Raw genomic sequence first — 57,671 nt, 5'->3', positions numbered from 1 at the left:
TTCTTGCTCTTTTTGAGTAAGCACTACCAATTGTTCATTTACCAGCGTTTCAAACTTGTCAGTATTTACCCTGATCTCTTGAAATATCACTTCATGGTTACCTTCAAAGTTTCTACGGCGTAATATAGATTTGATACGGGCGTTGAGTTCAGCCAGATGAAAAGGTTTGGTAATGTAATCGTCTGCCCCCAAATCTAATCCAGCCAACTTATCATCCAACGAATTCTTAGCAGAAATAATGAGCACTCCTGCCTGAGAACGTAACTTTTTCAAGAGTTTAAGCAGGTCCAAACCGTTGCCGTCGGGCAAGCCAATGTCCAGAATCACGATGTCATAATCATACAGGTGAACCTTCTCAGTTGCTTGCTCAAAGTTCAATACACTCTCACATACATATCCTTCATTTTTGAGGTAACTCACCAAAGCTGCAGTAAGTTGTTGCTCATCTTCCACTATTAAAATTTTCATTTTTTCACGTCAGAAGTTAGAGAATAAATTTATAGGACAATTCTGAATAAAATCTGTAGTAGTATGTAATTTTTTGCTTCAAAATATAAATTTAACATAAAAAAAGTACAATAATATATATAAAGCACAAGTGTTATTCCCTGAATAAAAATGAAGTAATGTGTTGCACTTTTGGGAGAGGTGAAAATGCTCGTTCAGCCGTGCTTAACGAATAATAAAGGGAGGTAAAAAGATGTAAGTTTTTATGAAAGAAAAGCATTAATAAGGTTTAAATAATATTCTCTAAAATGTGAATTTAGAATAATAATTGTTTATTATTGACAAAATAAGACTAGATATTGCGATTAAATACTCTAAGATATGCGAAAAGCGCATATTTAACGAGTGATCCTTCATAAATGTTTCATCTTTTTGAAAAAACAGCTTACCAGTACTATGCCTGTGCCGAATTAAGGTTATTGAGACAAGGTCAGACTAGCAGTGTGAACAATCCGGCAACTTATACCTCTTTGCAAATTATCTCGAATACTAGATGTAATTAAAAATGGTTTTTTATTATATACTTGTTAAACTCAATATTTTATGAAGCACATATTCAATAAAATTACAGGTGTGCTATTTTTATCTTTCACACTTGTAAGTTTTACCAGTTTTGCCCAAACCACTGTATCAGGTACAGTCAAAGATGCAAACGGTGAAGGACTCGTTGGTATCAATGTAATTGTAAAAGGTACTGTAACGGGTGCTGCTACCGACTTAGACGGAAAGTTTACCTTTACTACCAATACTGCTCCACCGTTCAAGGTTCAAGTTTCTGGTGTAGGCTACGAAACTCAAATAATAGATGTCTCTAACAGTAGTCAAAACCTGAATATTACCCTTAAAGAAGAAATATCTGTTACTATGCAGGTAGTAGTGACAGCCTCAAGGGTAGAAGAAAGCATTTTGCAATCGCCAGTATCTATTGAAAAAATGGATATCCTGGATATAAAAAATACTCCCGCTGACAATTTCTATGATGGATTGGCCAATATGAAAGGGGTAGATTTGGTGCCTAGTGGAATGTTGATCAAAATGGTCAACGCCCGTGGTTTTGGTGGTCCTTACCAAACCCGTTTCGTACAACGTTTCGATGGGATGGATATGCAAACCCCTTCTTTGAGTATTCCTTTTGGAAACATCGCAGGCATTCACGATATAGACGTAGAAAGTGTTGAGATTCAGCCTGGAGCGGCGTCTGCTCTGTATGGACCCAATGCTTTTAATGGAGTAATGAACATGACCAGTAAAAACCCTTTCTTTTACGAAGGACTTACGGTGCAGATGAAGCAAGGCTTTAATAATGTAAATACGACCACAGTAGACGAAGAAGCTACTCCTTACTCTGAAATTGCGTTGCGTTATGGTAAAAAATTATCCAATAAATTCGCCGTCAAGGTAAACTTTTCTTACCTAAAAGCCAGAGACTGGGCAGCCAATGACCAACGTTTGCTTGCATTGAACAATGACAGATTATTTGCAGTAAGCAGCAGCAACGAAACACCCATCAATGGGAATGCAATCAACACCTACGGCGATGAAGCAGCCATTGGACAAGTAGGTGGTGTAAATATTCACCGTACTGGTTATAAAGAGTCTGAACTTACCGATTATGCCATACAGAACATCAGAGCTGACGCTACGCTTTACTACCGCATTACCGATAAGATTGAAGCATCTTATATGGTGAAGTATGCCGATGGTAATGGGGTATTGAGTGGAGGTAACCGTTACAGTTACCGTCCTCAGTTTGTAATTAATAAGCTGGAGTTAAAAGGAAGTAATTTTTTCTTACGAGCTTACAACATGGATCAACGAATGGGAAGAGGCTCTTATGACTTAAGTACAGCTGCTACCTTATTGCAAAACCAAAGTAAAGACAATACTACCTGGCTTACCGATTACACTACGGCTTATAACAGCAATGGTGGAAACCACGCATTGGCGCGTGCCGCCGCTGATAAAGGGCGGCTGACAATGAGCTCACCTGAGTTTGAAACCATCAAAAATAAAATACCTGCTGAAGGTGGAGGAGCTTTTATAGAAGAAGGACGTATTAGTCATGTAGAAGGACAATATGATTTCACCTCATTATTTAACGATGTGGTAGGGGTAACCGTAGGCGCCAGTTACCGTCGTTTTCAGGTAGAATCTAATGGAACCATCTTTGACGATGCTCCGGGCAAAGGACCAGTAAGTTATTATGACATAGGTGGGTATATTCAAGTAACCAAGTCGTTTCTTGACAATAAGTTAAAGGTAATGGCTTCTGGACGTTACGACAAGAGTGAATTCTTTGATGGGCTGGTAACTCCCAGAGCCTCTTTGGTGTTTAGCCCTACCAAACAGCATAACTTCCGCGCCTCTTACCAAACAGGTTTTAAAAACCCTATTTTTCAGGAACAATCCATCTTTTTCCCTGTAGTACCTGGAGTATTGGTACTTGCCGGGGGTAGACAAGGTTTTCAAGATGCTGCCCATACCGGAACCAGGTTTGATGTGAACACATTTAGTGCCACGGGTGAGCCTATTACTGTTCCTTTTGTAAATCCAGAAGAAGTCACCTCTATTGAGTTTGGCTATAAGGGGATGCTCACCCCTGCCTTGTTTGTAGATGCAAGTTATAACCGAAATACTTATACCAACTTTATTGGCTTAGACTTATCCAGAGGAGTGTTGGCGTCTGATGGAGTAATTTATGTTTTTTATGAAAACCTACCAAGAACATTTAGTACTCAGGGAGCTACTTTCGGTACAAACTATACCTTTGGCAAAGGTTTTACCGCTAGTGCTAATTATACCTGGACTACATTGGTTGATGAGTTACCGGTGGGCTTTGCTCCCAGTTTTAACACCCCAGAGCATAAAGTGAATGTTTCGTTTGGTAACCGTAAACTGACGGATAAGTTAGGGTTTAACCTAGCCTGGAGATGGCAAAGTGAATTTGACTACTTATTTAACCTAAGTGGGCAAACAATCACAGGTAAAATAGGCACATTCAACACGTTTGATGCCCAATTGACTTATAAGGTGCGCCAAGGGTTTACGGCTAAAATTGGTGGTTCTAATATTTTCAACCAATACTATACCCAGGCATTGGGTGCCGCAGCTATTGGAGGAATGTATTACATTACTTTTACGTTTGACCAGTTTGGGCGATAGGTATATTTAATACTACAAGAGTTTCCCCACCAACAAGGGTTCTAATTTCTACCAAGGTTTTTGAACCCTTGTTTTTTTAGTTTTTAAATAAGCTTACCCCTACTTGTTTTGCTCACCAATATTAATGCCCCATAAAACCTTTCCTTTTTTTAACTCTCATTTGAAAGTTTGTTTTATAAACCATTCAGTTTGCCTTTTTAACGCCAACAGTGACAGCAATAACATTTGGCATTTTACCTGGGTGTTCTACGCTTACCCCTCAGAGTGTATATTGACTGAATGACTATTGGTAAAGTAAACTTTATGTTTTCACTATCAAAAACAATATTTTTATAGATAAATAAAATTCTCTAAAATGTGAATTTAGAACAATATTTGTTTATTATTGACACCAGGAGACCAGATATTGCGATTATACACTCTAAAATATGCGAAAAAGGCATGTTTAACGAGTGATTCCCCACAAGTGTTTCATATTTTTGAAAAAACAATTTGCCAGCACTATGCATGTGCCAAATTAGGGTTATTGAGACAAGGTTAGACTAGCAGTGTGAACAATCCGGCAAATTATACCTCTTTGCAAATTATCTCGAACAATTGATGTAACTAAAAATGGTTTATTATTATATACTTGTTAAATTCAATATTTTATGAAGCGCATATTCAATAAAACTACAGCTGTACTACTTCTATTTTTTACACTTGTAAGTTTTGCCAGTTTTGCCCAAACTACTGTATCAGGTACAGTCAAAGATGCAAAAGGCGAAGGTCTTGTTGGTATCAATGTCATTGTAAAAGGTACTGTAACGGGTGCTGCTACCGACTTAGACGGAAAGTTTACCTTTACTACCAATGCTGCTCCACCATTCAAGGTTCAAGTTTCTGGTGTAGGCTACGAGACCAAGGTAATTGACGTCTCCAGCAGTAGTCAAAACCTGGACATTACCCTTAAGGATCAAATATCTGTTACTATGCAGGTAGTAGTAACTGCCTCGAGGGTAGAAGAAAGCATTTTGCAATCGCCAGTATCTATTGAAAAAATGGATATTCTGGATATACAAAACACTCCCGCTGACAATTTCTATGATGGACTGGCCAATATGAAAGGGGTAGACTTGGTGCCTAGTGGAATGTTGATCAAAATGGTTAACGCCCGTGGTTTTGGGGGTCCTTACCAAACTCGTTTTGTGCAACGTTTCGATGGGATGGACATGCAAAGCCCTGCTTTGAGTATTCCTTTTGGAAACATCGCGGGTATCCACGACATAGACGTAGAGAGTGTTGAGATTCAGCCTGGGGCTGCATCTGCTCTGTATGGGCCCAATGCTTTTAATGGAGTAATGAACATGACCAGTAAAAACCCTTTCTTTTACGAAGGACTTACGGTGCAGATGAAGCAAGGCTTCAATAATGTAAATACGACCACAGTAGACGAAGAAGCCTCGCCTTATTCTGAAATTGCGTTGCGTTATGGCAAAAAATTATCCAATAAATTCGCCGTCAAGGTAAACTTTTCTTACCTAAAAGCCAGAGACTGGGCAGCTGACGACCAACGTTTGCTTGCATTGAACAATGACAGATTGTTTGCAGTAAGCAGCAGCAACGAAACCTCCATCAATGGGAATGCAATCAATACCTACGGTGATGAGGCGGCTATTGGGCAAGTAGGGGGACTGAATATTCACCGTACTGGTTACAAAGAATCAGAGCTTACCAACTATGACGTGCAAAACCTCAGGGCGGATGCCACGCTTTACTACCGTATTACAGATAAGATTGAAGCGTCTTATATGGTGAAGTATGCTGAGGGGAACGGAATATTGAGCGGGGGGAACCGCTATAGTTACCGTCCTCAGTTTGTGATCAACAAGCTGGAATTAAAGGGGAGTAATTTTTTCTTACGGGCTTATAATATGGACCAAAGAGCGGGTAATGGCTCTTATGATTTAAATACAGCTGCTACCTTATTGCAAAACCAAAGTAAAGATAATACGACCTGGCTGACCGACTACACTACGGCTTACAACAGCAACGGTGGAAACCACGCATTGGCGCGTGCCGCCGCTGATAAAGGACGGCTGACAATGAACTCGCCTGAATTTGAAACCATCAAAAATAAAATACCCGCCGAAGGTGGAGGAGCTTTTATAGAAGAAGGACGCATTAGTCATGTAGAAGGGCAGTATGACTTTACGTCATTGTTTAATGATGTGGTAGGGGTAACCGTAGGCGCTAGTTATCGTCGTTTTCAAGTAGAATCTAACGGAACCATCTTTGACGATGCTCCAGGCAAAGGGCCAGTAAGTTATTATGACATAGGTGGTTATATTCAAATTACTAAATCATTTCTTGATGAAAAACTGAAAGTAGTAGCTTCTGGACGTTATGACAAGAGTGAATTCTTTGATGGGCTGGTAACTCCCAGGGCCTCTTTGGTGTTTAGCCCTACCAAACAGCATAACTTCCGTGCCTCTTACCAAACAGGTTTTAAGAACCCAGTTTTTCAGGAGCAATCTATATTTTTTCCTATAGTACCCGGAGTATTAGTGCTTGCTGGGGGTAGAGAAGGTTTCTTGGATGCTGCTCATACCGGAACCAGGTTTGATGTGAACACCTTTAGTGCCACAGGCGAGCCTATTACTATACCTTTTGTAAAACCAGAACAAGTTACTTCTATGGAGTTTGGTTATAAAGGTATGCTCACCCCTGCATTGTTTGTAGATGCAAGCTACAACCGAAATACTTATACCAACTTTATTGGGTTAGATTTGTCCAGAGGGGTGTTGGCTTCTGATGGGGTGATTTATGCTTTTTACGAAAACTTACCAGGAACATTTAGTACTCAGGGAGCTACTTTCGGTACAAACTATACCTTTGGCAAAGGTTTTACCGCAAGCGCCAATTATACCTGGACTACGTTGATTGATGAATTGCCCGTGGGTTTTGTGCCAAATTTTAACACCCCAGAGCATAAAGTGAACATTTCGTTTGGTAATCGTAAGTTAACCAAGAAGTTAGGGTTTAACCTGGCCTGGAGATGGCAAAGCGAATTTAACTATTTGTTTGCTCTAAGCGGGCAAAATATTACAGGTACAATAGGCACATTCAATACGTTTGATGCTCAATTGACTTATAAGGTGCGCCAAGGGTTTACGGCCAAAATTGGTGGTTCTAATATTTTCAACCAATACTATACTCAGGCGTTGGGTGCCGCAGCTATTGGAGGAATGTATTACATTACTTTTACATTTGATCAGTTTGGGCGATAAGCATATATAAATCAAACTGCGGACAGATTTTGATATTTAGATAAAGGTTGGGGTTTCATAAGAGGCTCCAATCTTTTTTTATTCTTCCTGTAACATGATTCCCGAAACAAACCTACCCGTTTTACCCTGATCTCGACGGTAAGAAAAAAACAATGCTGGATGGCGGTAAGTGCAAAGCTGGTCACATTCTATATTATCAGCAGGTACTCCAGCCTCAGTTAAGGTACGCTTTATCGCTGCCCAAAGGTCAAAATGTGCTTTTCCTGTCATAGCATGATGGCTGATCATTCCATCTGTAGTACCAAAAGCTGCTTGTACTGCTTCTACTACTACTTCGCCTACCTCATATACTTCAGGGCTGATGCCTGCACCCAAACCCACCAGTATGTCTTTAGGCTCAGAGCCAAATTGTTCATGCATACACTGAATAGTTTGGGCAGCAATCTTTTTTACTGTTCCTTTCCACCCAGAGTGTGCAGCACCTATAGCTTTTTTTACGGGATCATAAAACAATATCCCCACACAATCAGCACTCAATACATTGAGACATATACCCGGTATGTTCGTCACTAACGCATCTGTATCAGCTATACTATCCTCATAGGTGGTAGTGCCTCGCCCTCGGTCTTTTGTGCTTACTACTGCCGCTTTATTACTATGTACTTGGTGAAGAAAACAGAAAGACTGTGGAGATATGTTCAGGGCTGTAGCAAGAATTTCACGATTTTTAATTACATTTTCTGGTGCATCATGTATATGAAAACCCACATTCAAACCTTTGCCAGGATCATTACTTACCCCTCCTTTGCGAGTAGATACAAATTGGATGAGGCGCTTGTATTGAGATAGGTTAGTGTATTTAAAATACAATGTACTGTTTACTTTTACTTCAATCATGTGATGATAACTTACTTTTATCCTTAAAGGTTATCCTTTATTTTTATATCGTTTATGTTGACATACCTGTCCCATAATTTGTTTTACCTAATAAAATCCAGCTTTTTTTATATTTCACAAAATAAAGTGTATCTTACTAAGACAACACTAGTTACCCATTTCAACAATATAACAACTAAATTTGACGAAAGCATGACAATGGCTGATACTTTAACCTCATCTAACCAAGAAAACTTTGATTTTTTTAATCATTACAGCCTTTTAAGTAAAGAAAGGGTTATTTTATCTTACAAAGGCCCTATTACCAATGTCTTGTTGTCTGAGTTTGGAAAAGATGTAAGGCAAAAACTGCAGGATAACAAGAAAGTGAGTAAAAAAGTATTTAGTATTTTTATGGAAGTGACTCAAAATATCCTTTTTTACTCTAAAGAAGTCAATCACTTTGGCAACAAAGATAAGGTGGGTACAATCGTAGTAGTAGAACTAAAAGACCACATCAAAATATTGTCTGGTAACCTGATTATACGAAAATCAATCAACTCTTTGCTGAAAAAATTTGATGCTATTCAATCATTAGACCGGGAAGCATTGCGCGCATACAAACGTGAGTTACGCGATGCTCCTTCAGAGGAAGAAAGCCGGGGGGCAGGCATTGGTTTGGTACAAATAGCGTTGGTATCGGATGAAATAGAAGCAAGTATCAAAAACATGGGAGATGAATTTGCCTTTTTTGCCCTCTCTATCAAAGTAAAGTCATAACCAAAAGTATTCTATACAAAAAAAGCCGGAATTGAGTTAATCAATTCCGGCTTCTTATTTGGCAGTTATAGATTAGTGCTGCACTATTATTTTTTTAGCTTCTCTTACTTCTCCCATGACCACTTGTACTATGTATACCCCTGCTTTTAAACCAGTGGTATCCAGTGTAAGTACATTTTTTGCTGCCCTGGTTTGTATACTTTGTGTGGTCAGCCTTACTCCCATCATATTGCTTATATTCAAGGTAGCAGTACCAGCCTTTGGCGCATTAAACGTGAGTTGTATGTCTTTGCCTGCCACAGTTGGGTTAGGCGATAACTTCAGGTTCAATTTGTTAATAGTGTTGATGTTAATTTCCACCATTGGGCTATATCCATGGGTACCATCTTGATTAATGGCGTTTAAACGATAATAGACAAACTCTTCGCCCACTGGTAAGTCGTTATCTATAAAATCATACAAAGCAGGCGTATCAGGGTTTCCTTTAGCTGTTACTGTAGCTATTGTTCTAAACTTACCACCTGATACCGCTCTTTGAACTTCATACTCTCTCAGGTTGGTTTCGCTACTGGTGAGCCAGTTCAAAAACACTTTATTTTTTCTCAGTTTACCATCAAAATGCAGCATTTGTACAGTCAATGGAATCCCCAAGACTGTAGGATCGTTGCCTAGTTCACAACTAATACGATTCAGTGTATTGGCTATAGCAGCACCATTGAGGCATTGACGAAATGATAGCAAATCAATGCCAAAATCGTTACCGTTTTGTGTAGAAGAAATGTTTTCCAGACATAAATTGACATGAGTAACATCATCGGGTACTTGGTAAATACATTGCATGGCTACCCAGTTGTCAGGAGATTCAGGTAAAAACACATCTGAGTTAATTACTTTCAAATTACCTGGGTTACAAGCTCTGGCAGCTCCATAAGCTGAAATAGGATTACCTTTATCCCAAGTAACCCCAGGATGAACAGGGCGGTGCATTACATCAGCGGTAGACTCAGTACCCGATAATGTATACATGCCAGCACTAGTAGCTTGTGCACTGGTAAGCGTTACCCCAGATAAGTTTCCGGCAGCTTCGTTGGCAGTAGCCGTAAGCGCTGGATTATACAACCCTTTACCTTCACATACTGTAATGCGTATTTGAGGGTCATCCAGGTTACTACGGTTACTTGGAATCAAACTATTGAACCAACCCGAAAATACATAATAGCGATTGGTTCCTGCAGCCATGGGTATGGTTTGACACCATATTTTTGCCCGATCGCTTAACCCGTCTGTGACAAAAAAGTTGGCGTCGTTGTTACTTTCTGGCGGCGCAGTAGTTTTTGGGCAAGCATCAGTACCATGTCCAGGGCTTCCATTGTTACAATATGCATCATAAGCTGCCCCCCACCCATTGTAACGGTAGCCATAAGAGAAGAATGGCTCAAATAAACGTCGAGCACTACTTGCTACACCATAATGCGAGGGACCGCCCATTTCGCCGCTATGACCTGTATGTTGGCGATAACCGTATTGGGTAGCAAATACATGCTTTTCCTGAACAGCCTTTAGGTTGGCAGCAGTGTAAGTAAAGGTGGTTCCTAAATCGATAGAGTTTTTAGGGAAATTAGTGAAATCTCCATCTCTGACTTGCTCATCTCCCAGGTTACAACTACTATATACAAATATGCTCAGTTTGCCCTGCATAGTACTTGTAAAACGTGTGCTAATGACCCGGACAAAGTATCGGTGATTAGGTTTGGCTATAAAAGTAAGGGTTTCGCTTCCCTCGCCTACTACGTTGGCACACCCCACCCTTACCATATTGGTACAAGGTGCCGGGTCGGTTTGAGGCACTTCATATACTACCAAAGCAGCATTGTTTACGTCAGGATCAAGCTCTATTACCGAGTCGCCATCGTCGTTGTTGTATACCACACTGATGGTATCAGCTGTAGCCCCAGAGTCGAACGATGCCCAACCATCTTTACGGGCGCGGTTGTTACCACTGGTAAACACACAGTTTGCTACCCCAGCCGAAGGAGTAGTTTGTAGGGTAAAATCATCTGAGATATTAAATGGAATGTCTACTTCGCCTAATGTAAATGTAGGAGTTGTAGCGAGGTTGCACGCATCTACTGCTCTACTGTCACCACTAAATAAACACAGTTTACCATAGGTAGTGGTATTATTCCCTGATACATTCATTACCCTTATGTATACATCTCCAGTAGATGGTGCAGTAAACTTTAACTGCTCTAAGCCCACCCCATTGACATCGTTGACACAAGCTATGAATTGGGTAGCCGTAAAACTGCCACAGGCTACACCACTACCATCGTATACAGCCAATGCTATATCATTAGAAGGGGTCAGTAATTGATTGTTATTATCATAAGTTACAGTGTAGTCTTGCCCGGCAGTAGCCGTAAATTTAACCCAACCATCGGCAGTAGGTGTGCCTATCGGGTGGGCAGGAGCACAAGTTCCAAGCGATGTACCTGAATTATCGAAGTGTGACACTGAAGGTGTTGCACAAATGCCAGTACTTACAGGAATATTAAAACGCATCCCACAATCGCCCACTTGAATAGTGTTGGCAGCTGTACAAGCATTGGAAGGGCTCCTGTCTACTGGGGTGCCAGTTTGAGGTACATCACTGCTGTTGAATATGCAAACCAAGCCAGTCATAGCGGTTTCATCCAAGTTTACAATACGCGCAAAATAAGTACGTCCGTTTACGGTAGTGGGTATCGTTACAGTTTCGGTTTGTATAGCACTGGTATTACAATCATTGGCACAGAATGGGGTAAAAGCACCAATATTAGATGGTACTGGACAATTAACCGAAGATACATTATAGTATACCTCAATCAGGGGGTTACTGGTATTTTCCTGGTTTTCATACTGAATAGTAATATCCCCTCCGTTTCCAGTAAATTTAAACCATACATCTTTGGCAGGTGTAGGACTTCCACAACCTTGTACGCCCATGCCAGACGCATCTCCTGCGCCTGCATCTGTTGTAGCAGCAATACTTACTTTTTGGTTACAAGACCCCACCAATATTTCCCTAATAGAAGAACCACTACAAGCATCATCTACCAATACATTGGTAATACAAAGATCTCCGTTCATGTTACCACTGTTGGTAATGTTAATTACCCGAATAAAATATACCTGATTAGGATTAGTATTAATTTCAATGGCTTCTATGCCATCAGTTACCGCGTTTACACAACTCACCAACGATAATGCGTTACAGTCGCCAGTATAAATAGCCAATACTGCGTCTTGGCTACCAGTCTCGTTGTACTCTATCCGAGTACGGTCGGTCAAAGCTACAAAATTCATCCAGCCATCGCGGTAGCTTGAAGTAGATGCACTTACGGTGGTACCACTACAGGCACTGGGGGCATTACGTCCTTCATTGTTGATGTATTTGTCAGTAATATTGAAAGCAAGCCCACAAGTACCTACACCTACTGCAGATGACGAAGTACACAGATCGTCACGCACTGTGGTGCCTTCATAAAAACATAAACTACCAAAAACAGTATTACTGGTGGTGGGGTCGCTCACATTGACTACTCGAATATAGTAAGTATCAGTATTGGGAGCGTTAAACTCTATTACTTCGGTACCTTCGTTGATTTTGTTACGGCAAACTACTTCGGTGAGCGACGCAGGGGCTCCACAAGCTGTGCCATTGGCTCTATAAACCACCAATGCTACATCAATGGCTTCGCTCGCATCGTTATTATCATTGTCATACAAAATAGTATAAGTATTGCCTGCAGTACCATCAAATGACGCCCAAGCCTCTGATGGTATACCCGGCGGAGCTGCACAGCTTACAGTAGGCGCTCCCAGGTTATTATTAAAAGCTCCACCATATACATTAAATTGCACATTACAATCACCATTTACCAACTTGGTGGCTTCGGCACTACAAGCAGTCGCATGGGCTTTTACCGTGTTTTCGTATACACACAATGAACCTTCCATGATATTGGCATTTGCCATATTGAGTATGCGTATGTAGTAAGTACCTGTTTGGGCTGCAGTAAAGTCTACCTTGGCAAACGAAGAGGTAGGAGGTAAACCATCATAACAAGCGGTTTGGTCACCAGCTGTCACACCATCTATATCTAGTTGTAGTCCGCTATTGTCATAATATATCACAATTCCTGGATAATTAGACCCATTGTCGCTTTGGTACTCTACTGCAATATTTTGTCCTACTGTAGCATCAATTTTTACCCAACCATCACGGTTATTGGTAACTGAGGGTTGAATACTTGTACAACCTATGCCTACATCACCAAAACCACTGTTATTACCATCAATATCAAATTGTACATTGCAAGAGCCTATAGGCAAAGAAGGGGCGGTAGATGCAGCAGCCTGGGTGTCGTTGCGGTGTTGGCGAAACAAGCATAATTTCCCATTCATTCCTTCATTGGCACCTATATTTAGTATTCGAACCCAATAGACAGTATTGGCGGTAAGGTTAAGCTCCAACGACTCGGTTCCAGTACCAGGAATGTTGTTTTGGCATCCCATAAGTGTGTTGGGCGTTCCGGCATTATCATCATACACCAATACTACAGCATCTTCAGTAGTATTGGTATATCTTATTACAAAGTTACCGCCAGTAGTAGGAGTGGTAAACTTAGCCCAGGCATCTTCTTGGATGGTTCCTAGAGCAAAGCCCGCACAAGGAGCCGTGGTGCCAACGGCTGAGTTGCTAAAATCAGAGCTAACAGCAAAGTTGATGTCACATGATCCTATAGCAAACTCTTGAGCATCAGCAGGGATGTCTTTTGCAAGTTGTGGAGCAGGGATGAGTTGGGCTTGGGCTAAACTCATGGCGCATACCAGTACTATACTGATATACAGTAGGCGTTGGAAATAGTGCATATAGCAGACGTTTTACCAGGTGATATTTAATAAGAACAAATTGTTGAACGTAAATATAAAGAACCTTTAAAAGGTAAATGGCTTGAGGTAATAAATCTTGGTATTTTTTACTTTTTTCATAAAAATTAACCGAAAAATACTACTTAAGAAGGACATTTAGCTAAATAAAATGGTATGCAAAGGATAAACACGAACAACCTTTTCAAGAGGCTTGAGGTGTGGTTAATATTTCCAAAAAAATAAACAGAAAGTATCAATCTTTGTCAGGCGATTGACGGTAGGCTTGGTATTTTTTAATAAAGTCATTGACCATTGTTTCCATTAACTGCAAAGGTATTTGTCCTTTGCTTAACACCAATGAATGAAACTTCTTAATGTCAAAACTGGCTCCTAATGCTTTTTCACACTTCCGTTTCAATTCCAAAAGCTTGGCTTCTCCTAGTTTATAGCTTAATACCTGAGCTGGCCAACGCATCACTCGATCTACTTCACGTTGGGCTATGTCCATTCTAAATGGCAAGTGCTTTTGCCAATACGTCAGTGCTTGCTGCTTGCTCCATCCCTTGGCATGAATGCCTGCATCCAGTACCACTCTAACCGAACGAACAAGGTCCCAAGACCATTTACCAAACTCAGTGTAAATGTTTTGGTACAAGCCTAGCTCTTTGCCAAAGTTTTCGCAATAGGCTGCCCAGCCTTCAAAATAGCCAGGGTATGAAATAAGGCTATGAAAAGCAGGGCGATTTTTAAGATGAAGATTTTCCCAGTCGAAATGATAACTATGCCCTGGCAAAGCTTCATGAATATACAAAAAATCCATTCCCCGCCAATTGTGTTTATTTTGGTAAAACTTGAAAAAAAAGGTATTGCCGCTTACTTGGTTAGGTTGCAAATACCCTGGAGGTGTATCATAGTTTGCGTTGGGTATAGGGCTTATTTTTACCTTGGGTGGGGCAGTAAAGGCAAAAACCTTATGGAGGTGTTGTCGCACAGTACGATCAATGCGGGCATACCTTGCCAAAATGGTATCTAAGTTGGTTAGCTGAAACTGTGGGCTTTGCAAGTATTGATAAAAAGCTTGATCCCTTCCCTCATACCCTGCTTTTGCCTGTATTCTTCTGATATTACTTTTTACTCTTGCTACTTCTTTTTTGCCAAACTCCATGATTGCCTCAGGGCTTATTTCGGCGGTTGTCATACGTTTTACATATAACGAATACCAAGTTTTGGGTAAAAAACTTAATCCTTGATCAGGGATTGGTTGATTTTTATATTGTCTGATAAAGGCCAGTTGAAGATCGAGTTCTTCACGATTTTTTTTAAGCTCGTAGGCAAAATGGTCATAGTCATATTGTTCATTTTGAGCCAGTTTTGCCCGTTGAACCTGGGCAATTTTTGCTGCATATAGCTCAAAAAAGGCTTGTCGTTTCTTGAGCTGTATCATTGTAGGTATATTACGTAAATCTGCCTGATAACTAAAATTAAAGCCTCGCCTAATGCCCAGTTTTGAACATTGATCAGTATAGGTTTGAAAGATTTTTTTGAGGGTAATGGTCATGTTTTGCTTTTGGGAAAGCGTTTGGCAACTGACCGAAAACCAAGTGCAGCAAAAGCTCAAAATTAATACAGGTAAAGGGTGTTTCATGACATTGTTTTTTTAACCTAACAGTGAACAAATTACCTTTGCTCAACCACCAGAAGAGACTGAATAATCAATATCTATTTTTTATCATCAACAACATTGTCAAAACCTGCTATTTGCAGCTGAGGGCTGGTGTACGACCTTTGGTTTGCACCTGCTCGCCATTTACTCCACTTTGAGAAATAAGGTGCCTGCTATTTTTATTTAACTACAGTTTAACAAAAGGCGTGGAAGGAATGTCGGCTGGCTGACAAAAAACAGTAATTCAGAAAATTACATTTGCAAATAACAAGTATACATAAAAACATCAAGGAGAAATTGTACCATTTATTCACATGCTTGATAAAGCATCGAAACAGTTTTTTCTAAACTTATTATTGTACACCTTGTAGCCAATAGTTTGAATTTGCTACACTCTAACACTGATTAGATATGACTACAAAATTGACCAAAACACTTTTTGCTTTGACAATCATAGCCTTGTTAAGTACTGCTTTTCGTGCGGGCGATCCTTTGCCCGAAAAAGCCGAAGATGTTAGCCCTTTACTGGTAGGCGAAAAAATACCCGAAGTAACGCTTAACAACACCAAAGGGGAAGCAGTGAACCTAAAAAAAATGGTGTCTAATAAACCGACAGTACTCATTTTTTATAGAGGAGGGTGGTGTCCTTATTGCAATCGCCAACTTGCGGGGTTACAAAAAATAGAAAAACAAGTGTTGGCCTTGGGATATCAGATTGTAGCAATAAGCCCCGACAGCCCTCAAAACTTAAAAAAGACGATGAACAAAAACGACTTGTCTTATACTTTAGTATCTGATGCCAGCGCCAATGCAGCCAAAGCTTTTGGGATTGCATTTAGAGCTCCTAAAAAATATGGACGTTGGTTGAGTAAAAGCTCTGGCGGGAAAAACACCGAAAACATCCTGCCTGTGCCTTCGGTATTTGTGCTAAACAAAAAAGGAACAATCAAATTTGAATATATCAACCCTAATTATAAAGAACGTTTGAGCCCTGAATTACTCTTGGCTGCCGCCAAATTGAGTAAATAAAGACATTAAAAAAGCTCCTAAATACATATTTAGGAGCTATTGCCTCAAAACCCAATGGGGTTGCGTGGCGGAGGTTTGGTGTTATCGTCTAACACTTGAGCCAATTCCTGCAGCATGTTTACTACTATATCGAACTGGCGGCTTTGACTGCTAATATTTCCTTGATTTCCCTCAATCCGTTTTTCTATCTCATCCAAACGGCTCTCAAGTTGAGGAGGCAACGCCAACAAAAACTGTCGGTTTACCTTTTGTTCTTCCAGTTCTTTCATCATTGCCACAAAAGTACGGGCAACAACAATACTCATTCTTACTGCCACACTCGACTTCAGAATACCAGCCGCTTGTATTACTCCCAGCTCAGTAAAAGCAGTAGGTACACTGCTCGAATGTTTGAGATTAGCCAACCGGTCACAATTTGTGACCAGTTTGTTTTTTTCTTCTTGAGTAAGCTTAAACATAAAATCATGAGGAAATTTTTCGATGTTTCTTTTTACTGCCTGATTAAAGTGTTTGGTTTCTACATCATATAATTTGGCAAGGTCAACATCTAAAATCACGTGTTGATTTCTTAATAAAACAATGGCATCTCTTACTGGGTTGATTCTTTCGAGCATTAGGCCTCTCCGTTTTCTTGTGCTTTCTCTTTTTTGATGGCTTCCAACCCCTTTTTTATCAACTCGGCAGCTACTTTGGCTTTGTTAAGCTTTACATCTTCATTCATTCTTTTTTCGTGTTGATACTGCAATATTTCTTTGTCAGTATCGTCATCTACTTCAATATTCATGCGTGGCATAATACGATCTCTTTTAGTGAAAAAATATAACCATCAAATAGGGTTTGACAGCTAATTAAGTTGCAAGTATTTTTAATAACAACTTATTATAAGTAATACAAAGTTACACAAAAAGTGTAAATTATTTGAATCATAACAATCAGTTCATTATGTTTGTAACAAGTTGTAACAAAAAACACTAAAAACACTATTTAAATAACAAATAATAAACCACACTTCATGCCGCAGCATTTTTGCTAAAAATTCATTGTCAAAACTTGATTTTGCTAAAAATATTAGCCAGATTTACAGTATAATGTTCATAAAATTAGCAAATGCTCAATAAAAACTTGAAAGAGAATTAATTATAAAATTCAGATGGGTCATGAAAAATCTTGCTCAAAAACTTAAAAAAATCAAAAAACCTTCTGAAGTACATCAAAATGATGTGTATTCGGAGACGCATCGTTTGTCGAAAATGAGGGCAAATTATGAAAAGGCACGCGAGGAACTGACCGTTCAACCTTATTCTCAGCGCATGAAACCACTAGATAACTTTTTGTATGGGTTTCGATCAGTGTATCATTTTATATCTGTTATTCTGGGGTTGGCAACCTGTGCATTGGTGAGTTTGGTATTTGTAGGAATAGACACCCAAGGCAACGAACAATTTCCTCCCTGGCTGCTCATTCTCATGGCACTATTGATTGGTGGTTTGTTGGTGGGCGTATTGGTGGCAGTAGAAATGGCTAAAGTTACTTTTGCCAAAAACATTTTTAAGGCTAAAGCCAAACGAGCCAACATTAATACATTCTCTATAGTAGCACTGGCTTTTTTGGTATTTGTGTCTATAGCTTTAAGTGGCGTGGGTGGTGCTTTACTTTCTTATAAAATGGGCGACAAAACCCAACAGTTGGGTCAAACACTCAAAACCGGGGAAAATAAAGTAGCCAAACAATACGATCAGCGCCTGGTCCAATTGAACGAAGTCATCGCGGCACTGGAAAAGCTCTCAGTAGATAAAAAAGCCCGCAAATGGGGGCTCACCAAAGAGGAACAAACCAACCTACAAACAAGTAAAGCAGAAAAAATACAATTATTGGCGGCTAAAGAGAAAGCTCTCAGTAAGTTGAGCACTCAACACGACCATAAGCTTAAGGCAAATCAAGCGTATACTTCTACTACCATGTATGTAGCACTTGCGCTCATCACCTTTTTAGAGCTCATTACTATTTACGCCTATTCTTTTCATTATCAATATTTGGCACGTACCGAAAACGAAGGAGTACAATTCAATATTTTACCACATAGTGAAGCCTTGGCAGAAACACCTAAAGAAGCATCACAAGACACTATAGTCGAGCGATTGGTAGATAAGTTGAGCGAGGCTTTGCTTGCCAGCAAAGAAAGTGCTCCTGCGCCTAAGGTAGAAGCAGAAAAACCCAAAGAAATAAGCCCTGAAGAAACGACTCTGGCACCCAATACTCCCCCACTAGAGGTTTGGATGCAAGCATTGGAAGAAAAGGTAGCACAAATTACCCAACAGTTTCAGTCTACTCCAGCAGCACCCGATGCTGTAGTAGCACAAGCCCCCAACGAAATAAGTTTGCGTCCCAGCAGTACCCGAACCAACTTGCAGGCACTCAACGAAAATGCGCCGCTAGGCACTCATATAGAATGTAAAAACCCGGCTTGTAGCAAACAGTTTCAGAAGCGTAGCCACAACCATAAATATTGTACGCCTAATTGCCGTACGAGTAAATCTTTTATACTAAGATGAAAGTGATTGTAGGATTTACAGGATTAGCTGAAGCAGAGCTCAGCACAGCAAAGCTGTAGCTTCGGTTGATTAATGTTGGTATTCAAGCAATTAGTCAAAATCCATCATCAAAACCATTTTTGTTTAAGTATAATATTTGAGCTTTGGGCAACAAGCCTGACAAGTGGTGCCTTTTACCAATAATTTAACACGATGAGCCTAAATACTTCAATAGCAAAGTACGCTTGTCACTTGTTGCCCAAAGTTTAACACCTGAAGCAAGAATACCAATTATAAATGGATAGATCAACAAACACCCTTTGGCTTATAGCTGATCGGTGTTTTTTTTATTTCCCTCATTGCGCACACTCCATTCATAAACTCAAACCACACTTTCATAAACTACGGCTTGCCCCTTTCGATATAAATTTGCATTTTGAGGAATGTTCAATTCGTCAATAACTCACCGCTTTTTTCACCTTCCTCAGTCAAAAAAAATAGCTTATCCTGTCTGTGGACAGTGGATGGATTGCTGCCGAGTATTGATTCATCTAACTAAAAAAACAATGAAATATCTATTCAACACTCGTGTCATTGGTTTAGCATTTATTGCTTGTGTGTTTGCCTGCCTCACGGCTTGTGGGGGAGGTGATAAAGACAACAACACCGACTCGGCAGACAATGCCGATACAACCAGCAAAACGACCACTACTACCAGTGAAAGTAGTAACAACAATACTGACGCTGGTAAGGAATCGGAAGGGGAGCAAAAACCGGTAGCCAAATTGAGCACCAATATAGAGGATTATTACAAAATATGGGTCAAATCTTTTAAGGCCGACATGGAAAAACAATCGGGGCAAAAGGCGCAAGACCCTGAGGTTTCGGTAAAAGACATTGCCAATGGTTTTTTGAAAATTGATCTGGTAAAAACAGGAGTCATGGGTTATAATACCATGACACTATGGGCAGCTAAAAATGGTAAAACTACTTTGGGAGTATTGAACCACGGCTGTGGACCTATTTGTTTTTCAGGCACCATTACTTTTTATGAACTAGAGGGCGAAACTTTGAAAAACGTGACTGAAAAGGTGTTTCCAGTAAAAGAACAAGAAAGGCTACAAAAGCTGGGCTACGAAAAAAGCAAAAGCGACAAAGAATACAGCTACCCTGGCAATGGCTACTGGACTATATTGCCCCAAAACGGCACTACCGTAAAAATGGGGCTTGCCAAGGAAAATACTCAAAACAACAACAAGAAAGAGTTTAAACTATTGATGGCTGAACTACAATACAATGTAGCAGATAATACATTTAAATTGGTGGAGAAGTAGGTTGAGTGATTAGAAATAAACAGTGCCCACATTCCTCAAGCCAAGCAAGTTGCTTGACTTGAGGTTTTTTATAGGTGTGTTTTCCAAACTACCTTCCCCGTGTTGGTTTGCAGCCTTAGTAAATACTCCCCCACCAACACTACACTTTCGGTATTGTCTATAGGGATAAAATAGTATACCTTTGCTTTGTCTTTGGCTCCTGCCAACTGAGCAGCAGTTTGCTGCCACAAGGTTTCGCCAGTATTGGTGTTGATTGCCGTTAACACGGTTTTCTTTTTATCGGTGGTTTCATAACTACTAATAAGGGCAAAGTTTTGAGCAGGCAAACAATACCGTAAACGCCCATACACAAAATACTTATCTGTAGGCTCGCGCGCAATGTACAGGCGCTTTCTGATGCTGGAACGCCGGTTGCCAAAAAAACTTACTGGACAATATGCTCGACGATCATAATATTTTTTGTTTTTGACTGCCCCATACTTCGTTTTCAACAAGTTTTTGATTGGCTGAAAAGCCTTCAAAGGCTGGGTTGTTTTCTTGGCCTTGAGCGTATTTTCGGGCTCTCTTTGCAGGGTTTGAGCATTGTAAAAAAACTTCTCTCCTTTTTTGTTAATCGCCCACACCTGGTCGGTATTGGCATTATAGCCTTGTTTATAGATCCCACTTTTTAGTTCGGGTAAGTCTTTGAGGTTGGGCTTTTTAAATGCTTTTTTAGAGGTGCCCTTGAGTGAGAAAAAACGGCTATTGGTTCCTGCCTGCATCAATAGTTTATCATCTTCCCAAGTGAGATTGGTTACCTTGCCCTTGATAGACGATCTGAACAGTACTTCTCCTGTTTGAGTGTCTACCAGATACAAGCGACGGTGGTCAGCCCGTTTGCCTCCTTTGCTGTAGGTAGCATAATGGTCGCTCAAAGCCAGGTATTTGCCCGATATGCCTACATACGCAATGCCTTGCTCATGCAAGTAACCCAAGCCCCACCAAGATTTGCCTATGATAAGAAAAATGGGTACTGCTAAGCCTAACACTACCACCAATACCCCCACCCAGTTTTGTTTGATAAAACGCACCAGGTACTGTAGCAATAGTACCCACAACACCAACATAGCAATGTATGCAATAATGGGTAGTTCGTAAAAAAAATCAAACCAATGCAATAAAATTTGTCCAGTTAACATATTTGCATGCCTGTTAGATCAAACCATCTACTTGTTTATCACGTGGGTATTCTACAGCAAACTTAAAGGGAATATTCAAGGCTTCGCCCGGACTGGGTTTAAAAAACCACTCTATGTATTCATACTCGTTTTTCTTTACCTTGTCGCTGTCTTCTTTGTAGGTAGGCTCTAGCAAGTGTACCTTTATTTCATCATTGCCCGATATAGGTAGCTGGTCCCACACTACAATTTCTTCCTGAGTGGTTTTATTATTTTTTATTTCTATCAAATACTCATACACAATGTTTTGAGTTTTTTTGCTAAAAATGCCTCCCTCCTGCTTTTCATATTTTTTCAAAAACTTGTGTTCAATCTTAAAGCCTTGGTCTATGCCCAAAAACGTCCAAAACTCTTCGGTAGGTGCCACAGCCTCCATATGGGTGGTAGACACAAAGTTGTTGTCTAAAAACACGTTGGCACTGCCCGCCAAAAAAGGGTAAGCTGTTTCGTTGCGTACTTTGGCTTTGAGATAAGCATAAGGTGAGAGCTTGGGCACAGTAGAATAGCGAAAATGTGCCGAAAAATCTTCGATCATAATGGTTACCCGATGTTCGGTACCGTCGCTCTTAACGGTGTGTTTGCCCGATACACTAAAAAACACTGAAGTTGCTCCCGTTTCTACAGCTGAAGCAGGTTTTGCCATTACTATTTCTTCCTCTAGTTCATCCATCAATGCCCCTGTGTCAAGCTCTGATGTATACATTTGTGCCATAGGAGCTTCTATCATATTTGACATGCCCCTTGCAGCGCCAGGAGCTGGTGCCGGGGGTGGTTTGGGCACAAACAAGTTGATACGCCACGGCGACAGGTTGGGTTGTTGCCCACTTATCTGGGGTTGGGCAGTAGAGAGTTTGAGTGGCGTATCGTTCCAGTTTTCACCTGTGTTTTGTTCTACTATAGCATTGTAGGTAATGTGCATACGTTTGTCTTGAGTAGACACACGCAAGTCGTACACCGGGCGCCAACTGGCATTGTATACTATATAAGACAGTTCAAGCGCAAGACTGGTTTCTTGAGTAGTTTCTACCCATACCGTGACCTGGTTTTTACTGAGGCGCTTGCCTTGCCCCATCTGCTGAATCTGACTATTGATCTGATGGAGTTTGTTTTCCCAACTTCTTTTGTTTTTTTCTACCCCAAAAATCGCCTGGTCTACTGTGGCTAACTCTGTTTTGAAATAGCCCAACATATTTGCCCATTTTTGCGGGTCAAGCTCCAGGGTAGTTTCGGTAGTAGCCGGGGTAATCAGTTTTTTGCCTACCCCATCTACAAACTCCTTTTCTTTACGCAAACGGTTCAGCTCATCATCCAGCAAGCGTAATTCATCTTGAATATTTTGTTGCTCTTCATACAAGGTTTTACTATCCAGGTCGGGGGTTTCTTCATAGTGTACCGTTTCAAACTTTACGTTTGTCAGGGTAGCATTGCCTTTGCCATTGACTTGTATGCTGTTTTGATCTATATTTTTTGGCAATTTGTCAAACACCATTTGGTATTCGCCCGCTGTCAGCCCTTCTACCTTGGCTTGTCTGGTTACCTCAGCCCGGTCTTTAAATACAGTAACATTGGTAATTTTTGATTCTAAGATTTTCATTTGTTAGTTTTTGGTTTTAAGTGAATAGTGCTTGGTGATTAACTTTTAGTCACTCGTCATCCTTTCAGTAATTGGTCACTCATAATTGATCCATTCGTAATTAGAACTGTACGAAGTTTTTTAAAACACTGATTAATAGGGCTTTACACTTCATAATAGCAAAATTATACCCTCTTATTTGTTCCAAAAGAGGTAAAAAAGTGCTTGATTTTATGTATTTACTCTGTTTTACAACACTTTTACAAGATTTAAGGTGTTGATTATCAGTCGTATGTAAGACTTCGTACACTCGTCATTCGTAATTGACTAATTCGTAATTAACTTTAGCTTTCCTTCAACCACACATCTGCTGGATGGGTAATGGCAAATTCAAAGGGAATTTGCAGCTCTTTGCCAGGATCAAGCGTATACAACCACTCCATTGTTTTGAACTTATCAATCTTGAGCTCATCCGAATCTTCGCTATAAACTGGCTTTAAAAGTTCCACTTTTACCTCATCGTTTTGCGATGCGGGCAACTGATCTTTGACGATGAGTTCTATTGCCCTTGGTTTAAAGTTTTTGGCTTCAATGAGGTATTCATACACCAGATTTTTATGTTTTTTGCCAAACAAACTTCCTTCTTTCTTTGCATACTTTTTCAAAAACTTACGCACTACCTTCACTCCTTCATCTGTACCCAAAAAAGTCCAAAACTCCTCAGAAGGCGCTATAGTATCCATAGAGGCATTTGCCACAAAATTGTTATCCAAAAATATGTGGGTGCTACCCGCCAACAAAGGGTAATCGGTGTGGTTGGTGGTGCGTGCCCGCAAATAAGTGTGTGCTGATAGCTTGGGCACTGCCGAATATTGTAAGTGAGCCGAGAAGGTATCTTGTAAAATAGTCACCTGATGTTCTGTATCATCATTTTTGACAGTGTGCACCCCTTCTATTTCAAAAAACACTGCAGTGCCTCCAGACTCAATCTTTGCCCCTCCCCTGTCCATTACTGGAGGGGATTGTGGTTTATTATCTACTATTTTTTGCGCTTCTTCTACCTTGCGTTTTTCGTCTCGTTCCAAAAACTGGTCAATGTTCGACTCATCATACACTGCCCCAGCTATCATTATTCCCCGCTCTTTTTCTTCTACATCTTTTGCTGGCTTGGGCATGCTCCCCACTGCTGGTCTTTTAACCTTTTTCATTGCCTTTACCGCGCCGCCCGATATTTCCTTCATGGTTGTCTTCAAACGCTCGCGTACTTGTTGTGCAGTTATAGGATTGTGTTGTTGAATTCGCCACGCTTTGAGCTCAGGTTGCCGCCCACCAATGTGGGGGCGTGCCGTAGACAAACGCAGTGCAGCATTGCTCCATGACTCTTCAGTATTTTGCCTGATCATTGCCTTATACACCAAGTCCATTTCTTCGGTTTCGGTAGACACCCTTAAGTCATAATAGGGCTCCCAACTTGCCCCTTGTACTACATAGCTCAACAACAATTGCAAGGCTCCTTCTTCCACTACACTTATCTGTACTTCTACTTGTTTGCGGGCTTTTTGTGGTTGAGTAAAAAAGACCATTACTTCTTTTTCAAGCTTACTCAATGCCTCAGTATTTTGGCGCACTTGCTGTTTTACTTTCAGCAAAGCCTCGTCTACCTTGGCTTGTTTTTGCCCATAATAATCCAGCATTTTTAGCCAATCTTGCGGCTTGCTTTTGCGTTGCCCTTTGCTGGGTTTAGTGATACGGTTTACCATTCCTTGTAAAAACCGTTGTTGCCCTTGCAAACGTTGCTGTTCATTTTGCAGCTTTCTCCCCTCGTCCATCAAACCCTGCTTTTTATCTTCCAACGCCTTCACCTCTTCGTCGGGGGTTTGGTCATAGTATTCGGTCAAAAACTTTACTTGGGTAAGGGTGGCTTGGACACCCTTGCCGCTCACTTGCACGCTTTTTTCTTCTATGCTATCAGGCAGTTGGTCAAACACCAAGGTATGATTGCCCACAGGCAAATCCAGGCGAGCTTCACGGCTTACCTCAGCGCGGTCTTGAAACACCGTCACTGCCACCACCTTCGATTCAATCATTTGGTTTGTCGTGTTTTCCATGGGCTTACATATCTTCTATGCCAGTGAGACTAAAATCGTGGGGATACTCTAAAGCAAAGTGAAAAGGAATTTTTTCTTCTTTGCCTGGGGCAAGCTCATAAGTCCATTGCAAGCGATTGAGCTTGTCTTTTTTTAGCTGCTCAGTGTCTTCTTTGTATTCGGGCAATAGCAAGTGTACTTTTATTTCGTCGTGGTGCGAAATAGGTATTTGATCTCGGAGGGTGACTTTCTCAGTAGTTTTCTTATAATTTTGCACCAAGAGCTCATATTCATATACCACATTTTTGGTTTTCTTGCCAAAAAATTTCCCTTCTTTCTTTTCGTATTTCTTCAAAAACTTGCGCTCTACCTTCATGCCCTCGTCTATACCCAAAAACGTCCAAAAGCTTTCGGTAGCCGCCACTGTATCTATAGAGGCATTTGCCACAAAATTGTTGTCCAGAAAAATATTGGTAGAACCCGCCAAAAAAGGATAATCAGTATTGTTGGTTACTTTTGCCCGCAAATAGGCATACGACGACAGCTTGGGCACTGCCGAGTACTCAAACTTTGCCCCAAAGTCTTCTATCATTACTGTTACCTGCTGTTCGGTATTGTCGCTTTTTACAGTGTGCCTTCCGGCAATGCTAAAAAACACCGAGGTAGCTCCAGTTTCTATGCCCGAAGTAGCCTTGGTCATCTGTTCGCTACCTCCCCCACCAAAACCATCCAAATCGTCTTCTTCTGCCTCTTCCATACTTGCCACTTCAGACTTTGCCTCCTGATCTGCTACTGCCTCAAATCTGGTATTACGCAAATCTTCTTTGGCAATGCGTCCACCCACATCTACCCGCCAAGGCTGTAGTTGGGGTTGGCGTCCGCTTACCTGAGGCTGCGCGGTAGAAAGCTTCAGTGTCACACCTTGCCATTCTTCACCCGTGTTTTGGGTAACCAAAGCATTGTAGGTCAGGTTCATCTTTTTGGCTTCGGTTGACACTCTCAAGTCATAAAATGGTTTCCATTGGGCTCCGTATACAATGTACGACAGTTGGAGCTGTAGACTTCCCTCAGCTTTCATTTGTACAATTACCTCTACTTGGTTTTTGGTGCGGGTATCGTCATACTTCAGCGCTTGCAACTGCTTTTCTATTTTCTCAATCTTGCTTTGCCAAGTCCTTTGCTCCTTTTCGTTGGCAAATATTGCCTCATCCAAGGCTTCAGATTTTTGGCTATAAAACTCAAACATTTTCTCCCATTCGGCAGGGTCGAGCGTCGGCATATCGTCTTCTATGGGCGTGGTGAGTTTGATGGTAATGTTTTCAATAAACTTCTTTTCGTTGTCGAGGCGAGTGCTCTTGTTTTGCAAGTGGGCTAGTTCGTCTTCTAGTCTTTGTTGTTCATCCATGAGCGCTTTTTTGTCTTCGTCGGGCACCTCTTCATAATGGGCTACTTTAAACTTGACACTTGCCAACACTGCATTGCCTACGCCGTTTACTTGCACACTTTTTTGCTCTATTTTTTCGGGCAGGCGGTCAAACAAAAGCAGGTGTTCGCCCGTGGCAAGACTCAGCTCAGCGGTACGGGTTACTTCGGCACGGTCGCCAAATACGGTGACCGATGAAATGACAGAATCGATTATTTGCATGATTGTATTTTGAAAAGTCGGGTAGTGTCCAAAATACAAAAGCTTGTGATTATTTGCTAGTGGTGGGGTGGGTTTATTAAATGTTTGTTTTCTTTATGAACCCCACAATAGCTGAATAGTTATCAACCTATCACGCCTTTATCAATCATTAAAATCTGTTTAAAATTACTGTATATCAACACCCTAAGATTCTCAACTGGCATGTCTTTAATTTTAGATAGGTTTTGGACAATACTTGGTATCATCAGAGGTGAATGAGGAACTTGTTTGTTTTTGATAAAAGGTCCATCAGTCTCTGTCAACATTTTATCATTAGGTAGACGTTCAATTATCTGTTTTCCTTTTTTAGATAATGTCATGGCATTATTTATTGAGAAGTGAAAACCATAAGATAAAGCCTTTTCCATTTCTTTGAAACTCCCAGAAAACCAATGTAAAATAATTGTCCCAGGGAAATTGTCACCAATAATATCTATTATATCGGAAGCACTTCGCCGTGAATGAATAGTGATTATTTTATTTTTTTGTTCCCAACATTCTGCCACAATTGTTTCAAATACTTTTTTTTGAATCTGTTTTTCGTCCTCTGTTATATTTACATAATCTAAACCTACTTCACCTACATATCTTGTTCTCTTCAATATTTTCTTAAACAAATCAATTTCTCCTTGCCTTTCTACAGCCAACTCAGGATGTAGTCCAATTGCTGAACGTACATACTTTGAATTGTTTGCCAATTCCTCTGTGTAATAGAATACAGAAGGTGTATTTGTAACCGCAATTGTATATACCTTTTGTTTCTCTATTTCAGAGAAAATCTCAGGTGGATTAGTCCACAAATCAAGGTGAAAATGTGTATCTATGTAGTTCATCTTTCAGTTTCGATTTTAATGCCTAGAAAGTCACCAACTTCTTTCATTCCATTCTTATATACATCGATGTATTTATCTAAGTTTTCTAAATCAGGTATAGGACCTGCACTCAAAACCTTTAAGCCCAGTAATTTTTTTGCTTCCCATTCTTTGTTGTAATTATGAAGTGCGAGAGTAAAGGCTCTGTAATCTCGCCAACTTTTCTTTTTATAATCTGGAGTTTCTGACATAACCGACACTAAATAACTTTCTACTTTTTGTTTTTTTAGTACGGAGCTAATGGCAGCTATACGTATAATGCAGGGAGTACAGTAACCACAATGGGGAATACCAGCCTTCTTACGATATCTACCAATGTCAGGATGTGCACAAGAAATTGTTTTCGCTAGGTTTGAGGTAACAAACTGATCATCTTTTGCCTCCTCAAGCATTTGACCCTTTGTTTTAAATTGATATGGATTTTCTAGTTTATTGGCTATTCCAACGTTTGCCAATAATTCATTTATTTTATGAATAAAATAGGGATGAGTTGTTCTGGTACTTAAACTTCCTAGTCGAGATGAAGTAAGTGGGATATTTAAAGAAATAAAGCCATTTTCTGGCACTACTAAAGGCGTTTTTTCTCCAATAGCATTAGCTACAGCTATCCCTGTAGCGATGAATAAAAAAGACCTTGCTCTAGAAGTATTTTCACTCCCTCCTTTGCTTAATGGCTGTTTACTTTTACGTCTTTTAGGTTGTACATAAAACAAAAATTTATCAATCTTATTGGCGTATTTTTTAGTAAACTCATTGAATAAAGCTTCTTGGGTAGGTTTCTCTTTACTACCTTGTTTGTGATGTCCTACAAGAAATAGCTTATTCCTCTGATGTAGTAAGTCTGATGCTCCTATAAAAGAATCCATGCCTCCAGAAAATAAACAAGCTTTGTCAAAATCATGTTTTTTGATTGGTGTAATCTCTTCTATTATGGATTCTACTTCTTCAATCTCCCTAAACTCAAATTTCCACTCATCACCGCTCAAAAACGAAGTCGCTTCTTCTAAAGTTTGTTTATATTCTTGCCAGATATTTGGATTTGACACTGGCACGTGAACAATAAATGATCTGCTCCAATTGAAATAACCGTATTTAGACCTTGAAACAATTTGATCAGTTGCGTAAATAGATAAGCCAATATGAAGAAAATCTTTTGCTAGGGCTGATGGACGTAGTTTTTGCTTTTTTAGCTTCGTAAAAATATCTTGTTTTAGCACATCTGCCTCAAGTTCTCTGTTAAAAGGAATGTGCAGGGTTTTACTTCTTCCATCAATTTCAGCAATATCGTATGATTCATCTTGATTAATACTATATATAATATTCCAAATCATTTTTCTAATCTTCTAGTATTTTATATACTTTTTCAAATATTTCATCCATGATTCTCTTGTTAAACCCTTCTTTAGAACCTGAACTAAGAATATCCCTATCTTTAAACTCAGATTCTAATCTTCCCCTAATGTAATCCTCAACATCAACTTCTATATCGTAAGCTTCTGATTTATCTATTGAACCTTTTTCAATGGCAATACTTAGCTCTTCAACAAATTTACTAAACACATAAGTGCCAGTTGCATCTAATACATAGTCTTGAAGTTCTTCTTCACTTAAATTGTTGAGCGTTGATATATCATTGCTTTCAAGTTTATGTTCTGTAAATAAGTCTTGTAATGACTCTAAAATCGCTTTTCTTGCAACTGCATCTTCATTTGTTGCCCCAGTCGGTGCTAAGCTATCTGCAATGGCAGCAAAAACTTGTTCAGAGGGTTTACCTATTAAATGTTTGAGATTGTAATTTTCTAAAGTCTTATTGATACCATCAGAGGCAATTCCTCTCAAAAAATTACCATAACCACCGACAGAAATTTTACCTGAACGTGCTGCCCTAGATGCCCCACTTGAACCTCCACTGGCTCTTACATAAGATTGAACAGCTTTTTTCGGAGTAGAACCTGTATTACCTCTATTCCTGACATAACGACTTAAATTACCTTTAGCAGTAGACCACTTTCCCGTATCAGGATTTTGTATATTTTTTGAATCATTGTTCTGCCCCTGCTGAGAATTATCTTGAGTGCCATTATTTCCATTTTGTGAATCACTAGGTGGAGTGGCGAAAGGAGGTAATAATGAAGTCCCATTTTTAGGTCCTCCGAAAGAACTTGATGTACCCATAAATTAAATATCTTTTCTTGTTGCTTTTGCTAACGTGGATATAGTTCTGGTGGGGTGATCACTCCACTTGGCTAAAATTTGACTAACTTTAAGTTTAAACTCTGGTGCGTCTTTTTGATAATCCATGATTTGGTTAATATTTTTAGCTGTTACTTTTTCTGTTGGCAAGTTTTCAATAAAATCAAGAATATCTGATTTCAACTCTTTACGTACCTCTCCCATCTTAAATAGATTTGTTATTAAGCTTGAAGGTTTTTCATCTCGCAATATTTTTTCTTGAATGGCTTTTATTATTTGAGTTACATCCACTTCGCTTAGGTTTTTAAACTTCTCCATTGCTAGTTTCATTATGCTTTTAGCAGTTTTTTCGCCACTTATGTCTTTGAAGACAGATTCTGCATCACTACTCATGCCCAATGGCACAATAGAGAAAGATGATTGACTTTTTCTGGAAAAATAAAAATATGGTCTTAAGTCCACATTACTTAAATAAGGCTCACTTGCCATAAGTTTTTTAATAAATGTATCTTCTTCCCATTCTTTTAGCACCTCGATTAGTGTTTGAGGGATTATTTCCTTTTTTGTATTGTCCTCTTGTTTATCTTTCTTTTGCTCGCCTTTGTCTTGTTTACCTTGTTTTTTTTTGTTGAGTATTTTCTCGAGAACAGATATTAGCTGTGGTTTTCCTTTTTCTGAAGCTTGTAAATCTGCTAAAAACAAATATTTTTTACTACTGAAATATTCCAATAACATGATTTTGGCTAAAGTGCGTTGACTTAGGGTGATTTCCTTCGTTTTTGCCATTTTAGTACGCATGAGGAGAGTATTTAGAAAGCGCTTGCATTGGCGAGGATTCCCCTGTAGCTGAATAACAAGTACGTCAATGATTTCAGAAGTTAAGGCAAGAGCATCAGTAATATCCGTTTTGCCTTTTTCAAACTCAATACCTAATTCTTGAAAAAGCTTTGAGGCATTTGTAAAGGTGTAAGTAATATCACCAGAATAAAGTTGCTCTCCTTTTTGGTTAATGACACTCTCCCTAATTTTTTCAAAGTCTTTTGGCTCTGCATATAGACTTGTAAATAAAAGATTTGAATAAATCTCCATTTCATTATTACTGAGTCTTGGTATGTGTATCGGAAATTGAATTAGTTTTTCCAAATATTGTTTACCTAAACCTAGACCCTCAGAATAAACATCTTTGAATTTGGTTTTTACACCTTGTTCAATTATTCTTTCATCTGCACTGATAATAAAACTGGTGTTTTTTAGAAACAGGAAAAGCTTGATTGCTTCAAGAGTTTCAATAATTGTATCAGGGTTGCATCTGTCTAAGTCATCAATAAATACGACTACTTTTTCTACCGTGGTATCTTCCAAAATCTCCTCAAAATCTTGATGAAGTTCCTTAATAGTTACTACAGGCTCCTGTTCTCTGTTCAAGAAATCAAAATCACCAAGGTTGGCTTTACCAATGTTTCCAACTGCCTGACCTTGGGTTGGCATAGACTTAGGATTAGGATTTTGTAAATCTTTTGCCCCCAGCAAAGCCAAACCCATTGGTCCTGCGGCAGCAAATCCAAGCCCATATTTTAGAGCTACCTTGCCAAGCTTCAGCCATTGAATCTTTCTTAGTGCTTTTCCAATTCTTTTAGTAACTTTTTTAGTGTTTTTTTCTTTCTCATATAGTGTGTTTAGGATAACCTCCATTAAAGCACTTTTGGCATCTTCATATCCCTCAAAAAGCCACCCATTGAATTTTATGACAAGTATTTTTTCATCACTTTCTAATTCTTTTTGAATAAGTCTCATCAAACTTGATTTCCCGCTTCCCCATTCACCATATATACCAATAGTGCACGGCAATAAATTCTCATTACTAATGATGTCAATAGCTGATTGAACTAGGTGATCATAGTTAATAAGGTCTATATCTGTATCGTTGTCTGTCCACATGCTTTTTAATATGATTAGTTATCGTAATTTTTTTATTTTGCAGGTTTTATTACTCTACCCAGCTTTTTTTAAAATACCATCCTCGCCTCGGTTGCGTGTCTTTACCAATTGATAAATCCCGTTGTACGGGGGCGATCGAAACTCTAAAATAAGTCGTTTTTTAGACTTGTGAGTGATGTGATTTGTGGAGACACAAATCAAGGCGAAAAATAGTAGGGTAGAGTAAAGTTTTATACTTTTTCACATCAGACTAAATTACATAATAAAGAGATACCTTACTTTCTTCTGCAAGGTTAATTATTCCGAACCCATCCCTCCAAAAATTTAAATTGCCCTCTTCCCCAATTCTTAGTAGCTTCGCAACAGTTGTAATGATGATTAAAAAACACGCTAAAATATGAAAAAAACAATACTATCTTGGGGGGCTTTGCTTGCTGTAGTGGCAGTATTGGGGTTTGCCCCTGCCAAAAAAGCCTATCAACTGTTTGACAAAACCGGCAAGAAAACCACTTACACCCAAATGCTCGATGAGCTCAAAACGGCTGATGTGGTACTCTTTGGCGAAATCCATAACAACCCCATTAGCCATTGGCTACAGCTTGAGGTAACTCAAGATTTGTATGCCGCCAAAAAAGACAAACTGGTGCTGGGCGCCGAAATGTTTGAGGCAGATAACCAGGAACTGATGAACGAATACTTACAGGGCGTTATTTCGCGCAAGCACTTCGAGAAAGAGGCTAAAGTATGGAACAATCACTCGACCGACTATCGACCTTTGGTAGACTTTGCCCAAAAAAATCAACTCCATTTTGTTGCTACCAATATTCCAAGGCGTTATGCCAGTGTGGTGTCTAAAAAAGGATTTGAGGGTTTAGACAAACTCTCTAAAACAGCCAAAAAATGGGTGGCACCTTTGCCCATCAAGGTAGACCTGAGTTTGCCGGGCTATGCCCAGATGGTAAAAATGATGGGGGGTGCTCATGGGGGAGGTATGGGCGGCATGACTCCCAAAAACTTTGCCCGTGCGCAAGCGATCAAAGATGCTACCATGGCGCATTTTATCTTGAAAAACCGCCAAAAGAAACAAACCTTTTTGCACTTCCACGGTACTTACCATTCTAACAACTTTGAGGGGATTGGTTGGTATTTGAAACAAAAACAAAAGAAACTAAAGGTGGTCACCATTGCCACGGTGAGCCAGGCTGAGGTGGGTAACCTTTCGGCTAAAAACAAAAATCTCGCAGATTATATCATTGCGGTACCCAGTAGTATGACTAAGACGTATTAAATGTAAGGCTCTTATAAAGAATTGGGCTGAAGGGTTATTGTATGCTCATGTTTACTCTTCACTAGGGCAACCACAAGGGATTGCCCCTACACTTATCACTTTAATTTATACATAAACACCTGTATATCAGAGGTTTTCAAAACTTCGTGCACTCCTAAAATATATCAGTAGGATGCTTAATAAGAGCCTTATTTAATAAACTCCATTATCTCATTTGCCACTATATACATTCGTCGTGAGAGTGGTTGCTTAATTCCAACGCATAGATTTTCTATATACCTTAGACAAACCAGCATATCCTCATGTTTCACCAGACCTTGACGTGCAAACAAGTCAATTTCCTCTATTTTTTGAGACTTTAACAATTGCATTGCCAATGCATGGTTTGCTTTGTTGTTGCTGACCAACAACTGGAATATTTTCTCAATATTGGTTTTCATACATTCACTTGAGCAATTTTTTAAAGACTTAAAAATCAGTCAAAAGGAGGCAAGCTCGCTGGGTAAAACCGAGCAAAACTGTTCTTTTTTATAGCAAAGTAAATTTAGTACATTTTAACGATAAAATTATGCTTTTCAAATAGTTGTAATACACAAACAACACCTCGTATAAAGTGAAGTGATCATAGTATAAAAACCAGGACGCGAGAGATTTTTATCCGCGTAGGGGTGACACAATCATTCATTCACCTTCTCTGCAGATACCAGAGAAACAAACATCTATACTATGATAACAAGGTATACTCCCATTATTTGCTTGCTTTTGCTGTTTTGCTTCAGTACCGTTCTATTGTCTTCGGCACAGGCACAGCGTCGTTGCCGACAGGCGATTCCACCTCATTTGTTTAAACAAAAAAAACGTAGAATTCAGCAAAAGCGTGGTTCCCAGAAGCTCCAGACAGCCCAACGGGTGGCTCGTAACCACTGCCTTAGTAGTCATCAGGTGAGGGCTATAGCGCAGGTTTTTCGCAAAGACCAAAACCGACTGGCATTTGCCAAGGTAGCTTTTCATAATACGGTAGACCGTCGCAACTTTAGTTGTGTATACAGCACATTTTACCAGGCTCACTTTCGGCAAAAACTCAAAAGATATGTACATAAACACGGGCGCAATGGTGGTGGAAAAAAATGGTGTAAATGCGGTAAAAGGTCTGGACACTATGGAGGATGTGGCAATGGTGGTGGAAAAAAATGGTGTAAATGCGGTAAAAGGTCTGGGCACTATGGAGGATGCGGCAATGGTGGAAAAAAATGGTGTAAATGTGGGCAAAAACTTGGGCATTGTGGCAAGTGTGGAAACGGTGGCGTAAAAAAATGGTGCAAATGTGGGCAAAAACTTGGGCATTGTGGAAGTTGCAGCACTGGTGGTGGAGGCTGTGGTTCTGGGGGACACAGCGCTGGGTTAATCGGGCAACGTGGTTACATGGAAGTGTTACACAGTGTTCAACGCGAACGCTTTAACTCAAGCAAGATGAGCACTGCCAAGAATATGTTTCAGATTAAACGAAAGATGTTTGTAGTGGCTCAAATTCGTAGCATTGCCCAAGAGTTTCGTTTTAGTTGCGATAAAATGACTTTTCTTAAATTTGCCTATAATTATACTTGTAATAAAAGAAAATACCATCAATTATCTAATATGTTTAGGTTTTCTTCAGACCGTGAAGCTTTTTTACGTTATGTCAACAGTCAACAAAGAAGATAATGCACTGATAAATAAGAACAAATAATTCATTTTTAAATTGGCTAAAGACACACTTGACCTAAAAGTAACGAATGGGTGTCATATTTTGTAATTCAAAATCACTTTGCCAGTCTTAAGCCAATTTTGCAGTACTTATCACACGCTTTTATTCGTAGTAATAAAAGTGTGTGGTATCATTTATACAAACCTTAATTTATTAACAATCCATGAAAAAACTTTACTATTTTACCCTTATTGGGCTTATATTCTCTTCCTCGCTTTTTGCTCAAAACCACCGCCGAGGTTGTACCAACCCATTGTCTAACTATGCTTTTCAGCAAAAGTACAAAGGCTTGGATCGGCAACCCAATGAAAACAATAAACTCAAAGCAGCCATCAACCTGGTGCGCCTCAACTGTGTTACCAGTAGCCAGGTCAAACAAATTGCTGCATCGTTTCAAACCGACCAATCGCGGGTAGCTTTTGTTAAGGAAGCTTACCTCAAAACCTACGACCGTCGCCATTTTCATCACGTATACGACGCTTTCAAGAGCTTTCGAAATGTAGCCAGGGCACATCAACACATTATGGCACTACGCAAGGGTGGGTCGGGAGGCACAGGCAACCCAGGCCAGGTTACTTTTCCTCATTGGAACTACCCCACCCTTGCCGGATACCAGGGGACTAATAACTGTAGCAGTTTTATCAGCCAACCCATATTTATGACCTATGCCACCCAAGTACACCAGCAAAGCGATGAAACCAGCCGCTACACCCAAGCTTGGCAAGCACTTACGAGTAATTGTATGACTACCGCCCAAGTAATGAAAATGGTGTCGTTGGTAAAACAAGACAACCACCGACTGGCTTTGCTCAAAGGTGCTTTTGACCGGGTATATGATGTAGGAAATTATGCTTCGGCACGAGTAGCGCTTAACTCGCTCACTACCCAACAAGACTTTGACCTTTTTTTGAATAGCAAGTCGGGCACAAAAAAGGAAGAGTCTTGCCTAATTGATGACAATGATTTTAAGGGTATAAACAGTCAGGTAAAAAAAGAGTGGATTGACCGAAAAAAGTTTAGTTTGTTACAAAGCATTTTTAAAACTAAAAACAAATGTTATTCTATTGACCAGCTTAAAACTATAGGGGGTCAGTTCACTTTTTCGAGCGACAAGCTCAAATACGCAAAATGGGCTTATAATTACGCGCACAAAAAAGAGGACTATCACCAGATGGCAACCATATTCAGGTCTACTTTTACTAAAAGGGATTTTATGAACTGGCTAAAAACGCAAAAATAACTGTTTAAACAAACAACACTTATTGTATATTTATCGAACCATAGTTATAGTCCAACTATGGTTTGTTTATTTATTATACCGAAATATGATGAACCTAAAACTATTGATTGTATGCTTGATTTGCCTGGTTTGGCAACAAGCAAGCTTTGCCCAAACCGATTCATTGAAGTTTCCTGACTTAAACTATCCTGACTATAACGGATACAAAGGCAAGCGCAACTGTGACCTTCCTATGTCAGAAGCCATATTTATTCCGCTTGCCCGGCAGGTGTTCAATACGCCCGATGAGGCACAAAAAATGCTGATAGCTCTAGAAGTACTCAAAGATAATTGCTTGGCAGTGGCACAAATAATGAAGCTGGGGAGTTTGCTAAAAGATGAAAATAACCGATTGAATTTTCTAAAGCAGGCTGCACCTCATGTATACGACTTGCTGCACTATGGACAAGCCACCCAAATACTCCAAACCAGTGAAGCAACCAATGCATTTTTGCAGTTTGCCCGCAAACAGCGACAAAGCGGGGGTAACAACAATCACTCAAATAATAATTCTAATAACAACAACAACGGCAACAACAACAACTCTAACCCCACCAATATTACCCATACCCCCTGTTTATCGGCCATTAGCGAGGCAGAGTACAAGGCTATGCGTAGAAAAGTCAGGCGAATATACACCAACGACATGAAGGAGGCTACCGCCAAAAGAGTAATTCAACAATACCGCTGTCTCAGTGTAAAACAAATACGGGGGGTTTTGCGGTTATTTCATTATGAAAATGCTTCGCTAAGAATTGCTAAGTTTGCTTATGATTATGCAGTAGACAAAAAGAACTACATGAGCCTTAAACGTTTTTTTAAATTCCCTAGTAACCGAAACAGTTTTACCTATTTTGTAAATAGCCGGAAGTAAGCACTGCTTCCAGTCATGGGTATTTTTTGATTTGCGTATTTGATCAAAAACCGAAAGCTTGTCATCTGAAACCTTGTACCTATAATTGATATACAATGAAAAACATACTACAATCTAAAATAGCTTACCTGCTGATCTTCTGCGGGTTATACTCTTGTGCACAAGCACAAAAAGTTGAAGAAAGCATTAAACAAAAGCAGGTCAAAAGCATCATTTCAAGCTTGGCTGCCGACAATATGATGGGGCGAAAGGCAGGCACCGAAGGAGAAAAAAAAGCGGCTGCTTTTATTGCCCAGGAATTTACCAAAGCTGGATTGAAGCCTCTGCCAGGGTTCAAAAATTATGATCAAAAATTTACCCACCAAGGGTTGCCCATGCTCAATGTGCTGGGGGTGATACCGGGTAAAAGTAAAAACAAAAAAACCAGGGAAGAAATCGTGGTATTTTCAGCTCACTACGATCACTTGGGGGTTCGTAAAGGAGCCAAAGGAGACTCTATTTATAATGGTGCTGACGATGACGCATCAGGGGTTACTGCGGTGATTTCACTGGCACATTATTTCAGCAAACAAGGCAACAACCAACGTACCTTGATGTTTGTGGCTTTTACTGCTGAGGAAATAGGCTTGGTGGGTTCTACTTATTTTGGCAAACAACTCAAAAAATCGCAATTGGCTAAAATTGTGGCAGGCATTAATATAGAAATGGTAGGCAAAGCATCTAAGTTTGGACGCAAAGGAGCTTTTATTACTGGCTATAGCTACTCGAACCTGGGCAAAATTTTACAAGAAAACGCTCAAGGTACTGGCTTTACCTTTCACCCCGACCCTTACAAAAAGTATAATTTGTTTCAACGCTCAGACAATTATGCCTTGGCACGTCACGGTATTCCGGCACACACTATTTCGTCGGTTGATATTGCCAATGATAAACACTACCACCAGGTAAGCGATGAAGTAAACACGCTTGATATTGAAAACCTAACCGATATGATAAAAGCTGTAGCACTGGGCGTACGTAGTATTGTAGCAGGCAAAGATACCCCCACAAGGCTGAAACTGAAGTAGTATAAATGATAAAAAAATCAATGGAAGCACACCATGCTTCCATTGATGACAACTTGAAAATTTACCCGATCACCAATCGGAGTATTCACTTGCAATCAGCGATACACAGAGCCTTAGACTCTGGTATTACAAAACAAGCATTATTAAACATATCAACTGTTAGCTGGCTAACAGTTCCAGTTTATTTTTATACAACTTGATTACTTTTCGCTGAAAATCTACCATTCCTTCACTTTTCAACTCATTGAGCAGTGAATTAAGCGTAGGACGCGATACGCCAATCAAGTCGGCAATGTCTTTTTGGGTAAGTAAATGGTTAATCTCAATCGTATTGCCTTTGGCTTCGCCTTGTTCGCTGCCCATGTTTTTCAAAAACTCGATCAAACGGGTACGGGCATCTTTAAACATAAGCAATGACAAACGGTGCTCTAGTTTTTTTATGCGCCAACCCACCAGTTTATAAATGTTAAGGCTAAACTCTTGTTGGTTTTTGAGAAGGGTTTGCAAGGTTTGAGTGTCTACCGCACAAATAGTGGTGGCGGCTACTGCCTGCGCGTAATCATTTCGGTGGCTTTCGCCCAAAGCTGCCAATTCGCCAAAAACTTCTCCTTTTGTTAAAATAGCTTTCACTATCTCTTCACCGTCTTCGGTATAAGAAGAAATCTTCACTTTTCCTTTGATAATCAGGTATACCTTGTCTGCCTGGTCTTGATCAAGGTACACAAAATCATTTTTGTTGTACTGCTCAAAACTATGCTCTTTTTTATAGGCCTTAAGCCTATGAGGGCATAACAAGTTAAATAAATTAACATTTTCTAAAAACCATACATTTTTCATATACATTTGCAGTTACAAGTAGCGGCAAGCAATTAGTTATAAGTCCTTAAATACCGATGTATATCGGTGCTACAAATAGAAATAACTCACTCATAATATGACAGTTACACCTACTCATTAGATATATTTAATTTTGCCTCAGTACTTAGATTGTCAATCGGGTACCAACTATACAAGCAAGCAAGTACAAATGGTTGCTTTCCAGAAAAAAAATCAGGCATCTCGCGAATAAACTTTGTTTACATCTTCATACCAGTGCCCATCAGAGAACTTCTTTTTGCTGGGTTCTCCTTTGATAAGTATGCTCAATACCATCCAAATCATCAGAAAAGGAGAAAATACAAATAAGGCAATGATGACTTTAGCTGAAATAGATAAATGAGGGGTAAACGTATATATCAATAAATATACTGTAGTAACGATAATGGGAATAAGCACTCCTTTTTTCATAATGGCGAGATTTTAGGGTGAATATATGCCTCTTAAAACCAATCGCCTAAATAAAATGTTTTCAATATAAAATGATATTTATCATAGTTTTTGCATAATATCTTTACAAAATTTTCAACTTTTCCAGACCCTTTGTTATGAAGAGAAATTTATCGAGCCTGGAAATATTGCTCATAGGCACTATTTTATTGGCAGGTGTGTTACTCAGTTTAATTTTCTGACTTATTACACTGTAAACTAAATGCCTTATGCTTTTTTCGGCTTCCTTTGTCCCCTGACTTCTTATCAAAAACATCGCGTAGCTCCGGTTCCGATATGCATCGGAATTGTAAACTAACTCTGCTCAATTTTTGATCATCGTCAGAAACCAAACGAACCTCGAGCTACGCAACAACTTATTTATTTTACAATGTACTTATTCTCAGGTAAGTTTAGCCAGGCTTGATAGTGAAACATTTGCCCAACCCAAACGAAGCACTTACCCCAAAAATTCCTCAAAGGAATGGTGAGAAATTAAATTACCATTCTTGAGGTAGAGGTTTTGTTTTGAGACGAGGCTATTTTTTGCGCCCATAGCAGCGCTACGGGCAATAAAAATAACGAAGTATCAAGGCGAAAAATCACCCCTTAGAGTGTAAATTTATTTTTGAACAATTCCAAAGAGGTAAAACCTGATTTTGTCGTCAGCTTATTTAATAGTATTTTTGGCAAATGGACAAGCAATCAGATTACCTTGAGGCCAACCGACAAATATGGGATGACAAAACGCCTTTTCATGTCAAGTCAAATTTTTATGATGTAGACACATTCAAGCAAACCAAAAACAGCCTGAATGCTATAGAACTGGTTGAAGTAGGCAATGTACAAGGCAAATCACTTTTGCATTTGCAATGCCATTTTGGGCTCGATACCCTGTCATGGGCACACTTGGGAGCCACTGTTACTGGGGTAGACTTTGCTCCAGAAGCGATACGTACTGCCCAACAGTTGAGCGAAGAACTTGAGCTTCCGGCACAATTTGTTTGTAGTAATGTACTGGAACTGGAAGGCAAAATAGACCAGAAGTTCGACATTGTGTATACCTCGTATGGGGTTATATGCTGGCTGCCCGACTTGCAACTGTGGGCACGCACCATTGCCGAAAGGCTCAAGCCTGGAGGCTTTTTTTATATTGCAGAAACCCATCCCCTATTAATGACCCTAGATCCTGAAACTACTCAGGTACAATATAGCTACTTTAACACTCAACAACCCGATCACGAAACTATCACAGGTACTTATGCCGACGAAACTGCTCCACTCAAACACACAGAGTACACTTGGGGGCACAGCATTGGCGAGGTTGTCAATGCATTGATTGACAATGGTTTAAAAATTGATTTTTTGAATGAACGGGCTTATTACCCTTATAATTGCTTTGCCAATATGCAGGAAACTACCCCTGGCAGCGGATGGTGGCAGGTAAAAGGCTGGGGAGATAAAGTACCACACTTGTTTTCAATCAAGGCTACGCGTACCTTAGCCCCTACCCCAAAAAAGTAATAATACCCCCTTTGTTTTTTGAAAAAATGAGAGGGCTTTAAGAGCTTATTTAAAATTAGCTGAAAAAGACTGAGCCCCGAAGACAAGTTCGGTTTACAACTCCAAGCTTGTCTTCGGAGCTCATCGAGCTAATTGATAAGTAACTTAGTCAATGTACTAAGAATGCCCTAATGCTCGTTCAACGACCCTATACTTGGCTCATTCCACCATCTACCTCTAACTCTATTCCAGTTACAAACGAAGCATCTTGTGAGGCAAGGAACAAAACCGATTTTGCGATTTCTTCGGCGGTACCAAAACGCCCCAATGTTACCTGATTGGCAATGCCTGCGCCCATTTCCTGAACTGCCTCTTCAGGCATTCCGGTTTTGCCCCAAATAGGTGTATCAATGGGTCCAGGGCTAATGGCATTTACTCTAATTTTGTGCGCCGAAAGCTCGGCAGCAAATACCCTGGCCAGCAAACGCAAACCAGCCTTGCTTGCCGCATAAGCGCTGGCTCCAGGCATTCCCATCTGGTTAGACACCGACGTATTTAAAATAATGCTTGCTCCTTCGTTGAAATAAGGCAAACCTGCTTGTACCAAAAAGAAAGGTCCTTTGAGGTTGGTGTTCATTACTTCGTCGTACATTGCTTCGGTCACGTCGCTTAAAGGCATAAACCGCCCTACTCCAGCATTGGCAAACAAAATATCTACTTTGCCAAATTTGTCTTGAGTAGCTTCAAATACTTTTTTGTTGGATGCTACATCGGCGGCATCTGCTTTGACAGTTAAAAAATGATTGGCGTGTATTTTTGCCAACTCCTCGTTCGTAGCTTTCAATTTTTCGTCACTGCGTCCAGTCACTACTACCTTGGCTCCTTCTGCCAAAAATAACTTTGCTGTGGCCAAACCCATTCCGCTGGTTGCGCCAGTAATAATGGCTACTTTTCCTTCTAATTTGTTCATTTTTTTGTTTGTCTATTGGTGTAACGAACTCAAGCGGTGAGTTCTAAATATTTAATATACTAAACAGACCAGTCTGTCTATTTCTGATTAAAAAAATTAACTTTCTGACAATCAGAAAGTTATTACTCGTTATTCGTTTTTAGTCAAATACTCAAAGGTCATTTTATAAAACAACTCAAAAGGTTGGTCGGTTTGGGTAGCCTTGAGCCTCGCCAAAACGCCCACAAAGTGACTGTGTATATACTCAGCCAATGCTTCGGCTGGGTAGTCGTCTCTTACCTCTTGTTGTTGCTGTGCTTCGCTTATACAACGCGTAATCAGTGTCAATACCTTGGCATATTCGACATTGAGCAATTTTCTAAAACGTTCGTTCAACCCTGCTATTTCCAGTACCAGGTTATTGGCAAGGCAACCACATTTGTATGCTTCGTTTTTGTTAAACTCGGTTAGCCCTGTATATAAGTTTTTCAGCCTTTGCAAGGGCGACTTATCAGTATCCTGCAAAAAACCTTTGACCAACTCATAATTATTATTGCTATAGTATTGTAAAACTTCCTGACCAAAAGCTTCTTTGCTGGTAAAAAAATTATAAAACGAGCCTTTGGGTATATTACACTCTTTGAGTATTTGGTTAATGCCTGTATTGTGGTACCCTTGTCGTCTTAAAATATTTTCACCTTTTTTCAGTATTGCCTGTTTATCATGCTTTATATTCATTGCTTTTTTTCTTTTACTGTGCTACTCAACTCACGTCAATTAGACCAGTCATTCTAGTTAACTTAAAAACTGAATAAAAGTTTCCATTGAACCGCAAAAATAACAAAAGATTGTTTGAACTTGTTTGTCTGTCGATGCCTATTGTAATATATTGGTCAAAATTGAGGCTTCCGGCGTGGAAGAAATTCAACAAATGGAGGTTTACATAAAAAACACTACAACCATTATTTTTTATTAACTGTTGTAAGTGTTTGGTTCTTAGTAGTATTATTGCTTTGAAAGCCGTTTTAACGAATATTATTTCAAATATAGAAACAAAATATTTACAAAAGGCCACTACTTTCTTAATTATTTTATTCTTAATTTTGTACAATTACACCTCACCATACAAACTTATGGCAGAAACACTCATTATTCCTACTACCCAAGACAGGGCTGAACTTTACAAAAGCCTGATTCCTCAAGTAAAAGCTTTGACCTCAGGAGAATCAGATTTGATTGCCAATTTATCGAATACAGTAGCGGCTCTTAAACAAACTTTTGGCTTTTTTTGGGTAGGATTTTACTTCGTCAAAGAAAACCAACTGGTTTTGGGTCCCTTTCAAGGTCCTATAGCGTGTACACGTATTCACTTTGATAAAGGAGTTTGTGGCGCAAGTTATACCCGCAAACAAACGGTCATTGTAGAAGATGTCGAAAAGTTTCCTGGCCATATTGCCTGTAGTTCAGATTCAAGGTCAGAAATTGTAGTACCAATCATACAAAATGGCGAAGTTAAAATGGTGCTGGATGTAGACAGTGATCAGGTCAATGACTTTAGTGAGGTAGACCAACAAGGGCTTGAAAAACTCATGGAAGTGGTCACAACATTTATATAGTATTGCTTCGCGCCTCCTGAGTTACTACTTCTTTTAGGAATTGTTCAAAAATAAATTTACACTCTAAGAGGTGATCTTTCGCCTTGATACTTCGTTATTTTTATTGCCCGTAGCGCTGCTATGGGCGCAAAAAATAGCCTCGTCTCAAAACAAAACTTCTACCTCAAGAATGGTAATTTAATTTCTCACCATTCCTTAGACAGCGTATCAATTACCAAGAAACATAATATTGAGTAAACCCAGGGGCAACGCCAGCCCTATTGCAACCTAATAAAACCAACATGAATGATTTATCAATCAAAGGATATGCCTGCTCGCCTACGGTGTATTTCAACGACCAAACCGGAGAGTTGACGCTCGACGGGGAGTATTATCAAGAGTATGATGTTGCCTTTTTTAAACCAGTATACGACTGGTTGGATGGCTACCTGAGAAAAAAAGGACGCAAAATAACTGTTACCCTCAAGCTTAGCCACTTAAATTCAAGTGCTCGTCGCAGAATAGACCAAATCCTTGAATGCCTTCAAGACTACCACACTAGTCATAAAGGCAAAGTAATGGTAAAGTGGTTTTATTTTGACACTGATACCAAAGAAGAAGGCATAGAGCTTGCCGAAACTTTCAACAATTTACCGATTCATATTTTACCTGTATAACAAAGGTTTATTTTAAATATCATCAGCCTCTATGTTTTTGATTTGCAAATACACTATGCTATAGTTGATTAGATTAAATTACTACTAAACCCTGCCACAAAGTTTATGAATATCGATTGACAAAAACACTGACCAGTTTATAAATTCACAAGGAGCGTTTATGCCAATAAACCTCCATTATGGTGGTTAGAAACTCCCCCTCTCCTCTTTTGCCTGTTTATTGGCGTTTGTTGCTTTTACCTGATTGTTTTTTAAGCCAACCACTGTCCTTGAGTATATCAGGGCGACGTTGCTGGGTGCGTTCTATGGCTTTTTGCAAACGCCACTCTTCGATATTGGCGTGGTGTCCGGTCATCAATATCTCTGGCACTTTCATTCCTTTGTACTCTTCGGGGCGGGTATATACAGGGGGCGCCAGTAAATTGTCTTGAAAAGAGTCAGTCAATGCAGAGGTTTCATCGTTGAGCACCCCTGGTACCAGCCGCACCAAGGCATCAGTCACCACTGCTGCGGCAAGTTCTCCTCCTGAGATTACATAGTCACCTAAACTTATTTCTTTAGTAATGAAATGCTCTCTTACCCGTTCGTCGATTCCTTTATAATGCCCGCATAATATGATAAAGTTTTGGCTCAAAGAAAGTTGGTTGGCCATTTTTTGATTGAAAGGCTCACCGTCAGGCGTCATATAGATAATTTCGTCGTAGGTACGTTTGCTTTGCAAATGACTGATGCACTGGTCAATGGGTTCTATCATCATTACCATTCCGGCACCCCCACCAAAAGCATAGTCATCGGTTTGGCGTTGGTTAAGTGTACTGTAGTCGCGCAGGTCGTGTACTTCTATAGTGGCAAGTCCTTTTTCTTGGGCTCTTTTCATAATAGAGTGACTAAAGGGGCTGTCTAACAAGCGGGGCAAACAAGTAATTATATCTATATGCATGGGAATGAGTTGTATTTAAAACAAGTCACAAATATAAGAAATGCTTTGGTGTTTTGATGGCTTGGTGAAGATGCTTGTTTTATTAGAGCTTATTTGGACTTTCGTTTTTGAGAGTAATTGTGATGAATTTGCTAGCAGTACGCGTTAAATTTTGAGTGAATAGCCTAGCTATTGACGAAAAATGTAACAAAGTATTGCTAGTCAAAGTCGCACTAGAACTCCAATGAATGAAATCCAAACAAGCTCTTACCACCCCCAGGTATTGGCGCCCCCTTTGAAAGGACCTACAATTTGAGAGGTAATCCATCCTCCATAAAAATCGCCTTCCTGGGCTTGTACCAACTCATCGTTTACATAACATGCACTTACCTTGGAGGCATAAAAACAAAGGTGGTTTTTTAAAGCCTGGTACTTAGGCAATGGATTGGCATAAAACCACGCCACATTTTGTACTACGCGACCTTCTAACCGAAGATTATAATAGCTGGCCGCTCCTTTGTATTCACAAAAAGAAGTTTTGTTCTCTACCAGTTCTAAGTATTCGAGGTGTACATCTTCGGGCGGAAAATAATACGTAGGCGGATGACTGGTTTCTAAAATGCGCATTCCTTGATTGGTTTGCGCAATGACCGTATCATTGTAAATTACCCGCAGGGTTTTGTTGGTATTTTCCAGTTTTGGAGGACGTGGATAGTCCCATACAGATTCTTGCCCAGGTTTGGGGGTTATTTTTTTCATAAATTTATAAGTCATATTTTGCCAAAAATGTTTAAAATTGGTATATACAACCTGGTATTTATACTAAGATGAAAGTGATTTTAGGGTTTACAGGATTGATTAATGTTGGTATTCAGGCAATTAGTCAAAATCCATCCTCAAAACCATTTTTGTTTAAGTATAATATTTGAAGCCCTCTCAACTTTTTTATGCGTTACAAAATCACCGTTTAACTCCCTGAGTTGGATATTTTTGTTCGCTGTAGTTCCTAGCCACCACATCTATGAAAAGATTGTTGTCAGCCATATTGTTTATTACACCTTTGCTCTTGTGGGCACAAACTAACCACAAACAAACAACACATTGGGAACAACAACTTGCACAAACTCCACAAGACACGCAACGTGTACACCTGTTATTAAAAATCACACGCTCGCTTACTGTAAACAATCCCAACAAAGCATTGCAACTTGCCCAAGAGGGCTATAGGCTCGCCCGCAGGCTCAAATATGCTCAGGGGCAAAGCAAGCTTGCCAATCAATTAGGCACTATTTATTACTACAAAGGGGTGTATGACGAGGCACTCTTACATTATTTTACTGCACTAGAGATCAACGAAAAAGCTCAAAACACCCTCGAACAAGGTAAAAACCTCAATAATATTGCGCTTACTTACCAACATTTGAAACAGTACCAGCAAGCGTTGCACTACTACATGCAAGCATTGCCCAAAATAAGGCAAAGGGGGAGCCAGGCACAATTGGCAAGGGTATACAACAACATGGGCATTGTGTACCGTCACTTAGATCAAAAATCAAAGGCACTGGATTATTATACTCAATCGCTTGAACTCAACCAACAAATCAATGATTTGAAAAACCAGGCGTCGAACCTAAACAATATTGGGCAAATTTATTTTGACCTGAGGGCTTACGCCAAAAGCATCAATTATACTTTGCAAGCGCTCAAGCTGAACCGACAGTTAGACAACAAATACGAGGTAATCAATGTATTGAACAACCTGGGTAAGGCTTATACTGAGCTTCATCAACTTGAACAAGCCCAAACCTACTTAGATGAGGCGATGGCGCTTTTGCCACAAATCAACTCTCATACACTACAAGCCAATTATTATGACAATAAAGGGCAACTGCTGGAAAAACAAGGGAAGTACAAAGAAGCCATCAAAGTATACCACAGGCTTGCTCAACTCAAAGACTCTGTGTTTAGTACCGAGAATAGTAAGCGACTGGCAGAACTACAAACCAGGTATAATTTTGAAAAAAGAGAACGGGAAAACAGGGTATTGAAACAACAACAAAACCAACAGCAAAAAACAATCACTCATCAGCGTAAACGCAACAGCACTTTACTTTTTACTACCATTTTTGGGGTGTCTATGGGTCTTGTTACTTTATTGGTGGCGCTCAAGTTGTTTAAGGCCAAAGAACAGCAAAGACGGGTAAATGAAGCGTTGGCAGATAAAAACGAAGAAATCAAAAGCCAGACAGATGCCTTGCAAGAGCAAAAAGAAGCTATAGGGCAACAAAAAGAAGAACTGCAGTCGCAAACTGAAATACTGAAAATGGTGAACCAACGCCTCAAAGATTTAGACAATTTTAAGCAAGAAGCCACCCACATGATTGTGCATGACCTCAAAACACCTCTCAACTATGTAATTGCCATCACAGATCAGGAAGATGTAAGACAGACTGGGCAACAAATGCTGAATATGGTATTGAATATTTTGGATGTGCACAAATTTGATGAGGCAAAAATGAAGTTACAAAAGGCAAATTGGGCACTGAACGACATTATAGAAGCAGCCATCAAACAAGTATCATTTTTGGCCAATCAAAAGTCAGTTAGAATCAGCAGTAGCTTACAGCAAAACGTGCAAGTAAAAGTAGACCAACACCTGATGGTCAGAGTTTTTGCCAATTTGCTCACCAACGCCATTAAGTACTCACCCAATAGTGGCACCATTAGCATTGTACAAGACCATTTGCCAGAAAATGGAGCAACCAAACACATCAAAATAAAAGTCATTGATCAGGGAGAAGGAATTCCTAAAAACCAACTGGATCGTATTTTCGATAAATTTGCTCAGGCAAATGCCCGTGATCTGAATAATTTTCGGTCGTCAGGGTTAGGGCTTACCTTCTGCAAAATGGCAGTAGAAGCACACAAAGGGTTTATATCGGCCAACTCACGTCCCAAAAAAGGAACTACCATTACGCTTACTTTGCCTGTGATACAAGTTTCTGAAAGGCTGGTGGCTAATGTAGCCAACTGGACTCAAACCCTGGAGCAAAAAACCAGTGACTTAAAAAAGTGGATCACTAAAACTGATCAAGAGTTGTTGCTTCCTATGGTAGAGGTTTTACAAACCTTGGATGTATATGACTACAGTGAAATCAAAAAGGTATTGCAAGGTTTAGAGGGAGTGAATAGCCGTGCCCTCAATGTATGGAAAAATGCCATGCACCAAACTTTGCTTCAGTGCGACGAAGAGGGGTATAAACGTTTGCTGGAAGTCATTGCAGTTTAACACTCCAGGTAATGCTTGGATTGGTTTATTGATGTCTCTTTTAGGCGACTTTTCACACGATAAAACCTATTTTAATGGCTCCACTTGCATTTATAGGTATCACAAAACTCCCCTTTTTCAATAGGTTTAGGTATTGAAAATGAGGAGCTCGTTCCATTAACGGTACTCAAGTGATGCTATCACTTGTTTAAAGTCTGCTACAATGTCTTGGTAGGCATGGTGACGTTGTTGCTGTACTATCCATCGGCCATTGACAATAGTACCTAAGGTGGCAGAACAGTCGCCAGCATATACTATAGTAGAAAGTAGATTGTCTAAAGAAGTAATGGCAAACAAGGGGAAGTTAGCATCCATTACTACTGCATCAAAATGATCGCCTACCTGAAAAAATTCACTGGTATGATGTCCCATTGCCCTCCTCCCGGCAAAGGTAGCCATAGCCAAAGCATAACGCCCGCTATCAGTTTGCTGGGGTGAGTAAAACGAGTTGCGTTTGTGAGTAGTGACACGTTGCCCATAGTCTAGCCAACGAAGTTCCTCCAAGGGGTTGAGCCCAATGTGGCTATCGGTACCTATGCTCCATTGCCCGTCTTGTGCCTGGAACGATGCCAGTGGAAATAAACCATCTCCCAGGTTTCCTTCGGTAGAAGGGCAAATCACAACATTTGCCCGTTTTTTTGCCAAACCACTTACTTCTGCCTCCGTAAGGTGAGTCGCATGTACCAGGTGATAGTTTTCATTCAATGCAAGATTATTCAGCAACCACTCTACCGGACGTGCTCCCAAATACGCCTTGGCATCTTCTATTTCTTTGAGCTGTTCGGCTACATGAATATGAATGGGTATATCAGTGGGAAGGTTTTCACAAGTAGCCTTGATTACTTCAGGGGCTACTGCCCTCAAAGAATGAATACCTGCCCCTACTGACGCCTGGGCATAAGGTCTGGCTGCTTTCTGTGATTGTTCCAGCAAATCCAGGTAACTGTCCATATCAGGCGATATAAAACGCCGTTGCCCTTGGGTAGGTGCTTGTCCAAAACCACCTTTTTGGTAAAAAATAGGCACTAGTGTAATGCGAATGCCTGCTTTTTGAGCGGCCGCCATCAACCTTTCACCCATTGCGGCTTTATTGTTATAAGGTTTTCCGGCGAGGTCGTGATGTACATAATGAAACTCTGCTACTGAGGTGTAGCCATGACGCACCATTTCGGCATACAACATCGCAGCAATGGCTTCCATTTGTTCGGGTTGTACACTTAGGGCTAGCTGATACATTGCGTTTCGCCATGACCAAAAATCATCAGGATTGGCAGTACCACTATGCCGCTCGGCAATGCCCGCCATTGCATATTGAAACGCATGAGAGTGTGCATTTTGAAAGCCAGGTAAGACATATCCATCTACTTTTTCTATGTTGGTGACAGAGTCAGGCGGAGTAGCCGATAAATGAGTGATTTTTCCTTCCTGATCTACCGACACATAAGCCGGGGCAATCCACTCGTTGTTTTGATATAATGCTTTAAACTGAAAGTGTTTCATATTTACTTACCCAATCACGGGCTAAATTCTTAGTTGTTGTTGCTAATTTTTAAGCTAGTACCGGAAAGATAGTAAATTAAGGCAGCAGGCAAAAAAAACAGGGACACCTTTGGTATAAGGTGCCCCTGCAAAAAATGTATAGAGTTGTATTTTTGTATCAACCAAAGTCGTCAAAACGAATATTCTCATCAGGAATACCCATATCGTCTAACATCTTAATTACTGCGGCATTCATCATAGGAGGACCACAGAAGTAAAACTCGATTTCATCTGGTTCCGGGTGATCTTTCAAGTAATTGTCGTACAACACCTGGTGAATAAACCCTTGGTAACCATCCCAGTTGTCTTCTTCCATTGGCTCAGAAAGCGCAATGTTGTATTTAAAGTTGGGATATTCTTCTTCAATGTTACGAAAGTGATCAGTATAGAACAATTCACGCTTAGAACGACCACCATACCAGTAAGAAACCTTGCGATGTTTGGTTTTTTCGGTGTGGAATAAATGGAACAAGTGCGAACGTAAAGGAGCCATTCCGGCACCACCACCTATATAAATCATTTCGCGGTCGGTTGGGTTGATATGGAATTCACCATAAGGACCCGAAATAGTTACTTTGTCGCCTGGCTTGCGTGAGAACACATAAGAAGAACAAATACCAGGGTTCACTGCCATCCAATCGTTTTTGGCACGATCCCAGGGGGGCGTAGCAATACGAATATTCAACATAATGATGTTTCCTTCGGCAGGGTGGTTTGCCATAGAGTAAGCACGGAAAATGGGCTCATCATTGACCATTTTGAGTGGCCAAAGGTTGAACTTATCCCAGTCAGGTTTAAATTTGTCTGGTCCGGCAGGATCATCAGGGTGAGGTTTGATGTCCATTGTTTTAAAGTCAACTGTAATCTCAGGAACATCAATCTGAATATATCCTCCTGGATCAAAGTCCATCGTTTCGCCATCGGGCAGTTTTACAACAAACTCCTTGATAAAGGTGGCCACATTATAGTTCGACACCACTTCACAATCCCATTTTTTGATACCAAAAATTTCTTCTGGGATACCAATGCGCATGTCTTGTTTTACTTTTACCTGACAAGCCAAACGAACGTTCTCTTTTTGTTCTTGACGGCTGAGGTGGGGCGCCTCAGTAGGCAATACATCTCCGCCACCATCAAGCACCTGACACTTACACATGGCACACGTACCACCTCCACCACAAGCAGAGGGCAAGAACATACTTTGATTTGACAAGGTAGTAAGGAGCGTAGAACCTGCGGCTACTTCTACCGGGTTTTCTTCGTCTCCATTGATAATAATTTTTACCGGACCGCTTTGTACCAAATATGATTGAGCAAATAAAAGCAGAAATACCAGCAACAAAATTACAAGTGAAAAGGCTGCTATCGCGGCCACAATCGTAATTGTCATAGTAGTGTTTTATTGTAGAATTAAAAATAACTTCTTTTTGTGCTTTTGAGAAACTGTTTGAATTCAATTTACTCAAAAATTCAATGGTTTCTTATTTCAGACGCGCAAATTTATTGAGGATTCGCTTAAAAACCCAACAAATATAATATGATTCAAATAAATTCAGCAATTAAGACAAAAATAGTCTTTAGCAGGTGGTTTTTAGTGGTTGTCTTTTAATGCCAGCCTCTATATTTTGTCTGATGATGAAAGGCTTAACAAGTTAGTTATAGCCTGTTTGACCTTTCTTGACTCACTCAAGCACGAGAGCGCGTTTACCTTTCAACCAATTGTATCTAAAAATGTTTGGTAAAAAACGGACGTTTTACAATCCTTGCGCATTTATGATAAATTGCTGTAGTATTTTTTTGCTGTAGGCTTTCCACCCTCCCCTAAAATCGCGCGCTGATACTTCTATAAAGTCTTCCATTGCCTGAGAGTTAAGCTGGGGCAATAGTCTTTGGTAATCGCCTTGGTACTTGATACAATATCCTGAGTAATAAGTAGTATGGGGGTTGGTGATGTGGATAAAGTTGGGCTTTTTATTCATAGGCGAAAAGATAATTTTTTCACCAAAGCTATTATCCAACCCCTGACTACGCCCAAAAGCATACCAGGCAACCGAGTTGGGTTTGCCATTGTCGCGTTTGTCGAGTTCATTTTTGATGGTAAGCAAATAAGCAAAGGCTTCGGGGTAGTTGCCCGCCAACTCTTTTTCGGGCATAATCACGTGTTTATTTACTGGCTGTCCGTTTTCTTCGGTGGTTTCCAGTTTATAAGGAAACAAAATATAGTCGGTAATGGCGTCTCCTTTTTTAAAGGTGGAAGCCTTGATAATGGGCTTAAGTACTGCCTTTTCTATTTTTACCCGCCCTTTGAGTTTAGTGTCTGCCCAAACAAAAGTATCATCCAACGGCTCTATCGGAAACACATACGCCTTGTCCATCAGCGTAGCCAACCCAGTATGTATTTGGCAAATATCGCCTAGTTTTATCCCCTCAGAGTTCAGTTTTCGGGTAGCAGACAGTTGCCAAATAGCTTTGTCAGTAATTTCTTCTATGGCTACTTCCCGCTCCTGAAAAGCATCTTTATCGATGGCTTGTTGGTATAAAAAAAACTGGTGTTGAGGAGAGTATATTTTCTTGGTAAAAATAGTAATGGCGCTGTAGGTGGTGGCGTTTTGAAAAACCTGGATTTTACCATAATTGGTAATCTGTCGAATGTTTTTGAGGTGGGCAAATGCATCACGCATTGCCTGGGCAGTTTGGGTATAAAAATAGGTATTAGGGGTGATCAAACCACATACTCCGGTAGGAGTCAATAACTTATGGCATAGCTCAAAAAATGCCATATAAATATCGGTAGAACCACTTTTGCAAAAAGAGTAATGGGTTTGAATATATTTTCGTTGGGTTTCGTCCAGGTGTTGTATTCGAATATAAGGTGGGTTACCCACAATAAAATCAAAACGTACTTCTTCGGGATGCTCTATATAATGCAATGAATCGAGCTCATAAATTTTCCAGTTTACCTGAATATTCAGTGGCTTGACCAAGTGGTTCATGTTCTCTATGCACTCTTCAACAGCAGCACCGTCTATGTCCCAACCATAGAGTTGCTCCAGGTTTTTTGCCATGTCTTTCTTGGGCGAAATAGCAATGACCCGTTTGGCGGCTTCTATCAAAAACCGACCATTGCCACAGGCAGGGTCAAGCAAGGGTTTACCCAATATTTCGGCGCGCGAATGATAGTCTATATCATCAAGAATTTTTTCTATGATGAAAGTAGGCGTATAGATTTGTCCGAGAAGCTTTTCCTGAGAATATGTTTTTGCCAATGAACCCATAATAGGCAATGTATAATTTAGATCAATAAAAAAGACGAAGATTGTTTAAATTCCATTTTGCTGGTTTTTTAAACAATCTGCTAAGATAACTTTATCAAAGCAGAAATGTAAATTTTAGAAAGGGTTTTCAAAGGAAATTTAGCGGGTCAATATACCATTGTTTTGCCTAAAATCATTCAAGACTTACCCCACCCTAAGCCCCATAACCAGCATATCATCTAATTGGTCATAAGATTCCATCCACTGAAACATCGTGTCTTTTAAAATGGCTTCCTGACGAGACATAGGCTCGGTATGTATGCTATGAAGCAACTTATAAAAACGCTTGGTGCTAAATTTTTTACCAGCCTCTCCACCAAACTGATCCCTAAAGCCATCAGAAAACAGGTAAAGCGTAGTGGGTACCGAAATGTCTACCAGATGTTTTGAAAAACGCCTGGCTGTTCCACCTATCCCACCCACCGGAAAAATATCTCCTTTGATACTCCTCAACTCACCATTTTGTATCACCACCAAAGAACTAAGCGCCCCAGCAAATTCTATGGTTTTGGCGGTTTGGTCTATCACAGCCAGCGAAACATCCATACCTACACCACTTCTAGCTTCTTGATTATAGATTAACTGTAAAATATTAAAGTTGAGTAGATTCAAAATTTTATCGGCCTCTACTATTCCCCGGTCAAGGACAATTTTATTCAGCGCATCATTGCCTACCATACTCATCAAAGCTCCCGCTACTCCATGCCCGGTGCAATCGGCTGCAACAATTACAACTTTTGAGTTATCATACTGTATTTTACTACGCTGGTAGTCAGCACCTTGGTACATTTTATTTCTCACTAACTGTGCTCTGCGGTTAATTTTGGCAAACCAGTAAAAATCGCCTGAAACCACCTCTTTGGGTTTAAAAAATATAAAGCTCTCTGGGAGCAATGCCTGAATTGCAGTTTTTTGGGGTAAAAAGGCTTGCTGGATATAACGGGCATAGTTGATACTATCCATGATGTCTTTATTTTTCTGCTTAAGGTGATCACGTTGTCGGGTAATTTCATAGTTGGCTTGGGTCAGTTGTTGAGTATGCAGGCTCACTTGCTCTTCCAACAGTTTATTTTGATTTTGCAACAACTTTTGCTTTGCTTTTTGGGTACTGTTGTAGCGATACCCAATGCCTATCGAAAAAATCATCATTTCAAGGGTAAACCCTATTTGTTGTCCCACTCGAAACACATTATTTACAAACAGTTTATTATTAGTGAAGGTAAACACATAGTTGATGATATAGTAACCTGATACACTGAATAAGAGTATAAAGCTCCCTGCTATATACCAGCTGGCAGGTTTGTACCCTTTGCGGTAAATGACCACTGCCTGTAAAAAAAACAAAAAAGGAATGAGGGTAGAAATCAGTATAAAAACGAAGCAAATATCAATTAAATAGGTATACAATGTTTTGGTAAATGCAGATACGGGCACCCATTGATAAGCAAGCAGAAAGTCAATCAAACCATACAACAAAACCCAGCAAAAAAATACCAACAATAAACGGTTGATGCGGGCAAAACGAGGCAAATGTTCTTTCACCTTTAGATAATGTTGTAAAAACACCACAAAGCTGGAGCAGTATAAAAACACAAATATGATCCAGACAGGCACCAGGTGTGCTTTGGTAAAATAAAGAGATAGTAAGTGAAACGAGGTGTCGCTAAAGCCAAGCCAGGTAAATATATAAAAGGTATAGATCAGGTATAAGCGTTCTTTGATTATCAGAAAAAGTAATCCATTGTATACCATCAAAACTACCCAGATGTAAATAAATACCTCGTGTAATTTTACTATGTTTAACACATAGCCCGAAGTTTCGTACACTTTTGCCGGGTATAGGGAAAGCAACACCTCGGCATTAAAAAATGAGCGATAACCCATCTTATAATGGATGTATAGGGTAGTTGCCTGCTGAGCCTGAAGTAGTACTCTTACAAAGTGTTTTCGGTAGCCCCTTACATCTTTTTGTGAAGGATGCACGTGATAACCAGTCTTTTTTAATCCAACTTTGTTTTTTGGGTACTCTACAAACACATCTATGTCAAACGAAGAGGGAAAATACAAAAAGTAGTCTTGGGTAATGGGAGATTGTAAGGTGATTTTTACCCAGCAGCTCTCAAAATGTTCAAGTGGCTGTTGGTGGGTATTGTTGGCAATAAACTTAGAAGAAAATTGCTTTACTTGAGGGTAAGTTAGCTGTTGAGACTGATCGCGTAAGATATGAAGTTGCCTGGTTACGTCATGAAAGCGACCTCCATTGTACGCGGGCAGCTTTGCCAAACTATCTGGTATAATCACTGTTTCCTGAGCCATCACCAAGCTTGATATTCCTAAAAATAACCAATAAAACAAGCAGTATTTCAGATAGTGCACAGGCATAATTTATGGTTTAGCAAAACCTAAATTATACATTTTAAGGCAATTTATCAACTCAGTTTTACTCCTATCACCAATATATCGTCTATCTGTTCGTACTCGCCCTGCATCCATTCGCTCAACGTTTGTTCCAGTATTTCTTTCTGCTCAGGCATAGGCTTTCGGTGTATTTCAGCCAATAATCTTCGGAAACGACGTACCATAAACTTCTTATTGTCTTTGCCCCCAAACTGGTCTTGAAAGCCATCTGAAGCCATATAAAAAGTAGTGGGCTGATCAATGCTTATGCGACAACTGTCATACAACACATCACTGTTATGATGCCTGCCTCCAATAGATGACTTTGTACCCTTGATTACCTTTAGTTCTTCATTTTGTATACAATAAAGTGGGTTCTGGGCTCCAGCAAAGTCCATTGTTTTCTGTTGTTGGTCAATCACCACCAGTGTTATATCCATTCCATCCCTGTTATGGGTCTCATTCTGTTTCAACGATTGTTTTACGTGCACATTCAATTCATGCAAAATAACATCCGCGGCAACTATTTTTTGCTCAAGAATAATCTGGTTAAGTAGGTTATTACCAATCAGACTCATAAAAGCCCCAGGCACTCCATGTCCGGTACAGTCAACCGCAGCTAAAATGAGTTTTTCGTTGGTAAGCCCTTTAAAAACCCGATGTACTCCATCAAAGGTCATGGTTTCTTTATAAAGAGGTTCGGGAGGTGTTTTGGCAAACCAGTAAAAATCACCCGATACAAGGTCTTTGGGATGAAACATTAAAAAACTCTCTGGAAGATCTTCCTGCACCTTTGCCCAACGAGGCAGCATGGCGTTCTGAATTCTTTGTGCATAGTTAATGCTTGCGGTAATGTTATCGTTTTTGCGCTGAAGTTCCCCTCTGGTGTTATCCAATGACTGCGTCCTGTCTATCACTTTCTGCTCCAGGCTTTGGTTCAAGTCGTTCAGTTCAAAAGTGAGGTCTTCTGCCCTGATAAAAGCCTTGGAAAAACGCCCAGATAATACTACGGCTTGTGCCAATACAAATATAAATAACCCCCAAGGGGCATAGTGTCCCGTATCAATGATGTGGTTGGCATATAAAATATCATTGACTATTGACACTGCAATGGCAATGAATCCTAGCAAAAAAGTAAGGGCACCACTTTTTTTGCGAATAGCTGCCAATATTAATACATAAAAAACATAAAGAATGATTAGCAAAGAAAAAAGCTGATAGTAAGGTAAAGTCTTGTTATAAATATAATTATGGCTCAATATCACCAAGGCAGTAAGTGGTGCTACTACTACTGTAGCTATTTTTATGACCACACGCTTAAATTCCTCAGTAAAGAGGCTTCGGATAAACAATAAAAATGTGAAAGTGCCTAAATAATAGGTCAAGTACGACGCTTTTTGGATATGTTCATAAGTAATCCAATTCAAATGACTTGATACGTTAAAAGCGCTCAGGGCAAGCAAGCGTAAGGCAACAATGAAACAGAAAGTACCAAAATAGATGGGGGCAAGGTTTTGACGGCGAAAATAAAACAAACTAAAGTGATACAAAGCAATGATGAACAAGCTTCCCATCAGCAAAAAATCTATGTATATACTGTACTGAAAGTTTTGGGTGAGATAGTCGGCTCTACCTAACTCAATGGCACGCGACAAACCACCTGAGTTGTTATGAAAGCAAGCCACTTGTAAGAGCACTTCTACTGTATCAGATCGAGGCTCAAAGGTATATACCCTGGCGTGAAGCTCAGGGCGAGTAGCCTGAGCAGAAGCCGCAGGGGTACCACTTCCACCCAAATGCTTTCCTTGTACGTATAGCCGATAAGCGGTCTGAATTATTCTGGCGTTGATAGCCAGTGGCTGATTTATTTGAGAAGTATCAAGAACAACCCTAAGGCGATAGGTAGCAAAACCTTTGTCGGGAAGTAGATGTTGGTCAATTGTATACTTAGTCCAGGCTGAGGGTACTTTTACATAGGTCGGGGTTACAGAGGAGGTGTGGTTAGGAAGGTGGTGCTTTTGCCAAAAAAACTCCCACTGTCCGTTGAGAGAAATTTCAGGTTGTTGGTCAAACGACCACTGACGTAAGTCTAAGTAACCCTTGACTGCCTTTGGGCGCTTTTCTGCCTTTTGACACCCCATAACAAACAACAATAAAAAAATACAAGATACCCAAACCTTATTCATTCATTACAATGGTTTTTATGCCTTTTACCATATTAGCAAAAACTCATCCTAATTGCAACACATAGACATATTATAACC

Annotated in this window: 41 protein-coding genes (1 of these 41 cut by a window edge); 15 read left to right on the top strand and 26 right to left on the bottom strand. The window is 39.9% G+C overall.

What is annotated here, in order from left to right; translation table 11 throughout:
• Window positions 1-468: the 5' portion of a response regulator transcription factor gene (locus Q0954_RS01515; RefSeq protein ID WP_299452692.1), read on the bottom strand. 210 nt of this gene lie to the left of the window's left edge; only the first 468 of its 678 coding nucleotides appear in the window; it begins with the start codon at window positions 466-468; its stop codon lies off the left edge, out of view.
• Between the two features lie 582 nt (window positions 469-1,050).
• On the opposite strand from Q0954_RS01515, the gene Q0954_RS01510 reads away from it, so the two are divergent.
• Together Q0954_RS01510 and Q0954_RS01505 are read left to right on the top strand one after the other, a co-directional pair.
• On the top strand, window positions 1,051-3,669 hold the full coding sequence (locus Q0954_RS01510) for a TonB-dependent receptor (protein WP_299452690.1): 2,619 nt from the start codon (window positions 1,051-1,053) through the stop codon (window positions 3,667-3,669).
• A gap of 650 nt (window positions 3,670-4,319) precedes the next feature.
• On the top strand, window positions 4,320-6,938 hold the full coding sequence (locus Q0954_RS01505; RefSeq protein ID WP_299452687.1) for a TonB-dependent receptor: 2,619 nt from the start codon (window positions 4,320-4,322) through the stop codon (window positions 6,936-6,938).
• A gap of 78 nt (window positions 6,939-7,016) precedes the next feature.
• Here the strand turns inward: Q0954_RS01505 and pgeF are convergent, their stop codons facing one another.
• Window positions 7,017-7,835 carry a peptidoglycan editing factor PgeF gene (pgeF, locus tag Q0954_RS01500; protein ID WP_299452685.1) on the bottom strand — a complete coding sequence of 273 codons (819 nt, stop codon included), beginning with the start codon at window positions 7,833-7,835 and terminating at the stop codon, window positions 7,017-7,019.
• A 198-nt stretch (window positions 7,836-8,033) separates the two neighbouring features.
• Between pgeF and Q0954_RS01495 the strand changes: the two genes are divergently transcribed.
• The gene (locus tag Q0954_RS01495; RefSeq protein WP_299452682.1) at window positions 8,034-8,594 is read left to right on the top strand and encodes a SiaB family protein kinase; all 561 of its coding nucleotides are present in this window, start codon (window positions 8,034-8,036) and stop codon (window positions 8,592-8,594) included.
• 72 nt (window positions 8,595-8,666) lie between these two features.
• Here the strand turns inward: Q0954_RS01495 and Q0954_RS01490 are convergent, their stop codons facing one another.
• Window positions 8,667-13,508: a pre-peptidase C-terminal domain-containing protein gene (locus Q0954_RS01490; protein WP_299452679.1), complete on the bottom strand. Its 4,842-nt coding sequence runs from the start codon at window positions 13,506-13,508 to the stop codon at window positions 8,667-8,669.
• 253 nt (window positions 13,509-13,761) lie between these two features.
• Window positions 13,762-15,153 carry a DUF885 family protein gene (locus Q0954_RS01485; RefSeq protein ID WP_299452677.1) on the bottom strand — a complete coding sequence of 464 codons (1,392 nt, stop codon included), beginning with the start codon at window positions 15,151-15,153 and terminating at the stop codon, window positions 13,762-13,764.
• A gap of 429 nt (window positions 15,154-15,582) precedes the next feature.
• Here Q0954_RS01485 and Q0954_RS01480 point away from each other — a divergent pair, with 429 nt between their 5' ends.
• Window positions 15,583-16,200 carry a peroxiredoxin-like family protein gene (locus Q0954_RS01480; RefSeq protein ID WP_299452674.1) on the top strand — a complete coding sequence of 206 codons (618 nt, stop codon included), beginning with the start codon at window positions 15,583-15,585 and terminating at the stop codon, window positions 16,198-16,200.
• Window positions 16,201-16,244: 44 nt separating this feature from the next.
• Here the strand turns inward: Q0954_RS01480 and Q0954_RS01475 are convergent, their stop codons facing one another.
• Together Q0954_RS01475 and Q0954_RS01470 are read right to left on the bottom strand one after the other, a co-directional pair.
• Window positions 16,245-16,814 (bottom strand): ORF6N domain-containing protein, encoded by a 570-nt coding sequence (locus tag Q0954_RS01475; RefSeq protein WP_299452671.1) that lies wholly within the window; start codon window positions 16,812-16,814, stop codon window positions 16,245-16,247.
• Window positions 16,814-16,993, bottom strand: a complete 180-nt coding sequence (locus Q0954_RS01470; protein ID WP_299452669.1) for a hypothetical protein — start codon at window positions 16,991-16,993, stop codon at window positions 16,814-16,816. Before Q0954_RS01470 ends, Q0954_RS01475 begins: the two co-directional genes overlap by 1 nt.
• Window positions 16,994-17,357: 364 nt before the next feature.
• Between Q0954_RS01470 and Q0954_RS01465 the strand changes: the two genes are divergently transcribed.
• Both Q0954_RS01465 and Q0954_RS01460 read left to right on the top strand, forming a co-directional pair.
• Complete coding sequence (locus Q0954_RS01465; RefSeq protein ID WP_299452666.1) at window positions 17,358-18,752, top strand: hypothetical protein; 1,395 nt, start codon at window positions 17,358-17,360, stop codon at window positions 18,750-18,752.
• Between the two features lie 545 nt (window positions 18,753-19,297).
• Window positions 19,298-20,065, top strand: coding sequence for a hypothetical protein (locus Q0954_RS01460; protein WP_299452664.1), 768 nt, complete (start codon window positions 19,298-19,300; stop codon window positions 20,063-20,065).
• 68 nt (window positions 20,066-20,133) lie between these two features.
• Here Q0954_RS01460 and Q0954_RS01455 read toward each other — a convergent pair whose 3' ends face one another.
• The 8 genes from Q0954_RS01455 to Q0954_RS01420 form a co-directional block, all read right to left on the bottom strand.
• Window positions 20,134-21,243 carry a hypothetical protein gene (locus Q0954_RS01455; protein WP_299452662.1) on the bottom strand — a complete coding sequence of 370 codons (1,110 nt, stop codon included), beginning with the start codon at window positions 21,241-21,243 and terminating at the stop codon, window positions 20,134-20,136.
• A 13-nt stretch (window positions 21,244-21,256) separates the two neighbouring features.
• Window positions 21,257-22,876: a mucoidy inhibitor MuiA family protein gene (locus tag Q0954_RS01450; protein ID WP_299452660.1), complete on the bottom strand. Its 1,620-nt coding sequence runs from the start codon at window positions 22,874-22,876 to the stop codon at window positions 21,257-21,259.
• Window positions 22,877-23,199: 323 nt separating this feature from the next.
• Window positions 23,200-24,963 (bottom strand): mucoidy inhibitor MuiA family protein, encoded by a 1,764-nt coding sequence (locus Q0954_RS01445; protein WP_299452658.1) that lies wholly within the window; start codon window positions 24,961-24,963, stop codon window positions 23,200-23,202.
• 4 nt (window positions 24,964-24,967) lie between these two features.
• Complete coding sequence (locus tag Q0954_RS01440; protein ID WP_299452656.1) at window positions 24,968-26,587, bottom strand: mucoidy inhibitor MuiA family protein; 1,620 nt, start codon at window positions 26,585-26,587, stop codon at window positions 24,968-24,970.
• A gap of 122 nt (window positions 26,588-26,709) precedes the next feature.
• Window positions 26,710-27,459 (bottom strand): Qat anti-phage system TatD family nuclease QatD, encoded by a 750-nt coding sequence (gene qatD / locus Q0954_RS01435; protein ID WP_299452655.1) that lies wholly within the window; start codon window positions 27,457-27,459, stop codon window positions 26,710-26,712.
• A complete protein-coding gene (gene qatC / locus Q0954_RS01430; RefSeq protein ID WP_299452653.1) occupies window positions 27,456-28,829 on the bottom strand; it encodes a Qat anti-phage system QueC-like protein QatC in 1,374 nt (457 codons plus the stop codon). The genes qatD and qatC overlap by 4 nt, the downstream gene beginning before the upstream one ends.
• A 4-nt stretch (window positions 28,830-28,833) precedes the next feature.
• On the bottom strand, window positions 28,834-29,673 hold the full coding sequence (qatB, locus tag Q0954_RS01425) for a Qat anti-phage system associated protein QatB (RefSeq protein WP_299452651.1): 840 nt from the start codon (window positions 29,671-29,673) through the stop codon (window positions 28,834-28,836).
• 3 nt (window positions 29,674-29,676) lie between these two features.
• Window positions 29,677-31,629 (bottom strand): P-loop NTPase fold protein, encoded by a 1,953-nt coding sequence (locus Q0954_RS01420; RefSeq protein WP_299452649.1) that lies wholly within the window; start codon window positions 31,627-31,629, stop codon window positions 29,677-29,679.
• A 397-nt stretch (window positions 31,630-32,026) separates the two neighbouring features.
• On the opposite strand from Q0954_RS01420, the gene Q0954_RS01415 reads away from it, so the two are divergent.
• Complete coding sequence (locus tag Q0954_RS01415) at window positions 32,027-32,917, top strand: ChaN family lipoprotein (protein WP_299452646.1); 891 nt, start codon at window positions 32,027-32,029, stop codon at window positions 32,915-32,917.
• Window positions 32,918-33,105: 188 nt separating this feature from the next.
• Here the strand turns inward: Q0954_RS01415 and Q0954_RS01410 are convergent, their stop codons facing one another.
• The gene (locus Q0954_RS01410; protein ID WP_299452644.1) at window positions 33,106-33,357 is read right to left on the bottom strand and encodes a hypothetical protein; all 252 of its coding nucleotides are present in this window, start codon (window positions 33,355-33,357) and stop codon (window positions 33,106-33,108) included.
• Between the two features lie 286 nt (window positions 33,358-33,643).
• On the opposite strand from Q0954_RS01410, the gene Q0954_RS01405 reads away from it, so the two are divergent.
• The 4 genes from Q0954_RS01405 to Q0954_RS01390 all read left to right on the top strand — a co-directional run bounded on the left by Q0954_RS01405 (window position 33,644) and on the right by Q0954_RS01390 (window position 37,881).
• On the top strand, window positions 33,644-34,618 hold the full coding sequence (locus Q0954_RS01405; RefSeq protein ID WP_299452641.1) for a DUF4476 domain-containing protein: 975 nt from the start codon (window positions 33,644-33,646) through the stop codon (window positions 34,616-34,618).
• A gap of 206 nt (window positions 34,619-34,824) precedes the next feature.
• The gene (locus tag Q0954_RS01400) at window positions 34,825-35,901 is read left to right on the top strand and encodes a DUF4476 domain-containing protein (RefSeq protein WP_299452639.1); all 1,077 of its coding nucleotides are present in this window, start codon (window positions 34,825-34,827) and stop codon (window positions 35,899-35,901) included.
• A gap of 85 nt (window positions 35,902-35,986) precedes the next feature.
• Complete coding sequence (locus Q0954_RS01395) at window positions 35,987-36,814, top strand: DUF4476 domain-containing protein (RefSeq protein ID WP_299452637.1); 828 nt, start codon at window positions 35,987-35,989, stop codon at window positions 36,812-36,814.
• Between the two features lie 95 nt (window positions 36,815-36,909).
• The gene (locus Q0954_RS01390; protein ID WP_299452635.1) at window positions 36,910-37,881 is read left to right on the top strand and encodes a M28 family peptidase; all 972 of its coding nucleotides are present in this window, start codon (window positions 36,910-36,912) and stop codon (window positions 37,879-37,881) included.
• A 159-nt stretch (window positions 37,882-38,040) separates the two neighbouring features.
• Here Q0954_RS01390 and Q0954_RS01385 read toward each other — a convergent pair whose 3' ends face one another.
• Together Q0954_RS01385 and Q0954_RS01380 are read right to left on the bottom strand one after the other, a co-directional pair.
• A complete protein-coding gene (locus tag Q0954_RS01385) occupies window positions 38,041-38,718 on the bottom strand; it encodes a Crp/Fnr family transcriptional regulator (protein ID WP_299452633.1) in 678 nt (225 codons plus the stop codon).
• A gap of 213 nt (window positions 38,719-38,931) precedes the next feature.
• Entirely contained in the window at window positions 38,932-39,168 is a 237-nt protein-coding gene (locus tag Q0954_RS01380; protein WP_299452630.1) for a hypothetical protein, read from the bottom strand.
• A 711-nt stretch (window positions 39,169-39,879) separates the two neighbouring features.
• Here Q0954_RS01380 and Q0954_RS01375 point away from each other — a divergent pair.
• Window positions 39,880-40,710, top strand: coding sequence for a bifunctional 2-polyprenyl-6-hydroxyphenol methylase/3-demethylubiquinol 3-O-methyltransferase UbiG (locus Q0954_RS01375; RefSeq protein WP_299452628.1), 831 nt, complete (start codon window positions 39,880-39,882; stop codon window positions 40,708-40,710).
• A 187-nt stretch (window positions 40,711-40,897) separates the two neighbouring features.
• On the opposite strand, the gene Q0954_RS01370 is transcribed toward Q0954_RS01375, so the two are convergent.
• Complete coding sequence (locus tag Q0954_RS01370) at window positions 40,898-41,659, bottom strand: glucose 1-dehydrogenase (protein ID WP_299452626.1); 762 nt, start codon at window positions 41,657-41,659, stop codon at window positions 40,898-40,900.
• Window positions 41,660-41,788: 129 nt separating this feature from the next.
• A complete protein-coding gene (locus Q0954_RS01365) occupies window positions 41,789-42,376 on the bottom strand; it encodes a TetR/AcrR family transcriptional regulator (protein WP_299452624.1) in 588 nt (195 codons plus the stop codon).
• Window positions 42,377-42,771: 395 nt separating this feature from the next.
• On the opposite strand from Q0954_RS01365, the gene Q0954_RS01360 reads away from it, so the two are divergent.
• Window positions 42,772-43,254 carry a GAF domain-containing protein gene (locus Q0954_RS01360; RefSeq protein ID WP_299452622.1) on the top strand — a complete coding sequence of 161 codons (483 nt, stop codon included), beginning with the start codon at window positions 42,772-42,774 and terminating at the stop codon, window positions 43,252-43,254.
• A 281-nt stretch (window positions 43,255-43,535) separates the two neighbouring features.
• Entirely contained in the window at window positions 43,536-43,910 is a 375-nt protein-coding gene (locus tag Q0954_RS01355; protein WP_299452620.1) for a DUF1987 domain-containing protein, read from the top strand.
• A gap of 217 nt (window positions 43,911-44,127) precedes the next feature.
• On the opposite strand, the gene trmD is transcribed toward Q0954_RS01355, so the two are convergent.
• Both trmD and Q0954_RS01345 read right to left on the bottom strand, forming a co-directional pair.
• The gene (gene trmD / locus Q0954_RS01350) at window positions 44,128-44,850 is read right to left on the bottom strand and encodes a tRNA (guanosine(37)-N1)-methyltransferase TrmD (protein WP_299452619.1); all 723 of its coding nucleotides are present in this window, start codon (window positions 44,848-44,850) and stop codon (window positions 44,128-44,130) included.
• A 246-nt stretch (window positions 44,851-45,096) separates the two neighbouring features.
• A complete protein-coding gene (locus Q0954_RS01345; RefSeq protein WP_299452616.1) occupies window positions 45,097-45,588 on the bottom strand; it encodes a DUF427 domain-containing protein in 492 nt (163 codons plus the stop codon).
• A 262-nt stretch (window positions 45,589-45,850) separates the two neighbouring features.
• Here Q0954_RS01345 and Q0954_RS01340 point away from each other — a divergent pair, with 262 nt between their 5' ends.
• Window positions 45,851-48,118 carry a tetratricopeptide repeat-containing sensor histidine kinase gene (locus Q0954_RS01340; protein ID WP_299452614.1) on the top strand — a complete coding sequence of 756 codons (2,268 nt, stop codon included), beginning with the start codon at window positions 45,851-45,853 and terminating at the stop codon, window positions 48,116-48,118.
• Window positions 48,119-48,274: 156 nt separating this feature from the next.
• On the opposite strand, the gene hutF is transcribed toward Q0954_RS01340, so the two are convergent.
• The 5 genes from hutF to Q0954_RS01315 all read right to left on the bottom strand — a co-directional run bounded on the left by hutF (window position 48,275) and on the right by Q0954_RS01315 (window position 57,593).
• A complete protein-coding gene (gene hutF / locus Q0954_RS01335; RefSeq protein WP_299452612.1) occupies window positions 48,275-49,657 on the bottom strand; it encodes a formimidoylglutamate deiminase in 1,383 nt (460 codons plus the stop codon).
• A gap of 157 nt (window positions 49,658-49,814) precedes the next feature.
• The gene (gene nqrF / locus Q0954_RS01330; RefSeq protein WP_299452611.1) at window positions 49,815-51,086 is read right to left on the bottom strand and encodes an NADH:ubiquinone reductase (Na(+)-transporting) subunit F; all 1,272 of its coding nucleotides are present in this window, start codon (window positions 51,084-51,086) and stop codon (window positions 49,815-49,817) included.
• Window positions 51,087-51,450: 364 nt separating this feature from the next.
• A complete protein-coding gene (locus tag Q0954_RS01325; RefSeq protein ID WP_299452609.1) occupies window positions 51,451-52,971 on the bottom strand; it encodes an N-6 DNA methylase in 1,521 nt (506 codons plus the stop codon).
• A gap of 183 nt (window positions 52,972-53,154) precedes the next feature.
• Window positions 53,155-55,392 carry a 7TM diverse intracellular signaling domain-containing protein gene (locus Q0954_RS01320; RefSeq protein ID WP_299452606.1) on the bottom strand — a complete coding sequence of 746 codons (2,238 nt, stop codon included), beginning with the start codon at window positions 55,390-55,392 and terminating at the stop codon, window positions 53,155-53,157.
• 47 nt (window positions 55,393-55,439) lie between these two features.
• Window positions 55,440-57,593, bottom strand: a complete 2,154-nt coding sequence (locus Q0954_RS01315; RefSeq protein WP_299452604.1) for a 7TM diverse intracellular signaling domain-containing protein — start codon at window positions 57,591-57,593, stop codon at window positions 55,440-55,442.
• Window positions 57,594-57,671 lie beyond the last annotated feature (78 nt).

This window comes from uncultured Microscilla sp. (genome assembly GCF_947493425.1).
Lineage (GTDB): Bacteria > Bacteroidota > Bacteroidia > Cytophagales > Microscillaceae > Microscilla.
Note: the sequence above shows the minus strand (reverse complement) of the source record. Positions and strands in the feature narration are given on the sequence as shown.

What these genes read in the sequence shown, in the direction of transcription:
- Q0954_RS01470 (WP_299452669.1), bottom strand. Translation starts at nt 16,993, where the DNA reads ATGCCACGCATGAATATTGAAGTAGATGACGATACTGACAAAGAAATA.
- Q0954_RS01480 (WP_299452674.1), top strand. Translation starts at nt 15,583, where the DNA reads ATGACTACAAAATTGACCAAAACACTTTTTGCTTTGACAATCATAGCC.
- Q0954_RS01345 (WP_299452616.1), bottom strand. Translation starts at nt 45,588, where the DNA reads ATGAAAAAAATAACCCCCAAACCTGGGCAAGAATCTGTATGGGACTAT.
- trmD (WP_299452619.1), bottom strand. Translation starts at nt 44,850, where the DNA reads ATGCATATAGATATAATTACTTGTTTGCCCCGCTTGTTAGACAGCCCC.
- Q0954_RS01445 (WP_299452658.1), bottom strand. Translation starts at nt 24,963, where the DNA reads ATGGAAAACACGACAAACCAAATGATTGAATCGAAGGTGGTGGCAGTG.
- Q0954_RS01490 (WP_299452679.1), bottom strand. Translation starts at nt 13,508, where the DNA reads ATGCACTATTTCCAACGCCTACTGTATATCAGTATAGTACTGGTATGC.
- Q0954_RS01315 (WP_299452604.1), bottom strand. Translation starts at nt 57,593, where the DNA reads ATGAATAAGGTTTGGGTATCTTGTATTTTTTTATTGTTGTTTGTTATG.
- Q0954_RS01475 (WP_299452671.1), bottom strand. Translation starts at nt 16,814, where the DNA reads ATGCTCGAAAGAATCAACCCAGTAAGAGATGCCATTGTTTTATTAAGA.
- Q0954_RS01400 (WP_299452639.1), top strand. Translation starts at nt 34,825, where the DNA reads ATGAAAAAACTTTACTATTTTACCCTTATTGGGCTTATATTCTCTTCC.
- qatD (WP_299452655.1), bottom strand. Translation starts at nt 27,459, where the DNA reads ATGAACTACATAGATACACATTTTCACCTTGATTTGTGGACTAATCCA.
- Q0954_RS01510 (WP_299452690.1), top strand. Translation starts at nt 1,051, where the DNA reads ATGAAGCACATATTCAATAAAATTACAGGTGTGCTATTTTTATCTTTC.
- Q0954_RS01460 (WP_299452664.1), top strand. Translation starts at nt 19,298, where the DNA reads ATGAAATATCTATTCAACACTCGTGTCATTGGTTTAGCATTTATTGCT.
- qatB (WP_299452651.1), bottom strand. Translation starts at nt 29,673, where the DNA reads ATGGGTACATCAAGTTCTTTCGGAGGACCTAAAAATGGGACTTCATTA.
- Q0954_RS01375 (WP_299452628.1), top strand. Translation starts at nt 39,880, where the DNA reads ATGGACAAGCAATCAGATTACCTTGAGGCCAACCGACAAATATGGGAT.
- Q0954_RS01385 (WP_299452633.1), bottom strand. Translation starts at nt 38,718, where the DNA reads ATGAAAAATGTATGGTTTTTAGAAAATGTTAATTTATTTAACTTGTTA.
- Q0954_RS01440 (WP_299452656.1), bottom strand. Translation starts at nt 26,587, where the DNA reads ATGCAAATAATCGATTCTGTCATTTCATCGGTCACCGTATTTGGCGAC.
- Q0954_RS01370 (WP_299452626.1), bottom strand. Translation starts at nt 41,659, where the DNA reads ATGAACAAATTAGAAGGAAAAGTAGCCATTATTACTGGCGCAACCAGC.
- Q0954_RS01355 (WP_299452620.1), top strand. Translation starts at nt 43,536, where the DNA reads ATGAATGATTTATCAATCAAAGGATATGCCTGCTCGCCTACGGTGTAT.
- qatC (WP_299452653.1), bottom strand. Translation starts at nt 28,829, where the DNA reads ATGATTTGGAATATTATATATAGTATTAATCAAGATGAATCATACGAT.
- Q0954_RS01455 (WP_299452662.1), bottom strand. Translation starts at nt 21,243, where the DNA reads ATGTTAACTGGACAAATTTTATTGCATTGGTTTGATTTTTTTTACGAA.
- Q0954_RS01495 (WP_299452682.1), top strand. Translation starts at nt 8,034, where the DNA reads ATGGCTGATACTTTAACCTCATCTAACCAAGAAAACTTTGATTTTTTT.
- Q0954_RS01420 (WP_299452649.1), bottom strand. Translation starts at nt 31,629, where the DNA reads ATGTGGACAGACAACGATACAGATATAGACCTTATTAACTATGATCAC.
- Q0954_RS01450 (WP_299452660.1), bottom strand. Translation starts at nt 22,876, where the DNA reads ATGAAAATCTTAGAATCAAAAATTACCAATGTTACTGTATTTAAAGAC.
- Q0954_RS01395 (WP_299452637.1), top strand. Translation starts at nt 35,987, where the DNA reads ATGATGAACCTAAAACTATTGATTGTATGCTTGATTTGCCTGGTTTGG.
- Q0954_RS01505 (WP_299452687.1), top strand. Translation starts at nt 4,320, where the DNA reads ATGAAGCGCATATTCAATAAAACTACAGCTGTACTACTTCTATTTTTT.
- nqrF (WP_299452611.1), bottom strand. Translation starts at nt 51,086, where the DNA reads ATGACAATTACGATTGTGGCCGCGATAGCAGCCTTTTCACTTGTAATT.
- hutF (WP_299452612.1), bottom strand. Translation starts at nt 49,657, where the DNA reads ATGAAACACTTTCAGTTTAAAGCATTATATCAAAACAACGAGTGGATT.
- Q0954_RS01410 (WP_299452644.1), bottom strand. Translation starts at nt 33,357, where the DNA reads ATGAAAACCAATATTGAGAAAATATTCCAGTTGTTGGTCAGCAACAAC.
- Q0954_RS01320 (WP_299452606.1), bottom strand. Translation starts at nt 55,392, where the DNA reads ATGCCTGTGCACTATCTGAAATACTGCTTGTTTTATTGGTTATTTTTA.
- pgeF (WP_299452685.1), bottom strand. Translation starts at nt 7,835, where the DNA reads ATGATTGAAGTAAAAGTAAACAGTACATTGTATTTTAAATACACTAAC.
- Q0954_RS01415 (WP_299452646.1), top strand. Translation starts at nt 32,027, where the DNA reads ATGAAAAAAACAATACTATCTTGGGGGGCTTTGCTTGCTGTAGTGGCA.
- Q0954_RS01465 (WP_299452666.1), top strand. Translation starts at nt 17,358, where the DNA reads ATGAAAAATCTTGCTCAAAAACTTAAAAAAATCAAAAAACCTTCTGAA.
- Q0954_RS01360 (WP_299452622.1), top strand. Translation starts at nt 42,772, where the DNA reads ATGGCAGAAACACTCATTATTCCTACTACCCAAGACAGGGCTGAACTT.
- Q0954_RS01340 (WP_299452614.1), top strand. Translation starts at nt 45,851, where the DNA reads ATGAAAAGATTGTTGTCAGCCATATTGTTTATTACACCTTTGCTCTTG.
- Q0954_RS01325 (WP_299452609.1), bottom strand. Translation starts at nt 52,971, where the DNA reads ATGGGTTCATTGGCAAAAACATATTCTCAGGAAAAGCTTCTCGGACAA.
- Q0954_RS01405 (WP_299452641.1), top strand. Translation starts at nt 33,644, where the DNA reads ATGATAACAAGGTATACTCCCATTATTTGCTTGCTTTTGCTGTTTTGC.
- Q0954_RS01380 (WP_299452630.1), bottom strand. Translation starts at nt 39,168, where the DNA reads ATGAAAAAAGGAGTGCTTATTCCCATTATCGTTACTACAGTATATTTA.
- Q0954_RS01485 (WP_299452677.1), bottom strand. Translation starts at nt 15,153, where the DNA reads ATGAAACACCCTTTACCTGTATTAATTTTGAGCTTTTGCTGCACTTGG.
- Q0954_RS01365 (WP_299452624.1), bottom strand. Translation starts at nt 42,376, where the DNA reads ATGAATATAAAGCATGATAAACAGGCAATACTGAAAAAAGGTGAAAAT.
- Q0954_RS01390 (WP_299452635.1), top strand. Translation starts at nt 36,910, where the DNA reads ATGAAAAACATACTACAATCTAAAATAGCTTACCTGCTGATCTTCTGC.